The 57,235-nt window shown below is 72.2% G+C and carries 45 protein-coding genes and 7 pseudogenes (1 of these 52 running past the window's edge); 13 read left to right on the top strand and 39 right to left on the bottom strand.

Annotated features, from left to right (window positions below):
* Positions 1-103 precede the first annotated feature (103 nt).
* Together rpsO and R2740_RS05900 are read right to left on the bottom strand one after the other, a co-directional pair.
* Positions 104-379 carry a 30S ribosomal protein S15 gene (gene rpsO, locus R2740_RS05905; RefSeq protein ID WP_371301764.1) on the bottom strand — a complete coding sequence of 92 codons (276 nt, stop codon included), beginning with the start codon at positions 377-379 and terminating at the stop codon, positions 104-106.
* A 138-nt stretch (positions 380-517) separates the two neighbouring features.
* Complete coding sequence (locus R2740_RS05900) at positions 518-1,246, bottom strand: hypothetical protein (RefSeq protein ID WP_371301763.1); 729 nt, start codon at positions 1,244-1,246, stop codon at positions 518-520.
* A 108-nt stretch (positions 1,247-1,354) separates the two neighbouring features.
* On the opposite strand from R2740_RS05900, the gene R2740_RS05895 reads away from it, so the two are divergent.
* Complete coding sequence (locus tag R2740_RS05895) at positions 1,355-3,505, top strand: molybdopterin-dependent oxidoreductase (RefSeq protein ID WP_371301762.1); 2,151 nt, start codon at positions 1,355-1,357, stop codon at positions 3,503-3,505.
* Between the two features lie 5 nt (positions 3,506-3,510).
* On the opposite strand, the gene ptsP is transcribed toward R2740_RS05895, so the two are convergent.
* On the bottom strand, positions 3,511-5,202 hold the full coding sequence (gene ptsP / locus R2740_RS05890) for a phosphoenolpyruvate--protein phosphotransferase (protein WP_371301761.1): 1,692 nt from the start codon (positions 5,200-5,202) through the stop codon (positions 3,511-3,513).
* Positions 5,203-5,343: 141 nt separating this feature from the next.
* On the opposite strand from ptsP, the gene R2740_RS05885 reads away from it, so the two are divergent.
* From R2740_RS05885 to R2740_RS05875, 3 genes are all read left to right on the top strand, one after another.
* Positions 5,344-6,111, top strand: a complete 768-nt coding sequence (locus tag R2740_RS05885; protein WP_371301760.1) for a DeoR/GlpR family DNA-binding transcription regulator — start codon at positions 5,344-5,346, stop codon at positions 6,109-6,111.
* Positions 6,108-7,058: a 1-phosphofructokinase family hexose kinase gene (locus R2740_RS05880; RefSeq protein ID WP_371301759.1), complete on the top strand. Its 951-nt coding sequence runs from the start codon at positions 6,108-6,110 to the stop codon at positions 7,056-7,058. The genes R2740_RS05885 and R2740_RS05880 overlap by 4 nt, the downstream gene beginning before the upstream one ends.
* Positions 7,059-7,121: 63 nt before the next feature.
* Positions 7,122-7,364, top strand: coding sequence for an HPr family phosphocarrier protein (locus tag R2740_RS05875; RefSeq protein ID WP_371301758.1), 243 nt, complete (start codon positions 7,122-7,124; stop codon positions 7,362-7,364).
* A 27-nt stretch (positions 7,365-7,391) separates the two neighbouring features.
* Here the strand turns inward: R2740_RS05875 and R2740_RS05870 are convergent, their stop codons facing one another.
* From R2740_RS05870 to R2740_RS05850, 5 genes and pseudogenes are all read right to left on the bottom strand, one after another.
* On the bottom strand, positions 7,392-8,327 hold the full coding sequence (locus tag R2740_RS05870) for a bifunctional riboflavin kinase/FAD synthetase (RefSeq protein WP_371301757.1): 936 nt from the start codon (positions 8,325-8,327) through the stop codon (positions 7,392-7,394).
* A gap of 88 nt (positions 8,328-8,415) precedes the next feature.
* The gene (gene truB / locus R2740_RS05865) at positions 8,416-9,288 is read right to left on the bottom strand and encodes a tRNA pseudouridine(55) synthase TruB (RefSeq protein ID WP_371301756.1); all 873 of its coding nucleotides are present in this window, start codon (positions 9,286-9,288) and stop codon (positions 8,416-8,418) included.
* Entirely contained in the window at positions 9,285-9,752 is a 468-nt protein-coding gene (gene rbfA, locus R2740_RS05860) for a 30S ribosome-binding factor RbfA (protein WP_371301755.1), read from the bottom strand. Before rbfA ends, truB begins: the two co-directional genes overlap by 4 nt.
* Before the next feature lie 130 nt (positions 9,753-9,882).
* Positions 9,883-12,612: pseudogene (infB, locus tag R2740_RS05855) on the bottom strand (translation initiation factor IF-2).
* Positions 12,613-12,763: 151 nt separating this feature from the next.
* Complete coding sequence (locus R2740_RS05850) at positions 12,764-13,081, bottom strand: YlxR family protein (RefSeq protein WP_371301754.1); 318 nt, start codon at positions 13,079-13,081, stop codon at positions 12,764-12,766.
* A gap of 154 nt (positions 13,082-13,235) precedes the next feature.
* Here R2740_RS05850 and R2740_RS05845 point away from each other — a divergent pair, with 154 nt between their 5' ends.
* On the top strand, positions 13,236-13,553 hold the full coding sequence (locus R2740_RS05845; protein ID WP_371301753.1) for a hypothetical protein: 318 nt from the start codon (positions 13,236-13,238) through the stop codon (positions 13,551-13,553).
* 45 nt (positions 13,554-13,598) lie between these two features.
* Here R2740_RS05845 and nusA read toward each other — a convergent pair whose 3' ends face one another.
* Both nusA and rimP read right to left on the bottom strand, forming a co-directional pair.
* The gene (gene nusA, locus R2740_RS05840) at positions 13,599-14,645 is read right to left on the bottom strand and encodes a transcription termination factor NusA (protein WP_371301752.1); all 1,047 of its coding nucleotides are present in this window, start codon (positions 14,643-14,645) and stop codon (positions 13,599-13,601) included.
* Entirely contained in the window at positions 14,645-15,184 is a 540-nt protein-coding gene (rimP, locus tag R2740_RS05835; RefSeq protein WP_371301751.1) for a ribosome maturation factor RimP, read from the bottom strand. The genes nusA and rimP overlap by 1 nt, the downstream gene beginning before the upstream one ends.
* Before the next feature lie 82 nt (positions 15,185-15,266).
* On the opposite strand from rimP, the gene R2740_RS05830 reads away from it, so the two are divergent.
* Positions 15,267-15,995, top strand: coding sequence for a hypothetical protein (locus R2740_RS05830; RefSeq protein WP_371301750.1), 729 nt, complete (start codon positions 15,267-15,269; stop codon positions 15,993-15,995).
* Positions 15,992-16,426 carry a DUF4439 domain-containing protein gene (locus R2740_RS05825; protein ID WP_371301749.1) on the top strand — a complete coding sequence of 145 codons (435 nt, stop codon included), beginning with the start codon at positions 15,992-15,994 and terminating at the stop codon, positions 16,424-16,426. Before R2740_RS05830 ends, R2740_RS05825 begins: the two co-directional genes overlap by 4 nt.
* A gap of 362 nt (positions 16,427-16,788) precedes the next feature.
* Here the strand turns inward: R2740_RS05825 and R2740_RS05820 are convergent, their stop codons facing one another.
* From R2740_RS05820 to R2740_RS05760, 13 genes and pseudogenes are all read right to left on the bottom strand, one after another.
* The gene (locus tag R2740_RS05820; RefSeq protein WP_371301748.1) at positions 16,789-17,517 is read right to left on the bottom strand and encodes an HAD family hydrolase; all 729 of its coding nucleotides are present in this window, start codon (positions 17,515-17,517) and stop codon (positions 16,789-16,791) included.
* Positions 17,514-19,280 (bottom strand): proline--tRNA ligase, encoded by a 1,767-nt coding sequence (locus R2740_RS05815; protein ID WP_371301747.1) that lies wholly within the window; start codon positions 19,278-19,280, stop codon positions 17,514-17,516. The genes R2740_RS05820 and R2740_RS05815 overlap by 4 nt, the downstream gene beginning before the upstream one ends.
* A 74-nt stretch (positions 19,281-19,354) precedes the next feature.
* Complete coding sequence (locus tag R2740_RS05810) at positions 19,355-20,206, bottom strand: GNAT family N-acetyltransferase (protein WP_371301746.1); 852 nt, start codon at positions 20,204-20,206, stop codon at positions 19,355-19,357.
* 119 nt (positions 20,207-20,325) lie between these two features.
* Positions 20,326-21,479, bottom strand: a pseudogene (gene ispG / locus R2740_RS05805) (flavodoxin-dependent (E)-4-hydroxy-3-methylbut-2-enyl-diphosphate synthase).
* A gap of 83 nt (positions 21,480-21,562) precedes the next feature.
* Entirely contained in the window at positions 21,563-21,721 is a 159-nt protein-coding gene (locus tag R2740_RS05800; protein ID WP_371301986.1) for a Gfo/Idh/MocA family oxidoreductase, read from the bottom strand.
* A 289-nt stretch (positions 21,722-22,010) separates the two neighbouring features.
* Positions 22,011-22,367 (bottom strand): annotated as a pseudogene (locus R2740_RS05795) (Gfo/Idh/MocA family oxidoreductase); the annotation flags it as partial.
* Complete coding sequence (locus R2740_RS05790) at positions 22,364-22,555, bottom strand: Gfo/Idh/MocA family oxidoreductase (protein WP_371301745.1); 192 nt, start codon at positions 22,553-22,555, stop codon at positions 22,364-22,366. The gene R2740_RS05790 and the pseudogene R2740_RS05795, both read right to left, overlap by 4 nt.
* Before the next feature lie 353 nt (positions 22,556-22,908).
* Positions 22,909-24,492 (bottom strand): annotated as a pseudogene (gene iolD / locus R2740_RS05785) (3D-(3,5/4)-trihydroxycyclohexane-1,2-dione acylhydrolase (decyclizing)); the annotation flags it as partial.
* A complete protein-coding gene (iolB, locus tag R2740_RS05780) occupies positions 24,489-25,430 on the bottom strand; it encodes a 5-deoxy-glucuronate isomerase (protein WP_371301744.1) in 942 nt (313 codons plus the stop codon). The pseudogene iolD and the gene iolB, both read right to left, overlap by 4 nt.
* A pseudogene (locus tag R2740_RS05775) lies at positions 25,427-26,374 on the bottom strand (hypothetical protein). Before R2740_RS05775 ends, iolB begins: the two are co-directional and overlap by 4 nt.
* Positions 26,371-27,339, bottom strand: a complete 969-nt coding sequence (iolC, locus tag R2740_RS05770) for a 5-dehydro-2-deoxygluconokinase (protein ID WP_371301743.1) — start codon at positions 27,337-27,339, stop codon at positions 26,371-26,373. The pseudogene R2740_RS05775 and the gene iolC overlap by 4 nt, the downstream one beginning before the upstream one ends.
* 27 nt (positions 27,340-27,366) lie before the next feature.
* A complete protein-coding gene (locus R2740_RS05765) occupies positions 27,367-28,863 on the bottom strand; it encodes a CoA-acylating methylmalonate-semialdehyde dehydrogenase (protein ID WP_371301742.1) in 1,497 nt (498 codons plus the stop codon).
* A gap of 62 nt (positions 28,864-28,925) precedes the next feature.
* Complete coding sequence (locus R2740_RS05760) at positions 28,926-29,798, bottom strand: TIM barrel protein (protein WP_371301741.1); 873 nt, start codon at positions 29,796-29,798, stop codon at positions 28,926-28,928.
* A 44-nt stretch (positions 29,799-29,842) separates the two neighbouring features.
* On the opposite strand from R2740_RS05760, the gene R2740_RS05755 reads away from it, so the two are divergent.
* The gene (locus tag R2740_RS05755) at positions 29,843-30,607 is read left to right on the top strand and encodes a GntR family transcriptional regulator (protein WP_371301740.1); all 765 of its coding nucleotides are present in this window, start codon (positions 29,843-29,845) and stop codon (positions 30,605-30,607) included.
* On the opposite strand, the gene R2740_RS05750 is transcribed toward R2740_RS05755, so the two are convergent.
* The 6 genes from R2740_RS05750 to R2740_RS05725 form a co-directional block, all read right to left on the bottom strand.
* Entirely contained in the window at positions 30,604-31,554 is a 951-nt protein-coding gene (locus R2740_RS05750) for a sugar nucleotide-binding protein (RefSeq protein WP_371301739.1), read from the bottom strand. The two genes, R2740_RS05755 and R2740_RS05750, sit on opposite strands and share 4 nt — an antisense overlap.
* Positions 31,555-31,557: 3 nt before the next feature.
* Positions 31,558-32,610, bottom strand: a complete 1,053-nt coding sequence (iolG, locus tag R2740_RS05745) for an inositol 2-dehydrogenase (protein ID WP_371301738.1) — start codon at positions 32,608-32,610, stop codon at positions 31,558-31,560.
* Positions 32,607-33,770: a Gfo/Idh/MocA family protein gene (locus R2740_RS05740; RefSeq protein WP_371301737.1), complete on the bottom strand. Its 1,164-nt coding sequence runs from the start codon at positions 33,768-33,770 to the stop codon at positions 32,607-32,609. Before R2740_RS05740 ends, iolG begins: the two co-directional genes overlap by 4 nt.
* A 25-nt stretch (positions 33,771-33,795) precedes the next feature.
* On the bottom strand, positions 33,796-34,647 hold the full coding sequence (locus tag R2740_RS05735; protein ID WP_371301736.1) for an ATP-binding cassette domain-containing protein: 852 nt from the start codon (positions 34,645-34,647) through the stop codon (positions 33,796-33,798).
* Entirely contained in the window at positions 34,644-35,717 is a 1,074-nt protein-coding gene (locus R2740_RS05730) for an ABC transporter permease (protein ID WP_371301735.1), read from the bottom strand. The genes R2740_RS05735 and R2740_RS05730 overlap by 4 nt, the downstream gene beginning before the upstream one ends.
* A 138-nt stretch (positions 35,718-35,855) precedes the next feature.
* Positions 35,856-36,854 (bottom strand): substrate-binding domain-containing protein, encoded by a 999-nt coding sequence (locus R2740_RS05725; RefSeq protein WP_371301734.1) that lies wholly within the window; start codon positions 36,852-36,854, stop codon positions 35,856-35,858.
* A 190-nt stretch (positions 36,855-37,044) separates the two neighbouring features.
* On the opposite strand from R2740_RS05725, the gene R2740_RS05720 reads away from it, so the two are divergent.
* Positions 37,045-38,043, top strand: a complete 999-nt coding sequence (locus R2740_RS05720; protein ID WP_371301733.1) for a LacI family DNA-binding transcriptional regulator — start codon at positions 37,045-37,047, stop codon at positions 38,041-38,043.
* Positions 38,044-38,071: 28 nt separating this feature from the next.
* On the opposite strand, the gene R2740_RS05715 is transcribed toward R2740_RS05720, so the two are convergent.
* The 3 genes and pseudogenes from R2740_RS05715 to R2740_RS05705 all read right to left on the bottom strand — a co-directional run.
* Entirely contained in the window at positions 38,072-39,430 is a 1,359-nt protein-coding gene (locus R2740_RS05715) for an RIP metalloprotease (RefSeq protein ID WP_371301732.1), read from the bottom strand.
* 4 nt (positions 39,431-39,434) lie between these two features.
* Positions 39,435-40,505 (bottom strand): annotated as a pseudogene (dxr, locus tag R2740_RS05710) (1-deoxy-D-xylulose-5-phosphate reductoisomerase).
* Positions 40,506-40,626: 121 nt separating this feature from the next.
* Positions 40,627-42,564, bottom strand: a pseudogene (locus R2740_RS05705) (propionyl-CoA synthetase); the annotation flags it as partial.
* A gap of 198 nt (positions 42,565-42,762) precedes the next feature.
* On the opposite strand from R2740_RS05705, the gene gabT reads away from it, so the two are divergent.
* Positions 42,763-44,106 (top strand): 4-aminobutyrate--2-oxoglutarate transaminase, encoded by a 1,344-nt coding sequence (gene gabT, locus R2740_RS05700; protein WP_371301731.1) that lies wholly within the window; start codon positions 42,763-42,765, stop codon positions 44,104-44,106.
* A gap of 28 nt (positions 44,107-44,134) precedes the next feature.
* Positions 44,135-44,791, top strand: a complete 657-nt coding sequence (locus R2740_RS05695) for a DUF6624 domain-containing protein (protein ID WP_371301730.1) — start codon at positions 44,135-44,137, stop codon at positions 44,789-44,791.
* A gap of 71 nt (positions 44,792-44,862) precedes the next feature.
* On the opposite strand, the gene R2740_RS05690 is transcribed toward R2740_RS05695, so the two are convergent.
* The 4 genes from R2740_RS05690 to R2740_RS05675 all read right to left on the bottom strand — a co-directional run bounded on the left by R2740_RS05690 (position 44,863) and on the right by R2740_RS05675 (position 50,437).
* Complete coding sequence (locus tag R2740_RS05690) at positions 44,863-47,643, bottom strand: cation-translocating P-type ATPase (protein ID WP_371301729.1); 2,781 nt, start codon at positions 47,641-47,643, stop codon at positions 44,863-44,865.
* A 25-nt stretch (positions 47,644-47,668) separates the two neighbouring features.
* Positions 47,669-48,892 carry a saccharopine dehydrogenase family protein gene (locus R2740_RS05685; RefSeq protein ID WP_371301728.1) on the bottom strand — a complete coding sequence of 408 codons (1,224 nt, stop codon included), beginning with the start codon at positions 48,890-48,892 and terminating at the stop codon, positions 47,669-47,671.
* Between the two features lie 112 nt (positions 48,893-49,004).
* Positions 49,005-50,048 carry an aldehyde dehydrogenase family protein gene (locus tag R2740_RS05680; protein WP_371301727.1) on the bottom strand — a complete coding sequence of 348 codons (1,044 nt, stop codon included), beginning with the start codon at positions 50,046-50,048 and terminating at the stop codon, positions 49,005-49,007.
* Positions 50,045-50,437, bottom strand: coding sequence for an aldehyde dehydrogenase family protein (locus R2740_RS05675; protein WP_371301726.1), 393 nt, complete (start codon positions 50,435-50,437; stop codon positions 50,045-50,047). Before R2740_RS05675 ends, R2740_RS05680 begins: the two co-directional genes overlap by 4 nt.
* Before the next feature lie 246 nt (positions 50,438-50,683).
* Here R2740_RS05675 and R2740_RS05670 point away from each other — a divergent pair, with 246 nt between their 5' ends.
* The gene (locus tag R2740_RS05670; protein WP_371301725.1) at positions 50,684-51,877 is read left to right on the top strand and encodes an LCP family protein; all 1,194 of its coding nucleotides are present in this window, start codon (positions 50,684-50,686) and stop codon (positions 51,875-51,877) included.
* Positions 51,878-51,890: 13 nt separating this feature from the next.
* Here the strand turns inward: R2740_RS05670 and R2740_RS05665 are convergent, their stop codons facing one another.
* Both R2740_RS05665 and speB read right to left on the bottom strand, forming a co-directional pair.
* On the bottom strand, positions 51,891-53,513 hold the full coding sequence (locus tag R2740_RS05665) for an amidohydrolase (RefSeq protein WP_371301724.1): 1,623 nt from the start codon (positions 53,511-53,513) through the stop codon (positions 51,891-51,893).
* Positions 53,513-54,514, bottom strand: coding sequence for an agmatinase (gene speB / locus R2740_RS05660; RefSeq protein WP_371301723.1), 1,002 nt, complete (start codon positions 54,512-54,514; stop codon positions 53,513-53,515). The genes R2740_RS05665 and speB overlap by 1 nt, the downstream gene beginning before the upstream one ends.
* Before the next feature lie 157 nt (positions 54,515-54,671).
* Between speB and R2740_RS05655 the strand changes: the two genes are divergently transcribed.
* On the top strand, positions 54,672-56,063 hold the full coding sequence (locus tag R2740_RS05655) for an aspartate aminotransferase family protein (RefSeq protein WP_371301722.1): 1,392 nt from the start codon (positions 54,672-54,674) through the stop codon (positions 56,061-56,063).
* Between the two features lie 202 nt (positions 56,064-56,265).
* Here R2740_RS05655 and R2740_RS05650 read toward each other — a convergent pair whose 3' ends face one another.
* On the bottom strand, positions 56,266-57,235 hold the 3' portion of the coding sequence (locus tag R2740_RS05650) for an NAD(P)/FAD-dependent oxidoreductase (protein ID WP_371301721.1). 437 nt of this gene lie beyond the right edge of the window; the window shows 970 of its 1,407 coding nt (coding positions 438-1,407); the start codon falls outside the window, past its right edge; it ends in the stop codon at positions 56,266-56,268.

The following is a 57,235-nucleotide window of genomic DNA, read 5'->3' as shown; positions in this document are numbered from 1 at the left end:
AGTTGTCTCCGGCGAGCCTAGCGCTCGGGGGCCGCGTGGCCCCGCAGGCGAGGTCCTCCGGATGTGGCAGGAGCGGCCGCCTGGGGCGACCGCTCCGGATGACTCAGCGACGAAGGCCGAGCCGCTCGACGATCGAGCGGTAGCGCTCGATGTCGGTCTTCTGCAGGTAGTTGAGCAGCCGCCGGCGCTGGCCGACGAGCAGCAGCAGACCACGACGGCTGTGGTGGTCGTGCTTGTGCTGCTTGAGGTGCTCGGTCAGGTGGGAGATGCGGTGGCTGAGCAGCGCCACCTGCACCTCGGGGGAACCGGTGTCGCCCTCGTGCGTGGCGTACTCGGCAATGATCCGCTGCTTGGTCGCAGCATCGGTCCCGACGGACATGGGGGCTCCTGGTTCTTCAGACTCGTTGCGCGGCGCGCCGGGGCCTGTTCACCCGGGCACTCTCGATCCGCGGCCGTTGCACGGCAACCGCGCAAGATTATCAGCGTCGGTCGTGAGCCCCCAAAACGGGACGTCCGCCTAGGTCGCGCTGACGCAGGCCTGACCCATGTACTTGTCGTCGTCCTTGATGTTGACGCCCGATGCCGGATGGGTGACGACACGCCACCACAGGTCCGAGTCGATGCACATCGTCACCTTGCTGGCCGTCGTCAGCTTGCTCTTCTTCCACTTGGCGGTCTGGCCCGTCGACCAGGAGAACCTGGAGTCGTTCTCGAAGAGGTCGTCGATCTCGACCCGAGCGACGGACTCCTGGCCGCACTGGATGGTGACGCCTGCGCCGACGCCGAGCCCCGGGCCGGACCCACTGACCGAACCGGTCACGCTGATCGTGCCGGAGGTGATCCCGCATCCGTAGTAGTAGAACTTGTGAACGAGGTCGAGGTCCTGGACCTTCTTGAGGACGCGGCCGGCGCCGCACTTGTTGTAGGTGGCCAGCCGGAGGCGCGGCTTGATGATCCGCGGGTTGGTGAAGCTGCGGTAGACGGTGCCGAGGATCGCGTCCTTGCTCTTGACGTACCAGACCCGCATCTTGCCCCTCGAGTGGACCACCAGACACCGGCGGTTGCCCGTGGGGATCGTCTTCGTCAGGTGGTACCTCTGGGTGCGGTTCTCGGCGACCAGGACCACCGTGCCGGTGCGGGCCGAGGCCTGATCCACGCGGGTTCCTGCCCCGGACTCGGCGGACGCGACTCCGGCCGGCAGCCCGAACAGCGACAGCATGAGCAACAGCACAACCAGTCGACGCATCGACAACCTCTTCCCCGTTGGCTCCCCCCGCGGGAGCGTGGGCGGGAGTGTAGGCACAGCCTGTCGCCACGAGTCAACCGTGGGATCGCGACGTGGCACGATGCCCGGGTGGAGACGCGAGTGGGTGTGTGCAACCTGTGCGAGGCGATCTGCGGGCTCCGGCTGACGGTCGAGGACACCGGCACCGGGCCGCGGGTCACCGGCATCCGCGGCAACCCCGACGACCCGCTCTCGCGGGGCCACCTCTGCCCCAAGGGTGTCGCCCTCGCCGATGTGTACGACGACCCCGACCGGCTGCGGCGGCCGGTCCGGCGGGTCCCCTCCCCCGACGGCGACCCGGCGGGCGACCGCTGGGAGGAGATCGGCTGGGACGAGGCGCTCGACCTGGTGGCCGACGCGCTCGCCGCCACCATCAACCGGCACGGGCGCGACGCGGTGGCCGTCTATCTGGGCAACCCCAACGTGCACAGCCTGGGCTCGATGACCCACGGCACCGCGCTGGTCCGGACGCTCGGCACCCGCAACCGCTACTCCGCGACCAGCGTCGACCAGCTGCCCCACCAGCTGCTGGCCCACCTGATGCTCGGCCACCAGCTGATGCTGCCGGTCCCCGACATCGACCGGACGTCGTACTTCCTGGTGTTCGGCGCCAACCCGATGGCCTCCCACGGCTCGCTGATGACGGTGCCCGACTTCGCGCAGCGGCTCCGCGACCTCAAGGCCCGAGGGGGCCGGATGGTGGTGTTCGACCCGCGGCGCACCGAGACGGCCAGGGTCGCGAGCGAGCACGTCTTCGTCCGCCCCGGCACCGACGCCCACGTCCTGCTGGCGATGCTGCAGGTGCTGTTCGCCGACGACCTGGTCGCGGACGTTCCGGCGTACGCCGAGGGAGTGGAGGCGGTCCGGCTGGCGGTGGCTCCGTTCACCCCCGAGCGCGCCGAGGCGGCCTCGGGGGTCCCCGCGGAGACGATCCGGCGGGTGGCCCATGAGCTGGCCGCGGCCGACCGGGCGGTGGCCTACGGCCGGGTCGGGATCTCGACCCACCCGCACGGCTCGGTCTGCGTCTGGGCGATCACCCTGCTCAACGTGCTCACCGGCAACCTCGACCGCGAGGGCGGGGCGATGTTCACCTCCCCCGCCATCGACGTGGTCGGCACCGGTCTGGTCGGCCGCGGCCACGTGGGTCGGTGGGCCAGCCGGGTGCGCGGCCTCCCGGAGATCGGCGGCGAGCTGCCGGTCGCCGCGCTGCGCGAGGAGGTCGAGACCCCGGGCGAGGGACAGGTGCGCGCGCTGCTGACGGTGGCCGGCAACCCGGTGCTGTCGACGCCCGACGGCGCCGCGCTCGATGCCGCGCTGCCGGGCCTGGACTTCCGGGCCGCCATCGACCTCTATGTCAACGAGACCACGAGGCACGCCGACGTGATCCTGCCGCCGACGACGCTGCTGGAGCGTGACCACTACGACCTGGTCTTCCATACCCTCGCGGTGCGCAACACCGCGAGGTTCACTCCCGCCGTCCTGCCCAAGGACCCCGACGCCAGGCACGACTGGGAGATCTACCGAGACCTGGCGCTGCGGCTGGTCGCCCGGCTGGACCGCAAGCCGCCACTGCGGCGCCGCCTCGCTCTCGAGGCGCGGCTCCGGCTCAGCCCGCGCACGCTCGTCGCCGGGCTGCTGCGTCGCGGCCGCTCCGGGGTGACGCTGAAGAAGCTGCTCGCACAGCCCGAGGGTGTCGACCTGGGGCCGCTCGAGCCCGGACGGCTGCCCGGAGCGTTGCAGACGCGCGACCGCCGCCTCCGGCTCGCCCCCGACCTCGTCCTGGCCGACTGCCGCCGGCTCGACGAGGCGGCCGCGCCCGAGCCCGACGGCCTGCTGCTGATCGGTCGGCGACACCAGCAGGACTGCAACTCCTGGCTGCACAACAGCGTCCGGCTGACCAAGGGCCGTCCGCGCCACCAGCTCCTCATGCATCCCGACGACCTGGCCGACCGCGGACTCGCCGACGGCGACCGGGTGCGCATCGCGTCACGCGTGGGCGCGGTCGAGACCGAGGTCAGCGCGAGCGACTCGATGATGCCCGGCGTGGTGTCGCTCCCGCACGGCTTCGGTCACGGCCGAGCGGGCGCGCGGATGTCGCGCGCCGAGGCCGTCGACGGCGTCTCGATCAACGACCTGACCGACGGCGAGCGGCTCGACGTCAGCGGCAACGCCGCCTTCTCGGGCACGCCGGTGACGGTCGAGGCCACCGGGGCGCCCTAGGTCGGTCAGGCGCTGGCCTCGAGCACGGCGCGGACGGCGGCCCGGCCGGCCGCGGGGTCGACCGCGGCGAGGGCCGCCTCGGCGGCCTCCTGGCAGGTCGTCATCGTGACGGCCGAGAGCTGCGCCCCGACAGGGCGGACGGCGGCCGCGGCCATCGACAGCGAGGTGATGCCCATCCCGATCAGCGCGCACGCCAGCGACGGGTCGGCGGCGGCCTCACCGCAGATGCCGACCGGCTTGCCGGCCTGGCGTCCGGCCTCGGCGGTGATCGCGATCAGCTGCAGCACCGCGGGCTGCCAGGGGTCGGTGAGGTGGGTCAGGTCCGTCGCCATCCGGTCGGCGGCCATGGTGTACTGCGTGAGGTCGTTGGTGCCGATGGACAGGAAGTCCACGACCTGCAGCATCTGGTGGGCCAACAGCGCCGCGCTCGGAATCTCGATCATGATGCCCGGCTTCAGACCGCGCGCTCGCACCTGCTCGGCGAAGTCGGTCGCCTCGGCCACGGTGGCCACCATCGGCGCCATTACCCAGGTCTCGGTCCCGGTCTGCTCGGCGGCCAGCGCGATGCCGTCGAGCTGGCGGGTGAGCAGCTCGGGGTTGCCGAAGGAGAGCCGCAGCCCGCGGACGCCGAGCGCGGGGTTCTCCTCGTCCTCCATATTGGCGAAGGCGATCGGCTTGTCGGAGCCGGCGTCGAGCGTGCGGACCACGACATAGCCGGTGTCGTGGAAGGGGCGGAGCACGCCACCGTAGATCTCCGCCTGCTCCTCCACCGACGGCTCGTCCTGACGGTCGAGGAAGCACAGCTCGGTGCGGAACAGGCCGACGCCCTGCACCGGAGCGCCCGAGGCCGACTCGGCCGAGCTGCCGTCGGCGACGTTGGCGAGCAGCTTGACGGGAGTGCCGTCGGCCGTGGCGGCCGGACCGGTCCAGGCGTCGAGCCGGGCGCGCGCCTCTCGGTCGGCCGCGGCGCGCTGCTCGGCCTCGGCGGCGTCGGGATGGGTCTGCACCGTGCCGTCGCGGCCGTCGACGAGCAGCGGCGTACCGGCCGGCACCTCCATGACGCCGTGGGTGCCGACGATGCACGGGATGCCGAGCTGGCGGGCGATGATCGCGGTGTGGCTGGTGGACCCGCCGCGCTCGGTCACCAGACCCACGCAGGTGGCCGGGTCCAGGCCCGCGGTGTCCGCCGGCGCCAGGTCGACGGCGACGATGATCGACGGTTCGTCGGGGACGGTCACCCCCGGCTCCGGCTCGCCGACCAGGTGCGCGATGACCCGCCGCTCGATGTCGCGCAGGTCGGTGGCGCGCTCGGCCATCAGGCCGCCCATCGCGGTGAAGATCTCGACGAACTGGGCGACCGCGGCGCGGACCGCCGCGACCAGGTCGCTGCCGCCGTTGACCGACGTGGCCACCGCGCCCCGCAGCCCCTTGTCGCGGGCCAGTCCCGCGCTCGCGGTGAGCACCTCGTGGGCGGCCCCCGAGGCCTTGTCGGCCTTCGCCGTGAAGGACGCAGCGACCGCCTCGGCGGCCGAGTCGAAGGCTGCCATCGCGGCGTCCGCATCGGCGAAGCCACCGTCTCCGAAGCGTTCGATCGCCTCGGCCGAGACCTCGCCTCGCACCACGAGGGCGGGAGCGAAGGCGACTCCGGGGACGACGGGGGTACCGTGCAGGGTCTCGGTGGCTGTGGCGCTCGTCATAGCCACAGTCAATCCTCCCGCTCCTTGACAGTCAAGGGATTCGGGACTAAAACAAGACAAACGCAGATCCAAACACAGATCCGGCGTCGCACGTGCCCGGACCTGCGTGCCGGCCCGACCTCCGGACAGACGGGATGCGACATGTACGCCGAGGAGCGACAGCAGGCCATGGCCGAGCTCGTGGCGCGGCGCGGCAGGGTCTCGGTCAACGACCTCGCGCACGAGTTCGCCGTCACGACGGAGACGGTGCGCCGCGACCTGTCGCTGCTGGAGTCTCGCCGGCTGCTGCGGCGGGTGCACGGCGGCGCCCTGCCCATCGACTCCTTCACCGTCCTCGAGCAGCTCCTCAGCGACCGTGACGCCGCCAACACCGAGGAGAAGCGCCGGATCGCCGTCGCGGCCGCCGCCCTGCTGCCCGACGCGGAGGCGACCCTGGTCATCGACGCCGGCAGCACGACCGCGCTGCTGCCGGAGGCCCTCCCCCGCGACCGAGCACTCACGGTGTTCACCCACTCCGTGCCGGTGGCCGCACGGCTGGCCGAGCTGCCCCATGTCGAGCTCCACCTGCTTCCGGGGCGGGTCCGCCGCAACACCCAGGCCGCCGTGGGGGTCGAGACGGTGCAGGCGCTGTCCCGGATCCGCGCCGACCTGGCCTTCGTCGGCACCAACGGGATCACGCTGGCCCACGGGCTCTCCACCCCCGACCAGACCGAGGCCGCCACCAAGTCCGCGATCGTCGGCTGCGCCCAGCGAGTCGTGGTGATGGCCGACTCCAGCAAGATCGGCCAGGAACGCACCATCCGGTTCGCCGCGCTCGAGGACGTCGACGTCCTGGTGACCGACGACGGCCTCGAGCCCGACCGTCGTACCGAGCTCGAATCCGTCGGACTGGAGGTCGTCGTCGCATGATCGTCACGCTCACGCCCAACCCGAGTCTCGACCGCACCGTCACCCTGGCCGGTCCGCTGGCCCGGGGGGCGGTGCAGCGGGTCGTGAGCGTGACCCAGCAGAGCGGCGGCAAGGGCGTCAACATCTCCCGGGCGGCGGTGTCGGCCGGCCTCGCCACGGTCGCCGTGCTCCCGGCCGCCGACGACGACCCGTTCGTCCGCGACCTCACCTCGGCCGGGATCCCGAGCCACCCGACGCTGCCCGCGGGCGAGATCCGGATGAACATCGCGATCACCGAGCCCGACGGCACCACCACCAAGCTCAACAGCCCCGGGGCGACCGTCGGCGGTCCCGAGCTCGACGCGATGGCACAGGCACTGCTCCACCACACCGACGACGCGTCCTGGGTGGTGCTGGCCGGGTCGCTGCCGCCCGGGGCGCCCAGCGACTGGTACGCCAGCCTGGTCCGGCTGCTGCGCCCCTCGGGAGCCCGGCTGGCGGTCGACACCTCCGAGGACCCGCTCGAGGCCCTGGTCGCCGGCTTCCCCGGCGCGGCGCCGGACCTGATGAAGCCCAACGGCGAGGAGCTCGCGTCGTTGACCGGCGCCGACGGCGACGCGCTCGAGGGGACGCCGGCCGAGGCCGCCGAGGCGGCGAAGGTGCTCGTGGAGCGAGGCGTAGGCGCCGTCCTGGCGACCTTGGGCGGGAACGGCGCCGTGCTGGTCACCGACGAGGGCGCCTGGCACGCGGCCGCTCCTCCCGTCGAGGTGGTCAGCACCGTGGGCGCCGGCGACTCGAGCCTGTTCGGCTACCTGCTGGGAGACGAGCGGAGACTCTCCCCGCCGGAGCGGCTCGCCTGGGCGGTGGCCTACGGCAGCGCCGCAGCCGGTCTCCCGGGCACCACCATCCCCGACCCGTCGCAGGTGCACGTGGACCGCGTCCGGGTGGCCTCGCTGGCGCCGGCCTGACGCCGTCGTCGCTACTGTGTGACCCACACCACGGCCTGCGGGCCATCGACCGAAGGAGCATCCATGCCCAGCAAGTCCGTCGCCGTCGGTTCCTCCGTCGGCCTGCACGCCCGCCCCGCTGCGCTGATCGCCGAGGCGGCCGGCAAGCTCGACGCGAGTGTGACGATCAACGGCATGGACGCCTCCTCGGCGCTGATGCTGATGACCCTGGGCGCCAAGTGCGGCGACACCGTCGAGGTCGCGTCCGACGACGAGGCGGCGATGGACGCGATCGCCGCGATGGTCGAGCAGGACCTCGACGCCTGACCCCAGGGCATCGAGGCCTCCGCCGGATCAGACGCCGAGAACCTCACGCGTTCGGCGTACGTCGTCGCTCATGGCGGCCAGCAGCTCCTCGACGCCGTCGAAGCGCGCCATCTCGCGCAGCCGGGTGACGAACTCGACCTCGACCTCGACGCCGTAGAGCCGCAGGTCGTCGCGGTCGAGCACATAGGACTCGACCCGCCGCTGTCGCTCCCCGTCGAAGGTGGGGTTGGTGCCCACCGAGATCGCGGCAGGCCAGCGCTCCCCGGTGTCGACGCGGCTCAGCCAGCCGGCGTACACGCCGTCGGCCGGGGCGGCGGCCGGCGCGCTCGTCGGGACGTTGGCGGTGGGATAGCCGAGCTCACGACCTCGCCGGTCGCCCTCGACGACCACGCCGCGCACCCGGAACGACCGGCCCAGAGCCTCGGCCGCACCCTCCACGTCACCGGCCGCGAGGCAGCCGCGCACGTAGGTGGACGACCACACCTGGGGTCCGCCGTCGAGCGCGAGACCGTCGACCTCGAACCCCCGCGCCCGGCCCGCCTCGACGAGCAGCGCGACATCGCCCGCTGCCCGGTGACCGAACCTGAAGTTGGCGCCGACCACGACCGCGGTCGCGTGCAAGGCACCCACGAGCACGCGGTCGATGAACTCCTCGGGAGTCCAGGCTGCCATCTCGACACTGAACGGCAGCACCAGCACCGCATCGACGTCGAGGTCGCCGAGCCGCCGGAGCCGCTCGTCGAGGGGGGTGAGCATCACCGGCGCGTGCTCGGGCCGCAGCACCGCGAACGGGTGCGGATCGAAGGTCACCACCACCAGCTCGGCGCCCCGGTCGTCGGCGTCCTGGCGGGCGCGGCGGATCACGTGCTGGTGTCCGAGATGGACGCCGTCGAAGTTGCCGACGGTCACGACCGTGGGGCCGAGCCCCGCGGGCACCTCCTCGAGCCGCCTCCAGATCTGCACCTGCGCAGCCTGCCACAACGGCGATAGTCCGCTACGTAAGGCCCCGGTCCCGGGGGTCCAGATGGTGCGCTGCGTCGCGGACTATCGCTCACCCGACGAACACGGCGACCGGGTGGGCGAGGTCGCCGCGCTGTTCGTAGAGGGCGAGGAACTCGCCGGTCGGCGCGAACACGGCCACCGGACCGGCCGCGCCCAGGTGGAGCGGCAGGCGTCGGCCGACCCGAACGTCGTCGGCCAGGTCGGCAGTGAGATCGCAGGACGCGAAACCTCGCCGGGCCGCCGCGTCGAGGCCGAGCACGTCGAAGGACTCGGCCAGCTGGTCGAGCGTGCGGGCGTCGGCCAGCGTGAACGGCCCGACGGCGGTGCGCCGCAGGGCCGTGAGGTGGCCGCCGACGCCGAGCACCTCGCCCAGGTCGCGGGCGATGGCCCGGATGTAGGTGCCCGACGAGCAGCGGACGCTGAGGTCGACGTCGAGCGTGGACCCGGGGTGGCTGACCCGAGCCACGACGAGCTCGTGGATCGTGACCGGGCGGGCGGGGAGCTCGACGGCCTCCCCGTCGCGGACCCGCTGGTAGGCGCGCTTGCCGTCGACCTTGATCGCCGACACCGCCGACGGGCGCTGTTGGATCTCCCCCACGAAGCCGGCGAGCGCCTCCCGGACGGCGGCCTCGTCGAGGCCGCTCGCGTCGGCGGCGGCGACCGGCTCCCCCTCGGCGTCGTCGGTGCTCGTGGTCTCGCCGAGCCGGATCGTCGTGTCGTAGGCCTTCTCGGTCAGCATCAGGTGACCGAGCAGGCGGGTGGCCCGGCCGACCCCGATGACCAGGACTCCGGTGGCCATCGGGTCGAGGGTCCCGGCGTGGCCGACCTTGCGGGTCCCGGCGAGCCGGCGTACCCGCCCGACGACGTCGTGCGAGGTCAGCCCACCGGGCTTGTCGACGACGAGCAGGCCCGACCGGCTCACTCCCCGTCGGCCTCGGCGGGCTCGGCGGAAGCGTCCTCGAGAGGCTCCTCGTCGTGCTTCTTGTAGGGGTCGGCCTCGCCGGCGTACGCCGCGCCCGCCCGCCTGGCCGCGACCTCCTCGTCGGAGGCCCGTGCGGCGGCCAGCACCTCGTCGAGGTGCCGCGCGGTCTCGGGCAGCGCGTCGTGGACGAAGTCGAGCGTCGGGGCGTGCCGCATGCCGAGCTGCTTGGCGACCTCGGACCGGAGCAGGCCCTTGGCGGACTCCAGCGCCGCGGCGGTCCCGGCCATGGACTCCTCCTCACCGAGGACGGTGTAAAAGATCGTGGCCTGCTGGCTGTCGCCGGTGACCCGGACGTCGGTCACGGTGACGAACCCCAGCCGGGGGTCCTTGATCCGACGCTCGAGCATCTCCGCGACGATCACCTGGATCCGGTCGGCGATCTTGCGGACCCGGGGGTTGCTCATGACTGCTCCTGCTCAGGGGGGGTGGGGCTTCACCATGTCAGGTTGCCGAGCCTGCACTTCGCACGACGAACCCGTCGTGCGAAGTGCAGCGTTGCCCGCTCAGCATGGTGAAGCGGCGAACGACTCCGCGTCAGCCGCGCGGGATCTCCTTCATCTCGAAGGCCTCGACGATGTCGCCCTCCTTGATGTCCTGGAAGTTGCGCAACACCAGACCGCACTCGAAGCCCTCGCGGACCTCGGAGGCGTCGTCCTTCTCGCGGCGCAGCGAGGCGAGGTCGAGGTTGTCGGCCACCACCGAGCCGTCGCGGATCAGGCGGACCTTGGCGTTGCGCCGGATCAGGCCGCTGGTCACCATGCAACCGGCGATGTTGCCGATCTTGGACGACCGGAAGATCGCCCGGATCTCCGCCTGTCCGAGGGTCTGCTCCTCGAACTCCGGCTTGAGCATGCCCTTGAGGGCCGCCTCGATCTCGTCGATGGCCTGGTAGATCACCGTGTAGTAGCGGATCTCCACACCCTCGCGGTCAGCCAGCTCGCTCGCCTTGCCCTGCGGGCGGACGTTGAAGCCGATGATGATCGCGTCGGACGCCGCCGCCAACATCACGTTGGTCTCGGTGATGGCGCCGACGCCGCGGTCGATGACCCGCAGCGACACCTCGTCGCCGACGTCGATCTTGGCCAGCGCATCCTCGAGGGCCTCGACCGAACCGGACACATCGCCCTTGAGGATGAGGTTGAGCTCCTGGCTCTCACCGTGCTCCATGGAGGCCATGAAGTCCTCGAGGGTACGGCGGACGCGGCGCTTGGCCTGCATGGCCGCGCGCTCGCGGGCCTCCCGCTTCTCGGCGATCTGGCGGGCCATCCGGTCGTCGTCGACGACCAGGAAGTTCTGGCCGGCGCCGGGCACCGCGGAGAGACCCAGCACCATCGCGGGACGCGAGGGATCGGCCTCCTCCATCGGCTCGCCGTTCTCGTCGAGCATCGCCCGGACCCGGCCGAACGCCGGCCCGGCGACGATCGAGTCGCCGACCCGCAGCGTGCCGCGCTGGACCAGGATCGTCGCCACCGGACCGCGACCCTTGTCGAGGTGGGCCTCGACCACCAGGCCCTGAGCGTCCTGGTCGGGGTTGGCCCGCAGGTCGAGGCTGGCGTCGGCCGTCAGCACGATCGCCTCGAGCAGCTTGTCGAGGTTGAGCTCGGACTTGGCGGAGACGTCGACGAACATCGTGTCGCCGGAGTACTCCTCGGGGACCAGGCCGTACTCGGAGAGCTGGCCCCGCACCTTGGTCGGGTCGGCCTCGGGCTTGTCGATCTTGTTGACCGCCACCACGATCGGGACGCCGGCCGCCTTGGCGTGGTTGAGCGCCTCCACCGTCTGCGGCATCACACCGTCGTCGGCGGCGACCACGAGGACCGCGATGTCCGAGGACTGCGAGCCTCGGGCACGCATGGCGGTGAACGCCTCGTGACCGGGGGTGTCGATGAAGGTGATGGCCCGGTCGCTGTCGTCGACGGTGGTGTGCACCTGGTAGGCGCCGATGTGCTGGGTGATGCCACCGGCCTCCTTGTCGACGACGTTGGCGTTGCGCAGCGCATCGAGGAGCTTGGTCTTGCCGTGGTCGACGTGACCCATCACGGTCACGACCGGCGGCCGCACCTCGAGGTCGGACTCGTCGCCCTCGTCGGAGCCGAACTCCAGGTCGAAGGACTCGAGCAGCTCGCGGTCCTCGTCCTCGGGCGAGACCACCTGGACGACGTAGTTGAGCTCCTCGCCGAGCAGCTCCAGCGTCTCGTCGTTGACGGACTCGGTCGCGGTGACCATCTCACCGAGGTGGAACAGCATCTGCACGAGCGAGGCGGCGTCGACGTTGATCTTCTCGGCGAAGTCGGTGAGCGACGCACCCCGGGCCAGGCGCACGGTCTCCCCGTTGCCCTTGCGGACGCGGATGCCGCCGATCGTCGGGGCCTCCATGTTGTCGAACTCTTGACGGCGCTGCCGCTTGCTCTTGCGGCCACGGCGCGACGGGCCGCCGGGACGACCGAAGGCGCCCTGGGTGGAGCCACGACCGCCGGGACGACCGCCGCCCGGACGACCACCGCCGGACGGACCGAAACCGCCGGGGGCACCACCGCGGGCAGGGGCGCCGGCGCCGGCGCCACCACGACCGGGGGCACCGCCGCGACCGGGGGCACCGCCACGGCCGGGCGCACCGCCGCGACCCGGGGCAGCACTCCGGCCGCCGGGACCGGAGCCGAAGGCGGCCGGTGACTTGGGCATCATCGCCGGGTTGGGGCGCGGCATGCCGGGGCGGCTCTCCGCCGCGCGCGGCCGGCGGACGGGGCATCCCGGCGTCGGGGCGTCGGCCCATCCCCTGGGCGGACGCGAACGGGTTGTTGCCCGGACGAGGCGCACCCGGGCGCCCGACCGGGCGCGGGCCGGGGTCGAGGAACGCGGCGCGGGCGACGACGCGTCAGCGGCGGGCGCCTCCGGGGCCGGCGGCTCCTCGGGGCCCTCGTCGGCGATGGCCTCGACGGGCGCGGCGGGCACCTCGGCGGGGGCCGGGCTCTCCGCCTCGGGCTCGGCGGGCGCCGCGGCCGGCTTGACGGGGCCGGGCTTGGCGGCGGGCTTCGCCGGGGCCTTGGCGGCCGGCTTCTCGGCGGGCTTCGCGGTGGCGGCCTTGGCCTCGGCCGCCTCCTTCAGCTTCTCGCCGTACTCCTTCTTGAAGCGCATCTCGACGGGGAGCTCGATCGTCGACGACGGCGACTTGACGAACTCACCCATCTCCTTGAGCTTCTCGAGAACGAACTTGCTCTCGACTCCGAACTCCTTGGCGAGTTCGTGGACTCGGGTCTTAGCCACGTTGGAACGCTGCTCCTTCTGGCCCGAGTCCCTGGGCTCCCGGGCGGGAGAAGGGGCGTCGGACCGCTAGTGGTGGTGCACACTCATCGGGAGGTACTCATCGAGTGCTCATGAGCGGGTGCTCCAGTTCCTTGTCGGGTCCTGCTGCTGGTCATGACGCGAGGCCGGCGATGTGCTCGCCCACCGGTGTGGTGGCCAGCCCCGTCTCCAGCCGGAGGGCTCGAGAGAAGGCTCGCCGCCGCACCGCGAGCTCGTAGCACGCGGTCGTGGGGTGCAGGTGCGCCCCGCGGCCTGGTGCCGTGCCGCGCGGATCGGGTACGACGGCCGGTCGACCGTGCGCATCCGAGCCGGCGACCACTCGCAGCAACTCGCGTCTGGCAGCCCGCTGACGACATCCGATGCAGGTCCGGACCGGACCCGTGGGGGTCTGGGAGTCCGGAGCAGCAGAGGACCTCGGTTCGCGCGCCACCGAGGGTCAAGACTAGCGCGTCGGGCCAGCGAAGGCCGAACCGGGACGCGCGGTCGCCGAAGGGCCGGGGGTGGGGTCCCCTGCGGTGCGCGAGGAGCAGCCTCGCCACGAGGGCTGGCTTCAGGCGGGCGGCCGGGTGGAGATCCGGGCCAGGATGGCGCTGTCAGACCGCTCCATGGCGGCGCTGTGGCTGAGCGGGTTCGAGGACGATCCCGGGCAGCTCCGGTGCGGGGAGCTCTGCGTGTTCGAGATCTTCGGGAGCGCCCTGGGTCCCTCCGAGGCGCCGTCCGCCGAGGTCGGGGTGGGCGTCAAGGCGTTCCGCGACCCGCGGCTGACACAGGGCTTCGTCGCGCCCCGCATTGCGCTGGACGTCGCCGACTGGCACACCTACGCCGTCGACCGGGACGCGCCCGAGGCGGTGTTCAGCCTCGACGACCGGGTGTGGCTCGAGGTCGACTGGGTGGGGAGCTGAGGGCGACCCCGCGACTGAGCCCTCCGCGACTGAGCCCGCCGCGACTCAGCCCTCCGCGGTCTCTGCGGTCGGCTCGTCGGGGGCCTCCGGGGCGTCCGCGGGGGCGTCCCCGGACGGCTCCTCGACCGGCTCCTCGTCGGAGCGGATGTCGATCCGCCAGCCGGTGAGCCGGGCCGCCAGGCGAGCGTTCTGCCCCTCCTTGCCGATCGCCAGCGACAGCTGGAAGTCGGGCACCACGACCCGAGCCGCCTTCGGGTCCATCGACAGCACCTCCACGGAGGTGACCTGCGCCGGCGAGAGCGCATGGGCCACCAGCTCCGCCGGCTCGTCGGACCAGTCGACGATGTCGATCTTCTCGCCGTGCAGCTCGGCCATCACGTTGCGCACCCGCTGACCCATCGGTCCGATGCAGGCGCCCTTCGCGTTGACGCCGGCGACGGTGGACCGGACCGCGATCTTGGTGCGGTGCCCGGCCTCGCGGGCGATCGCCGCGATCTCGACCGTGCCGTCGGCGATCTCGGGGACCTCGAGGGCGAACAGCTTCTTGACCAGCGAGGGGTGCGACCGGGACAGGGTGATCTGCGGACCGCGCAGCCCCTTGCGCACCGACACCACGAGGCACTTGATGCGGGTGCCGTGGTCGTAGTTCTCCCCGACCACCCGCTCACCCAGCGGAAGCAGGCCCTCGAGCTTGCCCAGGTCGACCAGCACGTCGTCGGGGTTGCGGCCCTGCTGGATGACGCCGGAGATGATGTCGCCCTCCTTGCCGGAGAACTCACCGAAGCGGACGTCGTCCTCGGCGTCGCGCAGCCGCTGGAGCATGATCTGCTTCGCGGTGGTGGCCGCGATCCGGCCGAAGCCCTCGGGCGTGTCGTCGTACTCCCCCACGACGTTGCCCTCCTCGTCGGCCTCGGCCGCGAGCACGGTCACGTGTCCGGTCTTGCGGTCCAGCGTGACCCGCGCCTGCTCCTGGGCTCCGGGAGTCTTGTGGTAGGCCGTGAGCAGCGACTGCTCGATCGCCTCCACCAGGACGTCGAAGGAGATCTCCTTCTCGCGCTCCAGCATTCGCAGGATGCTCATGTCGATGTCCATCAGGCGTCCTCCTCCGGGCGACGGTTGAACTCGATCTGGACCAGGGCCTTGGTGACCGACGCGAGGTCGGCCCGGCGCTCGGCCCCCGCGACGTCGAGGGTCACGCCCGTGTCGTCGGCCGAGGTGACGCGGCCGGTGAGTCGCTCCCCGTCGTCGAGGGTGATCTTGACCAGCCGTCCGACGTTGCGGCGCCAGTGTCGCGGCAGCGTCAGGGGACGGTCGACGCCACGGGAGGTGACCTCGAGGGTGTAGGGCCGCTCCCCCATCACGCCCGTGTCGTCGAGCACGGCGGACAGGTCGCGGGTGGCGGCGGCCACGTCGTCCATGGTCACGCCACCGTCCTGGTCGACGGCGATGCGCAGCACCCGGCGGCTGCCGGCCGGCGTCAGCTCGACCGCCTCGAGATCAAGACCCAGCTGCTCGAGCGGGGCCATCAACACGGAGGCCACCTCGTCGGAGACGCCCACGAGGGTGGCGTCGCGACCGGCCGGGTTGCCCGATGTGCCCACGGTGGCGACCTCCTGTGCTGTTGTCGTCACCACGATAGCGGCTCCTCGGAGCCCGATGGCATCGGCGCGGCGGTCGTCTCGACGGCGTGGCGCGCGCGGATAGGGTCGGCCCATGGCGAGCCGGCAGCACTCCCCGCGGGCCGCGGCGGGGAGCGTCTCGGATCGGGCCTCGGCAGACCCGACGTGCGGAGCGGCCGGCGTGCCCGCCAACCGGCTCGGGCGGCGGACAACGCTGCTGGCCGGTGCCGGCGGGCTCGCCTCCCTGCTCGCCGCGTGCGCCGGCGCTGGGCGGCCCACGAGCACGGCTCCCGGTCCGTCCGGCACCCCCTCCAGCCCCTCGACGGCCCCACCGAGCGGCACCCCCTCCGCCACCACGCCGACGCCGACCGGGTCCTCGACCGGGTCCCCGTCGGCGTCGGGGCCGCTCGAGAGTGGCGACCGCACCCGCGTCCGGATGGCGCTGGAGAAGACGGAGGGGATGCTGGCCGGGCTCGCAGCGCTGCCCCTCCGACGGCGGCGTCGCCCCGAGGTCGAACGGCTGGTGGCCCTGCACACCGCCCACCGGTCCGAGCTGATGATGCTGCTGGAGGAGCCCGACGCTCCGCTTCCGGAGGCGCCCGACCCGCGGCTCACGGTCGCCGAGATCCCGCTGCGGGAGGCCGGCATGCAGGCGGAGCTGGTCTCCGCCGCCCTGTCCGCCGACGACGGGCTGGTCGCGCGGCTGCTCGCCTCGATGTCGGCCGGCATCGCGCAATGGCTCGCCACCCTCCCCGCACAGCCCACCGGGGACGGCGGCGCGGCCCCTTCGACCAGCCCGTCGCCCACGGAGGCGGCAGCATGACCGAGGTCGACGCCCTGCAGAGCACCCTGGAGGCCGAGCACGCCGCCGTGTTCGTGTTCGGCGCCCTGGTGGGGCGACTCGATGCCACGGCCGGGCCGGCACCGGCGCTGGCGGCCGCTCTCGGGGCGGCGTACGGCGAGCACCGCGGCCGTCGCGACGAGCTCGCCGCACTGATCCGCGACGCCGGTGCCGTGCCGGTGGCCCCCGCACCGGCCTATGCCCTGCCCTCGAGGCTCTCGACGGTCGCCCAGATCCGGCGGGCCGCGGTCCTGGCCGAGGCCGCCGCCAGCGAGGCCTACGCCGCCCAGGTCGCCGCGGCGACGGACGCCGACCGGTCCTGGGCGATCTCGGCGCTGACGGACAGCGCCGTGCGACAGCTGACCCTCGGTGGCGCCGCGACGCCGTTCCCCGGAGCTCCCGAGCTCGGCTAGCGGCCAGCCCGCGGCGGCGGAGACTTGCCTCGGGGCCGGGGCGCAGTGTCACCACCCCGTGTCACATCGCCGGCACGGTGCTCCGGGCACAAATCACAGCGGTCCGCGAGCTTGCCTTCCGAGGGAGTCCCGAGATCCCCCCCGGATCGCAAGCACGCGGACCGCTGCTGGTCGGAAAGGCCCGTCAGCGAGGTCTTCCCTGGTGAGACCCGGCCCGAGCCCGGTTTCTCACCGACATGCAGAAGCATGCATGACGTTGCGGAGGTTCACCATCAAAACAGCGATGCAGGTTTCTGCGTTGCAGGAAGTTGCAGTTGCCCGAGCCCTGGCCACACCCGACGGCAGGCGGCGCGGAGCCCCGCTCAGGGACGCCAGTTTGCCACGATCCGCGGCAGCTCCCGCAGCCGGTGCGCCACCGCGTCCGGAACGCCCTCGGAATGGCCGATCTGAGCGTGCGGGATGGCGCTGTGAGGGATGTGCACGGCCCGCATGCCGGCCTGCTGGGCACCCCAGACGTCGTCGAAGAGCCGGTCACCGACATAGACGCAGCGCCCCGGCTCGGACACGCCCACCGCGGCCATCGCGGCCCCGAAGGCGCGGCCGCTGGGCTTCGTCCAGGGGAGCTCGCTGGTGTAGACCAGGCCGTCGAACAGACCGAGCACCCCATCGCGCTCGAAGAAGCCGTCGTGCCAGGCACGAGGCCAGATCGTGTTGGACAGCACCCCCACGCGGAGACCGGTCGCGCGCAGCTCCTGGAGCATCGGCGCGGCCTCCGGGTCGGGGTGGGTGTGGGGCTCCCAGAAGTCGTAGTAGGCCCGCAGCAGGTCGGGGTCGTGGTCGAGCCCCGCCTCCTCGAACAGGTCGGCCACCGTCGCGCTCTGCTGGTGGTCGCGCGAGCGGCCCCAGACCAACTCGCCCGCGCGGTGCAGCCGCGCGGTGACCTCGGTGCGGTCGTGGTGGGTGTTGACCACCGCCTGGGAGAGCGCCAGCGACTCCGCGTGGAAGTCGACGTCGTGCCACTGCGTGAGCGTGCCTCCCCAGTCGAAGATGACGGCCTCGACCGGACCCAGGGTCCGCTCGGGAGCGGTCACCGGCGCACCAGCGCCACCAGGTGGCTCACGGCGTCACCGACGGCGACGTTCTCCCGCTCACCGGAGCGGCGGTCCTTCACCTCGACGACACCGTCGGCCAGGCCCTTGCCGACCACGACGATCGTGGGTACGCCGATCAGCTCGGCGTCCTTGAACTTCACACCGGGCGACACCTTGGGCCGGTCGTCGAACAGCACGGTCACCCCGGCGGCGGCCAGCCGCTCGGCGAGCTCCTCGGCGGCGGCATAGACCGCCTCCTCCTTGCCCGTCGCCACCAGGTGGAGGTCGGCCGGCGCCACCTCGCGGGGCCAGCACAGGCCCAGGTCGTCGAGGGTGTTCTCGGCGATCGCCGCCACGCCTCGCGAGGGGCCGATGCCGTAGGAGCCCATGGTGACCGTGACGAGCTTGCCGTTCTCGTCGAGCACCTGCAGCCCCAGCGCGTCGGCGTACTTGCGGCCGAGCTGGAAGATGTGCCCCATCTCGATGCCGCGGGCGGACTGCAGCACGCCATCGGCACACACCGGGCAGGGGTCGCCGTCGCGCACCTCGGCGGCCTCGATGGTGCCGTCGGGGGTGAAGTCACGACCGGCCACCAGGTCGAGGACGTGTGAGCCGTCGATGTCGGCGCCGGTGACCCATCGGGTGCCGGTGACGACCCGCGGGTCGACGAGGTAGCGGATGCCCGACGCGCGCTCGGCCCCGAGCGCGCCCGGGCCGATGTAGCCCTTCACCAGCGCGGGGTGCCGGCGGAACTCCGCCTCGTCCATCGCCTCGACCTCGATCGGCTCCAGCTGGCCCTCGAGACGCTTCTGGTCGACCTCGCGGTCGCCGGGCAGCCCGATGGCCAGCGGCTCACGGGTGCCGTCGGGGTGCTTGAGCACGAGCAGCACGTTCTTGAGGGTGTCGCCGGCCGCCCAGGGACGGTCCTCCCGGGGGTACTTCTCGTTGAGGTGGTCGACCAGCGTCTCGATCGTGGGCGTGTCGGGGGTCTGCTCGGCGTGGGCGGCCGGCGCGTCGTCGTAGGACAGCGCGGCGGGCGGCCGCACCTCGACCGCCTCCACGTTGGCGGCGTAGTCGCAGGCCGTGCAGCGGACGTAGGTGTCCTCACCCGCATCGGCCCGGGCCAGGAACTCCTCCGACCTCGATCCACCCATCGCGCCCGAGGTCGCCTTGACGATGACGTAGTCGAAGCCGAGGCGGTCGAAGATCCGGATGTAGGCGTCGCGATGGCGCTGGTAGGAGGCCTCCAGGCCGGCGTCGTCGACATCGAAGGAGTAGGAGTCCTTCATGACGAACTCGCGGCCGCGCAGCAGGCCGGCGCGCGGCCGGGGCTCGTCGCGGTACTTCGTCTGGATCTGGTAGATCGCCAGCGGCAGGTCCTTGTAGGAGGAGTAGAGGTCCTTCACCAGGAGGGTGAACATCTCCTCATGGGTCGGGCCGAGCAGGTAGTCGGCGCCCTTGCGGTCCTGGAGACGGAAGATCCCGTCGCCGTACTCCGTCCAGCGACCGGTGGCGTCGTAGGGCTCCTTGGGCAGCAGCGCCGGGAAGTGGACCTCCTGGGCGCCGATCGAGTCCATCTCGTCACGGATGACCTGCTCGATCTTGCGCAGCACGCGGTAGCCCAGCGGCAGCCAGCTGTAGAGGCCCGGGGCCACCCGACGGATGTAGCCCGCGCGCACCAGCAGCTTGTGGCTGGGCACCTCGGCGTCGGCTGGGTCCTCCCGAAGGGTGCGGACGAACAGCGTGGACATGCGCAGCATCATGGGCGCAAGGCTACTGGTGGGTCCGCCGCGTCAGCGAACCACTTCCTGGGTCCGGTGCCCACCCTGCACGTGAGTCAGAACATGATCGTCGCGAACCGCGCCGACTCGGTGAAGCCGACGTGCTCGTAGGCCCGGCGAGCGGGCACGTTGAACTCGTTGACATAGAGGGAGACGACGGGAGCGACCTCGCGACGGACATGAGCGACCACCGCGGCCATGCCGCGGGTGGCGAGGCCCTCGCCGCGTCGGTCCGGGGCCACCCAGACCCCCTGGACCTGCGCCGCGCTCGGCGTGGCGCACGCGACCTCGGCCTTGAACACCAGCCGCCCCCGGTCGAACCGGGCGAAGGACCACTGCCGGTTGACCAGCTGCAGCACTCGGGTGCGGTAGAGGTCGGCTCCGCCGGCGATCTCGGGCGAGACACCGACCTCCTCGGTGTACATCGCCACGCACGCGGGGTAGAGCTCGTCGAGGTCGTCGCGGGTGGTCAGCCGGACCTCCGGGTCAGGGTCGACCAGGGGCGGACCGGCGATCTGCAGGTGGGGCTGGCGACGCCGGATCTCGCGAGGGCGGCCCCATCGACCGCCGACGGCCGCCCAGAACGCGTCGACGGCGATGTCCGGCCCGACGATCGTGGCAGTGGTGCGTCCGATGCGCACCGCCCGCGCGGCGAACGCCGCCGCATCGTCCTGGTCGCAGCCGACCGGCACCAGGTTGGCCCCGACATGACAGGCGGCGGCCAGCTCGCCGTCGCGGTAGCGGCCCCACACCTCTCCCCCGAGCCAGCGTGGCTCCAGGCCCGTCGTACGGGCGCGGTACTCGGCGAACACGTTGACCACCGGGTCGCGTGCGGCCAGCGCCAGGAAGTCGTCGAGGTCGGGCCGGCCGAGGACCCTGATGTCACTGCGGGTGCCGAGGATGGACATGGCTCAGCGTCCGCCCCTCGTCGCGGTCTCGACCGCGCTCCTCCGCTGCATGGGGCCAGCATAGGCGCGCCGGGCCTCCGCGGGCTGCCGCAGCCGACGTACGCCGGCGGGCAGGGGGCTCAGCCCGAGACGCTGACCTCGGCGGCGGCCCCGTCGACGGCCTCCATGCCCTCGGCGATCCGCATCGCCTCCTCGATCAGCGTCTCGACGATCTTCGACTCGGGAACGGTCTTGATGACCTCGCCCTTGACGAAGATCTGGCCCTTGCCGTTGCCGGACGCGACGCCGAGGTCGGCCTCCCGCGCCTCGCCCGGCCCGTTGACCACGCAGCCCATCACCGCGACCCGCAGCGGGACCTCGAGGCCGTCGAGGCCCGCGGTCACCTCGTCGGCGAGCTTGTAGACGTCGACCTGGGCGCGCCCGCACGACGGGCACGACACGATCTCGAGCCGTCGCGGACGGAGGTTGAGCGACTCGAGGATCTGCAGGCCGACCTTGACCTCCTCGACCGGGGCGCGGACAGCGACACCCGGATGGTGTCGCCGATGCCCTTGCTGAGCAGCGCGCCGAAGGCAACCGAGGACTTGATGGTGCCCTGGAACGCCGGCCCGGCCTCGGTCACGCCGAGGTGGAGCGGCCAGTCGCCGGCCTCCGCCAGCAGCTCGTAGGCGCGCACCATCACCACCGGGTCGTTGTGCTTGACCGAGATCTTGAAGTCGTGGAAGTCGTGCTCCTCGAAGAGGCCGGCCTCCCAGACCGCGCTCTCCACCAGGGCCTCGGGCGTCGCCTTGCCGTACTTCTCCAGCAGCCGCTTGTCGAGGCTGCCGGCGTTGACGCCGATCCGGATGCTGGTGCCGTGGTCCTTGGCCGCGGCGGCGATCTCCTTGACCTGGTCGTCGAACCTCTTGATGTTGCCGGGGTTGACCCGGACCGCCGCGCAGCCGGCCTCGATGGCCGCGAACACGTACTTCGGCTGGAAGTGGATGTCGGCGATCACCGGGATCTGGCTGTGCTGCGCGATCTCGGGCAGGGCCGCCGCATCGTCGGCGCTCGGGCACGCGACCCGCACGATGTCGCAGCCCGAGGCGGTCAGCTCGGCGATCTGCTGGAGCGTGGTGTTGACGTCGGCGGTCAGCGTGGTCGTCATCGACTGGACCGAGATCGGGTGGTCGCTGCCCACCCCCACCTTGCCGACCATGATCTGGCGGGTGGGCCGCCGCGGCGCGAGCACGGGAGGCGGCAGGTCGGGCATGCCGAGGCCGACGGTCGTCATGCGGTTCAGCGTTCAGCGTGTTGCTTCACCATGCTGGCTGGGCGGCGCGCCAATCCACCGTGCTAGGTGGAGCATGGCCATCCCTACCCCAGCACCACGGTCCGGCCGGTGGCGGCGCTCTCCCGGGCGGCGTCGAGGACCTCGACGGTACGCAGGCCCTCCTCGCCGCTCACGGGGACCTCGGCCTCGCCGCGACAGGCAGCGGCGAACTGCGTGTAGTAGTCCTGGTAGCGGCCGGCCAGGGACGGGATCCGCTCCTCCCCGCCTCCGTGGACAGCACGCCCCAGCGCTCCTCGGCGTCGAGCCCCACGCGTCGCCGGCGCTCGTCGGCCGGGCGGTGCCCCGCGTGATCGCCTCGAACTGCGTGTCCGACGGCGTCACGCGATAGCTCCCCGGCTGCCGAAGACCGCAGCTCCTTGCCGTGGCGTGGTTGGCCTTGCTCGCCTCGACGTAGGAGCGACCGCCGAGGCGTGCTGGAGCGTCGACGAAGCCCGCGTCGGTCGGGCCCTCGACCAGCTCGACCACGTCGAGGTGCGCGGTGACGGCGGTGACCGGGCCGAGCAGCCAGCGCATCTGGTCGACCACGTGGGCGCCGAGGTCGCGGAGCAGGCCCGCGGCCGGACCCCGCTCGAGGGTCGCCGGGTCGTCCTGGTCCAACCGAGCGTGCACCCGCCACGGCGTACCGAGCCGACCGGAGGCCAGCAGCGTCGGCGGCGGTGCGGATGTCCGCGTCCCAGCGACGGTTGTGATAGACCGCCAGCCGTACGCCGGCCGCCCGGGCCGCGTCGACCAGCTCACGCGCGCCCGCGGCGTCGGGGCGAAGGGCTTGTCCGCGACGACGTGCACCCCTCGGCCGACCGCCTCGAGCACCAGCTCGCGACGCGTCATCGGAGGGTGGTCACCGTGACGGCGTCGACGCCGGCGTCGATCAGCTCGCCGAGGCTGTCGAAGGTGGGCACGCCCGGAAGGTCCTCGGCCACCTCGGCCCGGCGTGCCGGGTTGCGGGTGACCACGCCCGCCAACTCCAGGCCCTCGGCGGCCCGGATGAACGGCGCGTGGAACCACCGACCGCCCACGCCGTAGCCGACCAGGCCCAGCCGCACCGCCCGCAGCGCTCACAGCCAGCGCACCTGGCGCTGCTTGGCGTCGTCGTAGCTCTCCCGGCCGGAGAGGTACTCGGGCACGCCGGTCTCCCACCAGGCGCCGGCCTCGGTCCACGAGGAGTAGTGGACGCGGCACGAGACGACCACCGGCCGCTGCACTCGGACCGCGGTCTCCCGCGCCTCCAGGTAGGCCGCCCGCAGCTCGTCCAGCCCGCCGTCGGCGGGCACCTCGACGACCTCGCAGCCGAGCGCCCGCGCGTGCGCGGCGAAGTCGACCGCGACGCTCCCGTCGGCCCCGGCCCCGCGGCGTCGGCGAGCATGTTGTTGAAGCCGTCGGCGCCCTGCCCCGTCTGGAGCCGGTGGATCACGGCGAACCCGGCGTTGTCGCAGACGATCGCGACGTAGGGGTGGCCGGCGAAGGCCGCGGAGTAGAGCTCGGAGTTGAGCATCAGGTAGGACCCGTCACCGAAGATCGAGGTGACCAGGCCGTCGGGGTGCGTCTGCCGGCGGGCGATGGCGGCGCCCCATGGCGCGACGACCTCGTAGCCCATGCACGAGAAGCCGTACTCCAGGTCCATCGTCGCGCCCGAGGTGGTGCCGGGGAGCACCTTGCCCGTGCGCCAGCCCCCGTGCAGCTCACCCGGCATGCCGCCGGACGCGGTCAGCACATAGTCGTCGGGGCCGCTCGCGTCGTTGACCACGCCGACGACCTGGGCATAGGTCAGGGAGCCGTCGGGGCTGACGCCGCCGGCGCGCAGCTTGTCGATGTGTCCGTCCCAGGCGGCCTTGTGCTCGGTGACCCGCCCGGCCCAGTCGGCCGCGGCGCGCCACTCGCCGAGAGCATCATCGAGCTCCTGGATCGTCTCGCGCGCGTCGCCGACCACCGCACTCGCGTTGTGCTTGACCGCGTCGAAGCGGGCCGCGTTGACCGTGACGATCCGGACGCCCTCGGAGAAGCCGGTCCACGAGGACGTGGTGAAGTCCTGCAGGCGAGTCCCCACGGCCACCACGACGTCGGCCTCGAGCGCCAGGTTGTTGGCCGACGAGGCGCCGATGATGCCCAGCGCGCCGCCGTACAACGGGTGGTCGTGCGGCACCAGCGTGCGCCCCGCGACCGTCTCGACCACCGGCAGCCCGTGGGCCTCGGCGAAGGCCAGCGCCTCGGCGCCGGCCCCGCTGTAGCGCACCCCGCCGCCCAGCACCAGCAGCGGCCGCTCCGCCCCGCTGACGATCTCGGCGGCGGTGGCGAGCGCGTCGCGGTCCGGCCGCGGCCGGGGTACGACGTGCAGCCGCGGCTCGAACATCGCCACCGGGAAGTCGTACTCCTCGGCCTGCACGTCCTGGGGCAGCGCGACGGTGACCGGCCCGGCGTCGGCGGGGTCGGTGAGCACACGGGCGACCTGGGGCAGCGTGCTGAGCAGCTGCTCGGGCTTGGTGATCCGGTCGAAGTAGCGCGAGACGGGCCGGAAGGCGTCGTTGACCGAGACCGTCGGGTCGCCGAAGTGCTCCACCTGCTGGAGCACCGGGTCGGGCGCGCGGCCGATGAACGTGTCGCCCGGAAGGAACAGCACCGGCAGCCGGTTGGCGTGGGCGACGCCGGCGGCGGTCACCATGTTGAGCGCGCCCGGCCCCACCGACGAGGTCGCCACCATCACCTGGCGACGATCGGTCGCGCGGGCGTAGGCGACGGCCGCGAGGGCCATCCCCTGCTCGTTCTGGCCGCGCCAGGTCGGCAGCTCGTCGCGCACGGCGTGGAGCGCCGTGCCGAGACCGAGCACGTTGCCGTGGCCGAAGATGCCGAACACACCGGCGAACAGCGGCACCTCGGTGCCGTCGAGCAGCTGCGAGCGCTGGGCCATCATCCAGCGGACGAGCGCCTGGGCGGTGGTGAGCCGGACGGTCTCGCTCATCGGGTTGCCTTTCCATCGGTGCGGCCAGCCGCCGAGGTGACCGGGCAGCGGGGGTCGAGCTCCTGGGTCTCCCAGCTCTCGCGGATCCAGCCGTGGGTGGGGTCGTCGCAGAACGCGAGCGCGCGGTCGGCGGCCGGCCCGGCCATCACGTTGAGGTAGTACATCGGGTAGCCCGGCGCGGCGATGCACGGTCCGTGGTAGCCGTGCGGCACCTTCACCACGTCGTGGTCGCGCACCTCGATCGTCTCGTCGAGCGGGGGCAGCCCGACGCGGTCGTGCTCGAGGCCGGTGTAGGTGCGGTGGTAGCCGAGGCCCTCGCGCGACGGCGTCACCTGGTCGCGGCCGGCGATGCGGTAGTAGTAGATCTCCTCGTTGACCACGGGACACGGCTCGGAGACGTCGTGCTTGTGCGGCGGATAGCTCGACCAGTTGCCGTCGGGGGTGATCAGCTCGCAGCAGATGATCTTGTCGGCGTGGTCCCACACCCCGGGGATGCCGAAGTTGGTGACCTGGCGGGTGGCGTTGCCCGAGCCGCGCACCTCGACCGGCACGTCCTCGGCCGGGCCGTAGGCCGGCGGCAGCGCCCGCTCGCAGTGGGAGGAGGGCAAGGCGACCTCGGCGCCGGCGGGGCTCACCAGGGTCAGCACGCTGTCGCGGCCGACGTAGGCGAAGTCGGTCACCCGGGTGAAGACCGAGTCGCGGCCGGTCAGGTCGTAGGCCGCCAGCTCGGCGCCCGCGGCATCGTTCACGGTCACCCGCAGCCCGCCGGCGAGCGGCAGCACGAACAGCTCACGGTCGCCCGTCTCGACGGACACCGGCTCGCCGGCGGCCAGCCGGAGCACCTCGATCCCGGTCCAGGCCCACCCGGCGTCCTCGCTGGTCAGCCGCACGACCGTGCCGGCCGGGCCGGGGTCGGAGGCGGGCACGTGCAGGGTCATCGGGTCTCCTCGGGATGGGCGGCGCGCAGCACCGCCGCAGCGGCGTCGACGGCGCCGCGGACGTCGCCGTCGGGTGGGTAGAGCAGGGCCCGGCCGACGACGAGGCCGCGGACGGTGGGCTGGGTCAGCGCCTGGCCCCACGACGCGAGGTCGCGGGCCGGGTCGGGGCTCGGGACACCGCCGAGCACGACACAGGGCAGCGTCGTCGCGGCGAACACCGCGGCCGGGTCGTCAGGAGGGCATCTTGAGCCAGGTGTGGGCCGAGGTGGTGCCGAGGCCGCTGGCGACCGTGATCGCCCGCGCCAGCGACGGGGTGTCCCGCAGCAGCGTCAGGCGTCCGTCGGGCTGGCGGTAGTAGGGCAACGGCTCGACCATCGCCACCAGCCCGTGCGCGGCGAGCTCGCACTGACCGCGTCGGCACAGCCCTCGAGCGTCCCGGCCGTGCCGGCGTCGTGGTCGTCGATCCGCAGCAGCATCTTGCCGCCCTCGAGGCGGTTGGCCGCGATGCTCGCCGCGTCGTAGCCGGTGAACCGGTCGTCCATCGTCCAGGTCGCGCCGTCGAGGCCGCCGCGGTTCATCGAGCCGATGACGACCTTGTCGTCGAGAGCGCCGAGCAGCAGCAGCTCCTCCACGACGTCGGGAGTGCCGAGCACGCCGTCGACGTCGGGGTGCGCGAGTGCCTCCACCAGCCGGGCCAGCAGGGAGCGCCGGTCGGCCATCGCCATGCTGTTGCCACCCGAGGCCAGCGCACCACGCGCGGGGTGGTCGGCGGCCACCAGGAAGAGCGTGCCGCGCTCGCTGAGGATCCGGTCGGGCCGGCGGCGGGCGGCGTACGCCGCGGCGACGGCGCCCGGCTCGGCCGCGCGCTGGTCGAGGAGCCGGCGCCAGCGGTCGTCGGCGAGCACCGGGCCCGCGGCGCTGCCCGGGAGGCGGGTCACGGTCATGTCGTCGCTCCTCGGGTCGCGATCATCCGGTCGAGCTCGTCGATCGTGGGCATCGCCTCGGCACAGGCCAGCCGCGAGGCGACCACGGCACCGGCCGCGTTGGCGTACTCCGCGCAGCGGACCGGGTCCCACCCGGACAGCAGGCCGTGCACCAGCGCGCCGCCGAAGGCGTCTCCCGAGCCGAGGCCGCAGACCACCTCGACCCGGTGCGGGCGGACCACCTCGCGATGGTCGGGGGTGGCCACCAGCACGCCCTCGCCACCCATCTTCACGAAGGCGATCTCGACGCCCCGCGCGAGCAGCCGGTCGGCCGCCTCGTCGGGGTCGCGGGTGCCGACCGCCACCTCGACCTCGTCGCGGTTGCCGACGGTCACGGTGACGTGGTCGAGCATCAGGTCGTACTCCGCTCGGGCCTCGTCGGGCGAGGGCCAGAACATCTCCCGCCAGTCGAGGTCGAGGATCGTCCAGCGCCGCGAGCCGGGCTCGGGCCGCACCCGGCGCGCCAGCATCTCGAGCTGGGTGGTGCGGGCCGGCTCCACGCTCACCCCCGTGCCGGTCACCCAGAGCACCGGCACCTCCGCCATCACGTCCCAGGGCACGTCGGCGGCGATCAGGGTGAGGTCGGGGGCGATCGGCGAGCGGTAGAACGTCAGCGGCGGGTCCTCCGGCGGGTCGAGCTCGCAGAACACCACCGGCGTCTGCAGGCCCGCCGCCGTGCCGACGTAGGACGTGTCGACGCCGAAGCCGCCGAGCGCCTCGCGCACGTAGTCACCGAACCCGTCGGCGCCCACCTTGGTGAGCACGGCCGCGGAGTGCCCGAGGGTCGCCGCCGCCACCGCGACGTTGGTGGCCGTGCCGCCCAGGAACTTCGCGAACGTCTGCACGTCCTTGAGCGGCACGCCGGACTGCTCGGGGTAGAGGTCGACCCCGACCCGGCCCACGGTGAGCAGCTCGAGCGCCGTCATGGTCGGTCTCCCGCAACCCCGAGCCGCTCAGCGAGCGGTCGGGAAGTGGAAGCTCGCCTCGCTGTCGTGGCTGACGTGCGGCCAGCGAGCGGTGACGACCTTGGCGCGGGTGTAGAAGCTCACGCCCTCGGGCCCGTGGATGTGCTTGTCGCCGAACAGGGAGTCCTTCCAGCCGCCGAAGGAGTAGAACGCCATCGGCACCGGCACCGGCACGTTGATGCCGATCATGCCGACGTGCACGCCCCGCTGGAAGCGGCGCGCGGCCTCGCCCGAGTTGGTGAAGATCGCGGTGCCGTTGCCGTAGGGGTTGCTGTTGATCAGCGCGATCGCCTCGTCGACGGAGTCGCTGCGGACCACCGACAGCACGGGCCCGAAGATCTCCTGCTGGTAGACGTCCATCTCGGTGGTGACCTGGTCGATGACGGTCGGGCCGACCCAGAAACCGTCCTCGTAGCCCGACACGGCGTAGCCGCGGCCGTCCACGGTGACCTTGCCGCCCTGCGACTCGCCCGCGTCGATCAGCCCGAGGATCCGCTCCTGGGCCTGCTTGGTGACCACCGGGCCCATCTCGCTCCCGGCGTCGCGCCCGGAGCCGACCTTGACGGCCTGGGCGCGCTCGTTGACGGCCTCGACGATCCGGTCGCCGGCGGAGCCGACCGCGATCGCGGCCGAGATGGCCATGCAGCGCTCGCCCGCGGAGCCGAAGGCCGCCGCGGCCAGGTGGTCGGCGGCGAAGTCGACCTCGGCGTCGGGGAGGATGATCGCGTGGTTCTTGGCACCACCCAGGGCCTGGACCCGCTTGCCGTTGGCGGTGCCGCGCTCGTGGATGTACTTCGCGATGGGAGTCGAGCCGACGAACGAGACCGCGGAGACCCGCGGCGAGTCGAGGATCGTGTCGACCGCGACCTTGTCGCCGTGGACGACGTTGAAGACGCCGTCGGGGAGGCCGGCCTGCTTCCACAGCTCCGCGAGGATCAGCGAGGCCGAGGGGTCGCGCTCACTGGGCTTGAGCACGAAGGTGTTGCCGCAGGCGATGGCCACCGGGAACATCCACATCGGCACCATGGCCGGGAAGTTGAACGGCGTGATGCCGGCGACCACGCCCAGCGGCTCGCGGAAGGAGAAGCTGTCGACCCCGGTGGACACCTGGTCGGAGTAGTCGCCCTTGAGCAGCGACGGGATCCCGCACGCGAACTCCACGACCTCGAGGCCACGCAGCACCTCGCCCTTGGCGTCGGAGAGCACCTTGCCGTGCTCGTCGGTGATCGCCTCCGCCAGCCGGTCGATGTTGGCGTTGACCAGCTCGCGGAACGCGAACAGGATCTTGGCCCGCGCGCTCACGGACGTCTGCGACCACTCCGGGAACGCGTCCCAGGCCGCCTGGATGCCGGCCTCGACATCGGCCTGCGACCCGAGGAGCACCTCCGCCTGCTGCTGCCCGGTCGCCGGGTTGAAGACGGGGGCGGTGCGGTCGGACCCGCCGGCGAACGACTGGCCGGCGACCCAGTGGGTGATGGTGCTCATGGGGGCTCCTCAGATCAACGTTTGTTCTAACATACTATCTAAGCCCACTCCTGCCAAGTAGGTCAGGCCACCAGGAACTCGCGCGAGGAGCGGACGTCGGTCACCGGCCCGGCCCCCGAGGGCTCGCCCGGCAACATCACATCCTGCTCCAGGACGTACCAGCCGTCGTAGCCGGCCGCCTCCAAGGTGCGCACCATGCCCGCGATGTCGACGTCGCCCTGCCCGAGCGGCCGGAACATCCCCTGGCGTACGGCGTCGCCGAACGGCAGCGTGCCGCCCGCGACCTGGGCGGCCAGCGCCGCGTCGACGTCCTTCAGGTGGACGTGCCGGACGCGCTCGGGACGAGCCGAGGCGATGGCGACCGGGTCGGCCCCGGCGGCGGCCAGGTGCCCGGTGTCGACGCACAGCCCGATCCGGCTGCCGTCGAGCACCCGCTGCACCTCGGCCGCGTTCTCGACCATGGTGCCGATGTGCGGGTGCAGCACCGCCTCCACGCCCCGCGACGCCGCGTGGTCCGCCAGCCGGTCGAGGTTGGCCAGCAGCGTCGACCAGCCCTGCTCGTCGAGCTCGGGCCGACTGTCGTAGCCCTCCTGCCCGGTCGCTGCGGCGAGCACCACGACGCCGGCCTCGGCGGCCAGGCACTCGTCGATGAACGCGTCGACGCCCGGCAGCGGGTCGTGGTCGGGCTCGTGCAGCAGCACCACGAAGAAGCCCCCGACCGCCCGCAGCCCGAAGTCGGCCAGCTGGGCGACGCGAGCCTGCGGGTCGGCCGCGAGAAACCCGGGCGGGCCGAACTCGGTCGCGCCCAGCCCCAGGTCGCGCATCTCGCCCAGCACCCGCTCGGGGGTGAGCTGGTAGCCCCAGCCCGGGACCTCGCACAGGCCCCAGGAGATCGGCGCTCCGGCAATACGGTCCGGCGACAACATGCCCGTCATGACATTTCCTCCACACTGTTCGTACGTTCTGACATAGTGACCTGGTGAGCGACCACGAGAGTCCCGTCGAGCGCGTCATCCAGAGGTTCGAGATCGACCGGGCCAGCCCGGTGCCGCTGTGGTTCCAGGCCGCCCAGCACCTGGAGCACGCCATCGAGGGCGGCGACCTGCCCCCGGGCACCCACTTCGAGAACGAGATCCTGCTCGCCGACCGGCTCGGGGTCTCGCGGCCCACGATGCGTCGCGCGTTCGAGCACCTCGTCGACAAGGGCCTGATCGTGCGCCGTCGCGGCATCGGCACCCGGGTGGTGCAGCCGAAGGTCCGCCGCCCGCTGGAGCTCACCAGTCTCTACGACGACCTGGCCGGCAGCGGGCAGCAGCCCACCACCAGCGTGCTGTCCTTCGAGATCGAGTCGGCGGGTGCGGAGGTCGGCGACAGGCTCCGCATCGCGGAGGAGGACCCCGTGGTCCGGATCGAGCGACTGCGCTCCGCCCGGGAGAACCCGATCGCGAAGATGACCAACTACCTCCCGGCCGACCTCGTCGACTTCGACGCCGACGACCTGGCCGGGTCGGGCCTCTACGCACTGCTGCGCCGGGCCGGCGTGCACCTGCACTCGGCGACCCAGACCGTCGGCGCCCGCTCGGCCACCTCCGCCGAGGCGACGCTGCTGGGCGAGCCGCGGGGCGCCGCGCTGCTCACCATGCAGCGGGAAACCATGGACGACACCGGCCGGATCGTGGAGTACGCCACGCACCTGTACGCCGCCAGTCGCTACAGCTTCGAGATCCACCTGGTCCGCCCCTAGCTCAGCGGCACGGGGCTGCCCTGCTCCACCTCGCGGCGGAGCGCGGCCAGCTGCTCGTGGATCGTGTGGGTCCGGGTGCCGAGCAGCGCCATCGTGGCGTCGCCGGACAGGCTGGTGTCGTAGGGCACGGGGGCAGGCAGCCGCGCCTCCTCGGGCGGCGGGCCGAACCTCACCTGTCCGGCGTCGAGACCGAACACCTCGCAGGCCGCCAGCGCCAGCTCGCGGCGGGTGACCGCGGTGCCGCCGGCGAAGTGGAGGACGCCGTCGAGGCCGCGGTCCACGGCCCGGCCCAGCAGCGCCCCGATCTCCGGTGACACGATCGGCGTGGCCACCGCGTTGATGGCCGGGTCCTCCCAGACCGTGAACGTCCGTCCCGCGCGGAGCGCATCGACCAACGCGAGCACGAAGTAGCCGAACCCCACGTCCTGGGAGCGGGGCCCCTCCTGCTGGGTCTGATGGAGCCCCTGCACTCCCCCGACCCGGGCCACGAAGCCGGCCCGCGCCCGCTCCAGGACGACCAGCTCGGAGGCCGCCTTGAGGAAGCCGTAGAGGTTGACCGGGTTGGGCGGCTCGTCCTCGGGAACCAGATGGCCGGTGCCGTCGAAGACCCAGTCGGTCGAGACGTAGCCGACCCGGGTGCCGGTCAGGTTGGCGGCGTCGACGACCCGCCGGGTGAGCCCCACGTAGCCGTCGTGGGCGGCTCGGCGGTCGGCGTACATCCCGTGGAAGTCGTTCATGATCGCCAGGTGCGCGACGGCGTCACACCCCTCGAGCCCACGGGCCAGGGAGTCGCGGTCGCCGGTGTCGACCTGGGTGGTCTTCCAGGGGAACGCCGGGCCCGGGTCGCGACGGACCAGGCACACCACGTCGTGGCCCCGGTCGGCCAGCACCGCGGCGACGGTGCCGCCGACGAAGCCGGTGCCCCCGGTGACAGCGATCCGCGCCATCGGTCAGCCCAGCTCCTCGACCCGGACCGGCCGCCCCTCGCGCAGCGACCTCCCCGCAGCGAGTGCGACCGCCGTGGTGGCGCGCGCGTCCTCGATGCCCGAGGGCGAGGCGCCGCCGTCGGTGAGGTAGGTGTGGAAGGCCCGCCACTCCGCGCGGTAGGACTCCATGTAGCGGTCGAGGAAGAACCACGGGATCGGCTCCCCCGTGGTCGCGTCCTTGGTCCGGCGCCAGCCAGCGTGCCGGGCCGGGTTGTCGGAGACCGCCATCCCACCGGACCCGAAGGCCTCCACCCGCTGGTCGTAGCCGTAGACCGCCTCGCGGCTGAGGTCGATCGAGGTCAGGGTGCCGTCGGCGTGGGTCAGCATGATCATCGCGGTGTCGACGTCGCCGGCCTCGCCGATCCGCGGGTCGACCCGCACGGCGCCCCGGGCGAAGACCTCCACGACGTCGCTGGCCACGACGTAGCGCACCATGTCGAAGTCGTGGATCGCCATGTCCAGGAAGATCCCGCCGCTCACGGCGACGTACTCCGGCGGCGGCGGAGCGGGGTCGCGGCTGGTGATCCGCAGCACGTGCAGGTCGCCGATGCCGCCCTCGGCCACGCAGTCGCGCACCGACTTGTGGCCGGGGTCGAACCGCCGGTTGAACCCGATCATGAAGGGCACCTGAGCGGCCTGGACCGCGGCCACCGCCCGGTCGACCTGGGCGAGGTCGAGGCTGACCGGCTTCTCGCAGAAGATCGCCTTGCCCGCCTGGGCGGCGGCGACCACCAGGTCGACGTGGGTGTCGGTGCTGGAGCAGATCGCGACCGCGTCGACGTCGTCGGCCGCCAACAGCTCCTCGATCGAGGAGGCGCGCGCACCGGTGGCGGCCGCCACGCCCGCACTCGCCTCCGACACCACGTCGGCCACGGCCGTCAGCACCAAGCCCGGCACGTCGTCGGTGATGATGTCGGCGTGCATCCGGCCGATCCGGCCGCAGCCGATCAGCCCGACCCGCACCGCCGCCGGCTCCGGACCGGTGTCCACGCCGAACCCGGCGTCTCGGTTGCTCATGACACGCTCACCCACTTCCCTGTCTGATGTGAGGCCACCATCGCGTCCAGCGCCCGGGCGCTGGCGACGGCGTCGTCGAGGGTGGCCAGCTCGGCCGGCTCCCCCGCGATGGCAAGGACGAAGTTGCGGGCCTCGACGACCTTGGTGTCGTCGTAGCCCATGGCGATGCCGGCGCCCGGCTGGAACGCGGCGTACTCCCCGTCGCCGGGCTCGCTGAACACCGTGCCGGTCGGCTGCCCGGAGTAGACGTCTCCGGAAGAGACCTGCAGCTCACCGGGCCGTCGGAAGTCCCAGCGGAGGAGCCCCCGGGAGCCGTGCACCTCGACGGCGTAGTTGTTCTGCTCGCCGACCGCCGCCCGGTCGGCCTCGCAGACGCTGAGCACACCGGAGGCCATCTTGACCAGCGCGACGACGTAGTCCTCGTTCTCGACCTCACCGAACTCCAGGCCGGGGTCGTCGACGTCGAGGACGGCGTAGTGGCCCTGCGCCTGCGCGATCGGCCGACGACCGATGTGGATGGCGGTCTGCGCAGTCAGCGCGTCGATGTCGCCGAGCAGGAAGCGGAGCAGGTCCACCCCGTGGGAGGCCAGGTCACCCAGCACCCCGTGGCCGCCGCGGTCCACGGCGTAGCGCCACGACAGCGGGCTGCCGGGGTGGGCGGCATAGTCGGTCAGCAGCTGGGTGCGGGCATGCGTGGGAGTGCCGATCGCCCCCGACTCGATGAGCCGCTTGGCGCGGGCGACCGCGGGGATGTGCCGGTAGTTGAACCCGACGCAACCCACCACGCCGGCGGCCGCCACCGCGTCGCGCACGGCCGTCGCGTCGGCGGCCGTGAGACCCACCGGCTTCTCGATCCAGAGGTGCTTGCCCGCCTCCGCCACGGCGACGCCGATCTCGCCGTGCAGGAAGTTGGGCGCCGCCACGCTCACCGCGTCCACCCGGCCGTCGGCGAGCAGCTCGCGCCAGTCGTCGTACGCCGTCACGTCCCGGCCGAAGGCAGCGCCGAACTCTGCGGTCGCCGACGGTGCGCTGTCGGCGACCGCCACGACCCTGGCGCGCAGCGGGAGTGAGCTCCAGTGGTGCGGCAGGCGCTGGAACGCCCGGGCGTGCACGCGCCCCATCCAGCCGGCGCCGATGACGCCGACGTTCAGGTCATCCATCAGCGGCCCGACACTTCCCGGCAGCTCACGACTCGACCTCACCCTCGGGCAGCTGGCGCTGGAGCTCGTGGCTCAGCGCCTCGAGCTCTGCGCCGCCCGCCATCATCGACACCAGGTCGTCGAGGCTGAGCTCGGACTTGGGGAAGTCGCCCATGCTGCGGCCGCGTCGGAGCAGCATGAAGCGGTCACCCACAGGGTAGGCGTGGTGCGGGTTGTGCGTGATCAGCACGACGCCGAGGCCGCGGTCACGGGCTGCGGCGACGTACTTCAGCACGACGCCGGACTGGCGGACACCCAGCGCCGCGGTCGGCTCGTCCAGGATCAGCACGCGGGCACCGAAGTAGACCGCACGGGCGATCGCGACGCACTGGCGCTCACCACCGGAGAGGGTTCCGATCGGCTGGTCGACGTCGCGCAGGTCGATCCCCATCCGGAGCAGCTCGCTGCGGGTGATCTCCTTCATCCGCTTCAGGTCGAGGCGCCGCAGAGGTCCCCATCCCTTGCGCAACTCGGACCCGAGGAAGAAGTTGCGCCAGACCGGCATCAACGGCACCACGGCGAGGTCCTGGTAGACCGTCGCGATGCCCAGCTCGAGCGCCTCCCGCGGGGAGGAGAAGTGACGGGCCTCGCCGTCGACCTCGAAGGTCCCCTCGGAGTGTCCGTGGGCACCCGCCAGGATCTTGATGAACGTCGACTTGCCGGCACCGTTGTCACCGAGGACGCAGGTCACCTCACCGGTCTTCACCGATGTCGTGACATCGCGGAGGGCGATGACACTGCCGTACGACTTGCCGATGTCGGTGACCTCGATGATCGGGGTCCCGGGCGGCGGCAGCTCGACGACGGCGTTGTCGTGGGTCTCGGTCAGGTGGCTCATCGCAGTGCCTCCGCTCGGGCCTTCACCCAGTTGTTGACGAGCACGGCGCCCAGGAGCATCACGCCGAGGAACGCGTAGAGCCAGTCGTTGTCCCAGCCCGCGAAGACGATGCCCTGCGAGACCATGCCGTAGATCAGCGCGCCGAGCGCCGCACCCAGGGGCGAGCCGTAGCCGCCGGTGAGCAGGCAGCCCCCGACCACCGCGCAGATGATGAAGACGAACTCCAGGCCCACGCCGGTGATCGACTGGACGGTGGTCGTCTTGAAGAGGCTGAGCATGCCGGTCAGCCAGCCACAGATGGCCGTCGTCATGAAGAGGCCGACCTTGGTGCGGAACACCGGAACACCGACCTGGCGGGCACTGGTCTGCGCGCCACCCACGGCGAAGATCCAGTTGCCGGGCCGGGTGCGCAACAACACCCAGGTGGCCGCGACCGTGACCCCGACCCACCAGAAGGTCGCGGCATAGATGGTCAGCGGGAGGCCGCTGCCGAGCGGGATCTTGACGAAGGATCCGAACAGCTGCTGCCCCTGGACGTAGCCGTCCACCCGCTGCAGGCCGCTCACCGACACCTTGCCGATGAGGATCTTGGTGACGGCCAGGTTGACTCCCTGGAGGACGAAGAAGGTGCCGAGCGTCACGATGAAGGACGGCAGGCCGGTGCGCATCACCACGATCCCGTTGACGAGCCCGATGAGGATCGCCAGGACGAGCGCCGCCAGGATGGCGACCCAGACGTTGACGCCGTACTCACTCATCAGGATGCCGGTCGTGAGGCCGGTGGTGCCGATCATGGCGCCGGCCGACAGGTCGAACTCGCCGCCGATCATCAGCAGCGAGACGGCGACCGCCATGATGCCGATCTGCGACGAGGTGAACAGCCAGGTGCTGATGCCGCCGGGCTTCGCGAAGGCGTTGGTGCTCACGGCGAAGTAGATGGCGATCAGGATCGCCGCCACCAGCGCCCCCACCTCGGGTCGGCGCAGGATGGCCGCCAGGCCGGCATGCCTCCCGACTCGCTCGTCCTGCTCCGGCGGCGCCGGAGCCTCTTCGGTTGCTGTCGTGGTCATGGGTGCCCTCCTCGGTCTGGCCCATGGGGTGCTGCAGGGTGGTCGTCGTCTGTGGGACCGGGTCGTGCGTGGGTGTACACCCAGGCTCGGATCGGAGTGGTGGGCGTCGGGCCGCCCGGACGGCCCGACGCCCCACGGTCAGCGGGTGCCGCCCTCCGCGAACTTCAACACGGTGTCGGCGTTGTCCTTGGTCACGAAGGCCGGGCCGGAGTAGACCGGCTGCCCGCCGCCGATGTCGTTGCCGTTGATCACCTTCAGGTAGATCCCGGTGACACCCAGGTAGCCCTGCACGTAGGGCTGCTGGTCGATCGCGAAGGCGAGCTTGCCGTCGACGACGTTCTGGGCCACGTCGGCGTTGAGGTCGAACGTCGCCACCTGGGCGCTGCTGCCCGCGGCCGCCACGGCCGCCACCGCCGCGCCGGACATGTCGCCGCCGAGGGTGAGGATGCCGTCGATGCTGTCGTCGGCCTGGAGCTTGGACTCGATGGTCGCCTGCGAGCCGGCCAGGTCGGTGTTGTCGGTCTGGAGGTTCTCCATGTCGCCGCTGAACGTCTCCTTGGCGCCCGCGCAGCGGTCCTCGAGGGCCACGTTGCCGGCCTCCTGGATCACACAGATGACGTGCTTGGCACCCAGCTCGTTGAAACGGTCACCCGCTCCGTTGCCCGCGATCTTCTCGCTCTGCCCGACGTGGGTGATCGCGCCGAACTCCTGCCAGCGGTCGATGCCGGAGTTGATGGTGATCACGGGGACACCCGCCGCGACGGCGTCCTTGATGGAGGCCTCGAGGCCGTCGGGGTTGGCCATGGACACCACGAGGCCGTCGGTGCCGTCGGCGACCGCGGCGTCGATCAGGGTGCTCTGCTTCCCGGGGTCGGGGTCGCTCTGGTAGTGGAGGTCGACGCCCAGGTCGTCGCCGGCCCTCTCCGCGCCGGCCTTCACGACATCCCAGAAGGAGTCGCCCGGCGCGCCGTGGGTGATGACGTCGATGCGGATGTCACCGGTGGCAGAGCTGCCGGCGTTGCCACCGGCCTTGCTCTCGGAGTCGGACGAACTGGTGTCGCTGCCCGTGCTGCACCCGGCGGCGAACAACAGGGCCCCGGCCCCGAGCACCGCGGCGAGCTTGCGTCGCATGGTCATGTGTTCCTCTCCTCTTGTTCGCCGCTGCGTCCGCAGCGGACGTCCCCGCCCGTCGGGACCACGTCGGTGGTCCCGCCTGACGCGCTCTAACGATTAGCGCGCGCTAATGAGATACTGTGGCGGCGATCACTTTGTCATGACAAGGGTCGCGCACCGGCTGTTACCGAAACGTGACATACGAGGAGTGGGGATGCGTCCAACGCAGGAGGACGTCGCACGCCGAGCCAACGTGTCGCGCGCCCTGGTCTCCCTGGTCCTCCGGGACGCACCCAACGTGTCGGAGCGCAGCCGCCGCAAGGTCCTGAAGGCGGCCGAGGAGCTGGGCTACCGCCCCAACGCCTTCGCCCGGTCGCTGGCCAGCAAGCAGGTGCGCACCATCGGGGTGCTCATCAACGACGTCACCAACCCCTACTTCGGCGGCGTCTACGCGTCGTTCGCCGCGGCCGCGGAGAAGGCCGGCCACGACCTCCTCGTGGCGCCGGGCCTGCGCTCGCCCAGCAAGGAGGTGACGCTGGTCAACACCCTGCTGGAGCACCGGGTCGCCGGTCTCGCCCTGCTGAGCCCGATCATGGCGACCGCCGACCTGCGCCGGATCGCCAAGGCCTGGCCGACCGTGGTGGTGGGCAGCGAGGTGTCCGGGGTGGGCGTCGACGTGGTCACCACCGACGAGCGGCAGGCGATGGGCGAGGTGCTGGAGCACCTGACCGGCCTCGGGCACCGCGACATCGTGCACATCACCGGCGGCCAGAACCGGGCGGCGCGCGACCGCGCCACGGCGTACCGGCAGGCGATGCGCGACCTCGGCCTCACGCCACGCGAGGTGCCGGGCGCCTTCACCGACCAGGGCGGGCGCCAGGGGGCTCAGGCGATCCTGGACATGTCACCGAGGCCCACCGCCCTGGTCGCCGCCAACGACCTGATCGCGGTGGGCGCCATGGGGGTGTTCGCCGCGGCCGGGGTGCGCGTGCCCGAGGACATGAGCGTCGTGGGATACGACGACTCGCAGATCGCCCGCCTGGAGCTGATCGGGCTGACCAGCATCCGGCAGCCGGTCGACAGGTTCGGCACCGCCGCCGTCGAGATGCTCATCGAGCGGATCGCCGGCAACCAGGCGGGCAGCATGGTGCAGCGGATCGCCACGGAGCTGGTGCTGCGCGACACCACCGCGGCCGCCCCGCGGTCACGCTGAGCCGTCGGCGGCCGGCACTTCGCCTCGGTCAGAGCCCGACGTCGACCGGGGCGACGATGTCGCCGACGATCAGCACCAGCCCCATGACCAGCAGGGCGGCGCCGACGACATAGGCCACCGGCAGCAGCTTGGCGACGTCGACGTAGCCGGGGTCCGGCCGGTGCCGGAGCCGCGCGATGCCGCGGCGTACGGCCTCGTAGAGCGCGCCCGCGATGTGGCCGCCGTCGAGAGGGAGCAGGGGGATGAAGTTGAACAGCCCGATGAAGAGGTTGAAGCCCGCCACCACCGTGAGCAGCGTGACCAGCGTGTCGGTGGCGTCGAGCTTGTCGCTGGCGGCGACCTCGCCGGCGATGCGGGCACCGCCGACCACGCTCACCGGGCCGGCGTTGTCGCGCTTCTCGACACCGACCGCGGCCAGGCCGACGTGCCAGACCTTGACCGGCAGCGTCCCGAGTGCCTTGGCGACGTCGACGGTGGCCGAGCCCATCCACTGGGCGGTGTAGAGCGGGCCGCCGTGGGTCGGGCCGAGGTCCTTCGGGACCACGCCGAGGAAGCCGACCTGCTCGAGGGTCTCGTCGGTCTGCGAGGTGGGGCGCGCCGTCACGGTCGTGTTGGTGTGCAGCGTGACCGGCTCGCCGTCGCGGTCGACGACGATGGTGACCGCGCCATCGGCGTTGCCGCGGATCAGACCCTGCAGCTGCTCCCAGCTGGTCACCTCGGTGCCGTTGATCGACACGAAGCGGTCGCCGACCTGGAGGCCGGCCTGCTTCGCGGGGGTCTCCGGGTCCCCGGGCTGACACGCCTGGTCCTGGCGGGCGTAGGGCACCACGCAGTCGAGGACCTCGGTGACCACCGGGTCGACGCCCCGGTCGTTGTAGTTGCCGACGGTCGCGAAGATCCCCCAGAACAGGAAGAAGGCGATGGCGACGTTGACCATCGGACCGCCCGCCATCACGATCACCTTCTTCCACCACGGCAGGCGGTAGAAGAGCCGGTCGGCGTCGGTGCCCTGCACGAACTCCCACTCGGCCGCGCGGGCGTCGGAGATCAGCTGGGTGAACATGCCGGTGTTGGACTTGCGGACCGCGACCAGCGGCTCGCCCTCGGAGTCGACCTGGTCGGGGGTGGCGTCGGGCGCTCCTGCCGGAGCGGGTGGCAGCATGCCGACGATCTTCACGAAGCCGCCGAGGGGGAACGCCTTGAGGCCGTACTCCGTCTCGCCGACCTGCTTGCTCCACACCGTGGGCCCGAAGCCGATGAAGTACTGCGGCACCTTGGCGCCGAACTTCTTGGCCGGCACCATGTGGCCGACCTCGTGGAGGCCGATCGAGGCCAGGATCGCGAACACGAAGAACAGCACGCCGAGGGCGGCGTAGAGCGCCGTCATTCCTTCATGCCTCTCCTCGGGTGACCAGGTGGGCGGCCTGCTCGCGCGCCCATGAGTCCGCGGCCAGGACGCCGGCCACGGTCAGCTCTGCGTCCCAGGGTACGTCGTGGCTCGCGAGCACGCGGTCGATCGTGGGCACGATCTCGACGAACGGCAGCTCACCCTCCAGGAACGCCGCGACACAGACCTCGTTGGCCGCGTTGTAGACCGCCGGGGCGGTCCCGCCCCGCTCCCCCGCCGCGCGGGCCAGCGACACGGCCGGGAACGCCTCGTCGTCGAGCGGGAAGAACTCCCAGGTCTCGGCCGTGGTCCAGTCGACCGGAGGCGCGGTGTCGGGCACCCGGTCGGGCCAGGCCAGCGCCAGGGCGATCGGGATCAGCATCGTCGGCGGGCTGGCCTGCACCAGCGTCGAGCCGTCGACGAACTCCACCATCGAGTGGACCACCGACGTCGGGTGGACGACCACCTCGATCCGGTCGAACGGAAGGCCGAAGAGCAGGTGCGTCTCGATCACCTCGAGCCCCTTGTTGACCAGGGTGGCGGAGTTGACCGTGATGGTGGGCCCCATCGACCAGGTCGGGTGCGCGAGCGCCTGCTCGCGGGTCACGCCGGCCAGCTCCGCGCGGGTGCGGCCGCGGAACGGCCCGCCGGACGCGGTCAGCACCAGCCGGCGTACCTCCTCGGCGGTGCCGCCGCGCAGGCACTGCGCGAGCGCCGAGTGCTCCGAGTCGACCGGCACGATCTGGCCGGGCTTCGCCGCGCCGGTGACCAGCGGACCCCCGATGATCAGTGACTCCTTGTTGGCCAGCGCGAGGGTGTTGCCGGCCTCGAGCGCGGCCAGCGTCGGGCGCAGCCCGACGGCGCGCCAGTGATGCCGTTGAGGACGACGTCGGCGTCCAGGCCGGCCGCCTCCACCGAGGCGTCCTCCCCAGCCCGGAGTACGCCGGCCGCCACTCGTCGACCTGCCGGTCGAACAGCTCCGGGTTGCTCCCGCCGGCCGTCAGCCCGACCACCCGGAACCGGTCGGGTTGGCCCGCACCACGTCGAGCGCCTGGGTGCCGACCGAGCCGGTCAGACGGGATCACCACGCTCGCGTCGATGCACCCTCCATCCTGTCGGGGTGTGCGACGCGGGCGTGGATGGGATTGGAGCGGGCGCCTTCCGAGGAGCGGAGATCGCTGATTTCTGGCCGGGTTTCAGCGAAGTGGCTTCCCTCGGAGGCGCGCCAGGAAAGCCTCCACTTCCGGCCGCAGCACCGGCCGCAGCCGGTCGAGCACGCCCTCGTCCTCGATCGTGGAGGGCACCGCGGAGTCCTTGCCGTCGGCGATCTCGCGCATCGTCTTGCGCAGGATCTTGCCCGAGCGGGTCTTCGGCAGCCCGCCGACGACGGTGACCTCGCGGAAGGCGGCGACGGCGCCGATCTCGGAGCGCACCATCGCGACCAGCTCGTCGCGGATCTCGTCGGGGTCGGCCTCGACGCCCGCCTTGAGCACCACGAAGCCGCGCGGCAGCTGTCCCTTGAGGGTGTCGGCGACGCCGATGACCGCGCACTCCGCGACCGCCGGGTGCTGGGCGATGACCGCCTCCATCCCCCCGGTGGAGAGGCGATGGCCGGCCACGTTGATGACGTCGTCGGTGCGCCCCATGACGTAGAGGTAGCCGTCGGAGTCGACGTACCCACCGTCACCGGAGAGGTAGTAGCCGTCGAAGGCCGAGAGGTAGGACGCGACGTAGCGCTCGTCGTCGCCCCACAGCGTCGGCAGCGTGCCGGGCGGCAGCGGCAGCCGGATGCAGATCGCGCCCTCGGTGTCGGGCGGCACCTGGTCGCCCCGCTCGTCGAGCACCTGCACGTCATAGCCCGGGACCGGCACCGACGGGGAGCCCGGCTTGATCTCCATCGGCTCCAGCCCGCGCAGGTTGGCCGCGATCGGCCAGCCGGTCTCGGTCTGCCACCAGTTGTCGATGACCGGCACGCCGAGCTGGTCGGTCGCCCAGTGGTAGGTGTCGGGGTCGAGCCGCTCGCCGGCCAGGAAGAGCGTGTCGAGCGACGAGACGTCGTAGCCCGCGAGCAGCGACGCGTCGGGGTCCTCCTTCTTGATCGCCCGGAACGCCGTCGGCGCGGTGAACAGCGCCCGGACGCCGTACTCCGAGATGACCCGCCAGAAGGCCCCCGCGTCGGGCGTCCCGACCGGCTTGCCTTCGTAGAGCACGGTCGTGGCGCCGTTGATCAGCGGGCTGTAGACGATGTAGGAGTGGCCGACGACCCAGCCGACGTCGGAGGCAGCCCACCACACGTCACCCTCACCGCAGCCGTAGATGTTCGGCAGCGACCAGGCCATCGCGACGGCATGGCCCCCGTTGTCGCGGACGATGCCCTTGGGCTTGCCGGTGGTGCCAGAGGTGTAGAGCACGTAGAGCGGGTCGGTGGCGGCCACCTCGACGCACTCGGCCGGGTCGGTGCGGCCGGCACGCATCGCCACGTCCCAGTCGAGGTCGCGGCCCTCCACCATGGAGGCCTCGACCTCGGGTCGCTGCTTGAGCACGACCGCCCGCGGCTGGTGCTCGGCCAGCTCGAGCGCCTTGTCGAGGAACGGCTTGTACTCGATCACCCGGCTGGGCTCGATGCCGCAGCTGGCCGAGACCACGACCGTCGGCCGGGCGTCGTCGATCCGGACGGCGAGCTCGTGGGGCGCGAAGCCGCCGAACACCACCGAGTGGACCGCTCCGATGCGGGCGCAGGCGAGCATCGCCACCACCGCCTCGGGGATCATCGGCATGTAGACGACGACCCGGTCGCCCTGGGCCACTCCGAGGGTCCGCAGCACGCCCGCGAAGGCGGCCACCTCCTCCAGCAGCTGGGCGTAGGTGTAGGTCTTCTTCACCCCGGTGACGGCGGAGTCGTAGATGAGCGCGGTGCGATCGGCGGCACCTCTGGCCACGTGCCGGTCCAGCGCGTTGAAGCAGGTGTTCAGCGTGGCGCCGGGGAACCAGCGGTAGAACGGCGCGTGGTCGTCGTCGAGCACCCGCTCGGGCTTCTTGATCCAGTCGATCAGCCCGGCGGCCTCGGCCCAGAACCCCTCCGGGTCGTTGATCGACCTGTCGTACGTCGTGCGGTAGTCACCCATGGCCACACTGTGCCGCGCCTGCCGGCGCGCCGTCCACGCGGGTCACCCTTCGGCGCGACCAGTGGGCGCGGCGTCGCGCCGAGCGGTCGCAGAGACCGGCGGCCATCGGACTCGCTGACGCCGTACCCTCCGAACACCACCGGATCCGCGGCGGAACGAGGCGACCGCGGCTGGAACCGGCGGCCGCCCGGGGCCTAGTCTGCGCATATGACTACTCCCGCCGTCGGCGGCCCGGGACTCCCCCAGGAACGCCGCCTCGTCACCGACATCCCCGGCCCGCTCTCCCAGGAGCGGCTGGACCGCAAGAAGACCTACGTCGCCGACGGCGTCGGCACCACCCTGCCGGTGTTCGTGACCGCGGCGGGCGGCGGCGTGCTGCAGGACGTCGACGGCAACTCACTCATCGACCTCGGCTCGGGCATCGCGGTCACCACGGTCGGCAACGCCGCACCCGAGGTCGTCAGCCGGGTCCAGGCCCAGGTGGCGGCGTTCACCCACACCTGCTTCATGGTCACCCCCTACGACGGCTACGTCGACGTCTGTGAGGCCCTGGCCGAGCTCACGCCCGGCGACCACGCCAAGAAGTCCGCCCTGTTCAACTCCGGGGCCGAGGCGGTCGAGAACGCCGTGAAGATCGCCCGTTCGGCCACCGGCCGCGACGCCGTCGCCGTGTTCGACCACGCCTACCACGGACGCACCAACCTGACGATGGCGATGACGGCCAAGAACATGCCCTACAAGCATCGCTTCGGCCCGTTCGCCGGCGAGGTCTACCGCGCCCCGATGTCCTACCCCTTCCGCGACGGCCTGTCCGGCGCCGACGCCGCGGCCCGGGCCATCGACGTCCTCGACAAGCAGGTCGGGGCGGACAACCTGGCGGCGTTGGTGATCGAGCCGATCCAGGGCGAGGGCGGGTTCATCGCACCGGCCGAGGGCTTCCTCCCCGCGCTGTCCGCGTGGGCCGGCGACAACGGCATCGTCTTCATCGCCGACGAGATCCAGTCCGGCTTCTGCCGCACCGGCGACTGGTTCGCCTGCGACCACGAGGGCGTGGTGCCCGACATGATCACCACCGCCAAGGGGATCGCGGGCGGCATGCCGCTGGCGGGCGTCACGGGCCGGGCCGAGCTGATGGACGCCGTGCATGTCGGCGGCCTCGGCGGCACCTACGGCGGCAACCCGGTCGCCTGCGCCGGCGCGCTCGGGTCGATCGCGACGATGAAGGAGCACGACCTCGGCGCCCGGGCCCGTGAGATCGGCGACCTGATCCGCGGACGGCTTCTCGACCTGGCCGAGAAGCACCCTGTCATCGGCGACATCCGCGGCCGCGGAGCGATGATGGCCATCGAGCTGTGCGAGCCGGGCACGACCACTCCCGACGCCGCCCGCGCGGCAGCCGTCAACGCCTACTGCCACCGGCACGGGGTGGTCACGCTGACCTGTGGCACCTGGGGCAACGTCTTCAGGTTCCTGCCCCCGCTCTCGATCGGCGACGACCTTCTCCACGAGGCCTTCGACGTGGTGGCCGAGGCGTTCGCCGCGACCGCGTGACGTCTGCGGCGGCGCGTACGCTGCGGCCATGCGCCGCGGCCTCCTCGCGCTGACGATCGCCGTCGTCGGTCCGCTGCTGGGCTGCGCGGCTGGTGGCGACGACGCTGCGCCCACGACCGCGCCCTCCGCCTCGGTGTCGGCGACGTCATCCACCGAGGCGCGGCCGTCGGCGACGCCGTCGTCGGACCCTGCGGGCGCACCGAGGTTGTCGCCGTCACAGCTGCGCCGGGAGCTGTTGCGGATGGCCCGCCAGGACCAGGGCCTGCCGACCAAGGGGCCGGCGACCACCGACCTACAGCGGCAGCAGCGACTGGCCGAGATCCTCGACCAGGTCGGCTGGCCGACGTACGACCTGGTGGGGAAGGACGGTGGGGACGCGGCCTGGTTGATCGCCCAGCACGCCGACCTCGACCCGGACCTGCAGAAGCGCGCGCTGCGGCTGCTCCGCGCCGCGGTCGCCGACGGGCAGGCGTCGGAGGGAAACCTGGCCTACCTCGAGGACCGGGTCGCCGCCGCCGAGCACCGACCGCAGCGCTACGGCACCCAGATCGACTGCACCCAGGACGGCGCCGTGCCGCGCGGCGGCCTGCTGCTCCCCGGGCGGGTGGACCAGCTGCGACGCCGGGCCGGCCTCGAGCCGCTGGCCGACTATCTCGACACGATGTCATCGGTCTGCTCACAGTGACCGTGGACGCGAGGCGTCGCAGACGGCTAGGCGAGGCGTCGCAGACGGGGTACCCGGTGTCGAAGGGCGCCTCACCGCCCCGTCCCCGACGCCTCACCGCCCCGTCTCCGACGCCTCGCCGTCAGCAGCTTCTCCACGTCGTTGACGGCCACCACCAGGACCGCCGCGCCGAGACACCACAGCCACTGACGGGCGTCGAGCCCGGTGGTGCCGAAGGCGGCCTGCAGCAGGGGGACCTCGACCACGGCCACCTGCAGGACCACGCCGAGCAGCAGTGAGCCGAGCAGCCATCGGTTCGAGCCCAGGGCGTGCAGCGCCGAGTGCTCCGCGGAGCGAGCGCTGAGCGCGAACAGCAGCTGGCCCAGCACCAGCGTCGTGAACGCCGCCGTGCGTGCCGTCGCGAGCGAGTCGTCGCCGGCCAGCAGTCCACCGGGCAGGAACCGGTCCAAGGTGACGAGCGACGCCGCCGCCAGCAACAACCCCACGACCAGTACCCGGTGCCACATCGCCCCGTCGAGGATGCGTTCGTCGGGCTGCCTCGGACCGCGCGCCATCACGTCGTCGATCTCGGGGTCGACCCCGAGCGCCAGCGCGGGCGCAGAGTCGGTGACCAGGTTGATCCACAGGATCTGGGTGGCCCGCAGCGGCACCACCAGCCCGGTCCCGGACGCGTCGGCGAGGCCCAGCCGACCGGCGAGGACCACGCCGAGGAACACGGTGGCCACCTCGCCCATGTTGGAGGCCAGGAGGTAGCGCAGGAACTTCCGGATGTTGTCGAACACCACCCGGCCCTGACGGATCGCCGCGACGATCGTCGCGAAGTCGTCGTCGCCGAGGATCATGGTGGCCGCCTGCTTGGCGACCTCGGTGCCGGCGCGCCCCATGGCCACCCCGATGTCGGCGGCGCGCAGCGCCGGCGCGTCGTTGACGCCGTCGCCGGTCATCGCCACCACCTGACCACCGGCCTGCAGAGCGTGGACGATGCGGAGCTTGTGCTCCGGCGAGACCCGTGCGAACACGGAGACGCGGCCGGCCGCCTCCCGCAGCCCGGCCTCGTCCAAGGCGTCCAGCTCGACACCGGTGAGCACCGGGGAGCCGGGAGCGACGATGCCGAGGTCGCCGGCGATCCGGGCCGCCGTACCCGGGTGGTCGCCGGTGATCATCACCACGCGGACCCCGGCGCGCTGGGCCTCGGCGACCGCGCGCCGCGACTCGGCCCGCGGCGGGTCGATGAGGCCGACCACGCCGAGCAGCTCGAGGTCCGACTCGGCCGCCTGCTCGGGGTCCTCGACGGGGTCGAGGTCGCGCCGGGCCACCCCCAGCGTCCGGTACGCCGACTCCGACAGCCGCTCGGTCTCCCCCAGCGCCCGGCGCCGCGCCGGCTCGTCGAGCGGCGCGGAGCCGGCCCGAGACCGTTGCGCCGAGCAGCGCGGCAGCAGCGCCTCGGGTGCGCCCTTCACCTGGAGCTCGCGCCGTCCATCGGCGTCCTCGGTGACGGCCGACATCAGCTTGCGCTCGGAGGTGAACGGGGCCTCCGCCAGCCGCCGGCGCGCGTCGACCCGGGGAGTGACGCCGTCGAAGGAGCGAGCGGCCTCGAGGATGGCCAGCTCCGTCGGGTCGCCATGGGGCGGCTGTCCCTCGGCCGTCGCCAACCGGGCATTGCTGGCCAACGACCCCACGGCGAGCAGCCGCACCGCGTCGGAGGCGACCTCGCGCTCGTCGCCGGCGACGCAGGTCCACGCGTCGTCGACCCGCTCCAGCATGCCCGACGGGGTGACCACCGCGGTCAGCGTCATCTCGTTGCGGGTCAGCGTGCCCGTCTTGTCGGAGCACACCACCGAGGCGGAGCCCAGCGTCTCGACCGCGGGCAGCGAGGTGACCACCGCCCGCCGCTTGGCCATCGCCCGCACCCCGAGGGCCAGCACCAGCGACAGCACCGCGGGCAGCCCCTCCGGCACGGCGGCCACCGCCAGCGAGACCCCCAGCAGCAGCATCGTCTCGAGGTCGGCCGCGCTGTGGACCCCGTTGACCCACGCGAGCGTCAGCACCACGACGGCGGCGATCGCCGTGACCGCGAGCCCGAGCGTCTTCGACAGGGCCGCCAGCTCGCGTTGCAGCGGGCTGGGCTCGGGTTCGGTCTGGTCGAGCAGCGCGGCGATCCGGCCGACCTCGGTGCTCATGCCGGTCGCGGTCACCACCGCCCGGCCGACGCCGCGAGCGACCTCGCTCCCCCGGAACACCATGTTGCCGCGATCGCCGATGGCCGCCGGCTGGGCCAACGGCGTCGCGGCCTTCTCCACCGGCATCGACTCCCCGGTCAGCGCCGCCTCGGCGACCTGGAGCGCGGCCGCGGACGCGAGCCTGGCGTCGGCGCCGACGGCATCGCCCTCGGCGAGCGCCAGCACGTCACCGACCACGAGGTCACGCGCCGGCACCCGCACCAGGTCTCCGTCGCGCAGCACGGAGCAGGTCACCGCGGTCAGCGAGGCCAACGCGGCCACGGCCTCCTCGACGCGGCGCTCCTGCACGAAACCGATGGCCGCGTTGGCCACCACGATGGCCGCGATCACCACCGCGTCGACGGGCACGCCGCTCGCGCCTTCGGCCAGCCAGGCCACCAGCGAGACCGCGACAGCGACGCCCAGCAGATAGATCAGCGGGTCCTGGAGCTGGGCCAGCAACCGCCGCCAGAGCGGGACGGGCGGAGCCGCCGCCAGCTCGTTCGGGCCGTCGGAGGCCAGCCGCGCGGCCGCCTCGGCCGCGGTCAGCCCGGTGTCGAGGTCGACACCCAGGCGGTCCGCGACCAGCTCCGCCGCGAGCAGGCTCGGGTCGAACGCGACGCTGGTCGTCACGTCTCCAGTATCCCGCCCCGGGCCGTCAGGCCGAGGTGACCTCCTGCACACCCCAGGGCGAGCCGTACTCCGTGAGCAGGTCGAGGAACGGGACCGCGTCGAAGGCCTCGGGACCGAGGATGCCGGTGCCGGCCCAGGTGCCCCGGGCCAGCAGCTCCAGCGCGACGACCGGGTTGATCGCGGTCTGCCACACGACACACTGATGGCCGTACTCCCGCATCGTCCACTCGTTGTCGACCACGTGGTAGAGGTACGTCGACCGCGGACCGGTCGGCTGCCCGGTCTCGTCCTTGCCGGTCCCGGTGACCCACAGGCCCGCACAGGTCTTGCCCTTCATCACCGGCCCGAGCTCGGCGGGGTTGGGGAGGCAGGCCGCCACCACGTCGCGCGGGGACACCTCGACGCCCCCGACGCGCACCTTGTCGGTCCTGTCGAGGCCGAGCTTGTGCAGCGTCTTGAGGACGTCGATGAACTCCTCGCCGAGGCCGTACTTGAACGTCGCCCGCTTGCAGTCGACCCAGCGCGGCATCAGGAGCACCTCCTCGTGCTCCACGTTGACGCACTCGACCGGGCCGATGCCCTCGGGGAAGTCGAAGACCTCCGGCTCGGAGAACGGTGGCGTGGTGAACCAGCCCCGCTCCTTCTCCCAGATCACCGGCGGGTTCAGGCACTCCTCGATGGTGGTCCAGATGGAGAACGACGGCGCGAACTCGTAGCCCTCCACGGTCAGGTTGGAGCCGTCGCGGGTGCCGAGCTCGTCGATCTCGGCGAACAGGTGGTCGGCGGCGTACCTCGCGAAGACGTCGGAGAGCCCCGGCTCCACGCCGATGCCGACCAGCGCGAGCCGGCCGGCGGCCGTCCACGCGTCGGCCTGGGCGAACTGCTCGTCGCCCAGCTTGACCCCGCAGTCGGCGTACGGCGTCTCCGGGTGCGGGCGCGACAGCGACATCGCCATGTCGAGGTAGTCGGCCCCGGCCGCGAGGGCGCCGTCGAAGATCGGCATCACGAAGCGCGGGTCGACGGCGTTCATCACGTGGGTGATGTCGTGCTGGCGACACAGCGCCGCCACCGAGTCGGCCGAGGACGCGTCGACCTGGGCGCCGGTGAAGCGCTCGTCGACGGCGGCCGCGGTCTCGGCGCGACCCAGGTCGTAGTCGGCGACGACGATCGTCTCGAAGAAGTCACGGCGCGCGGCGATCGCCGCGAAGGCCGCGCCGACACCTCCCGCGCCCACCAACAGGATTCTCATGAGGCCCCACCCTCTCGATTTTCATTTTATTGTGCGAAAACTCGTGTGCGCACAGCATAGCGGCCCGCCGCCACTCGGGCGACGGGCCGCTGTCACGCTCGGCTCACGCGGGCTACTCCCCGATGTAGGACATCACGTGCTTGATCCGGGTGTAGTCCTCCAGGCCGTACATCGACAGGTCCTTGCCGTAGCCGGAGTGCTTGTAGCCGCCGTGCGGCATCTCGGCGACCAGCGGGATGTGGGTGTTGATCCAGACGCACCCGAAGTCGAGGCTGCGCGCCATCCGCATCGCGCGACCGTGGTCCTTGGTCCACACCGAGGAGGCCAGGGCGTACTCCACGCCGTTGGCCCACCGCAGCGCCTCGGCCTCGTCGGAGAACTTCTGCACGGTGATCACCGGGCCGAAGATCTCGGTCTGGATCTGCTCGTCGTCCTGCTGGAGGCCCGAGAGCACCGTCGGCTCGAAGAAGTAGCCGGTCTCGCCCTGGCGGTGCCCACCGATCTCGAGCATCGCGTGGTCGGGCAGCCGGTCGATGAACCCGGACACGTGGGCCAGCTGGTTGCTGTTGTTGAGGGGGCCGAACAGCACGTCCTCGTCGTCGGGCATGCCGGTCTTGGTGTTGCGGGCCTGCTCGGTCAGCGCCGCCACGAAGTCGTCGTGGACGCCGGGGCCGGCGAGCACGCGGGTGGCGGCCGTGCAGTCCTGGCCGGCGTTGAAGAAGCCCGCGACGGCGATCGCCTCGGCGGCGGCCTCCGCATCCGCGTCGTCGAACACGATCACCGGCGCCTTGCCGCCGAGCTCCAGGTGCGCGCGCTTCAGCTGCGCGGCCGCGGACTCGGCGACCGAGACGCCCGCCCGCACCGAGCCGGTGATCGCGACCAGCTGCGGCGTCGGGTGCTCGACCAGCGACCGGCCGGTGTCGCGGTCACCCGTGACCACGTTGAGCACGCCGGGCGGCAGGAACTCCTGGGCGATCTCGGCCAGCAGCGTCGAGGAGGCCGGGGTGGTGTCGGAGGGCTTCAGCACGATCGTGTTGCCGGCGGCCAGCGCGGGGGCGATCTTCCAGATCATCATCAGCAGGGGGTAGTTCCACGGCGTGACCTGCCCGACGACGCCGATCGGCTCGCGACGGATGAACGACGTGTGGTCCTTCATGTACTCCCCGCGGAACGGCCCTCGAGGACGCGCGCGGCCCCGGCGAAGAAGCGCATCTGGTCGACCCCCGGCGGGATCTCCTCCGACATCGTCAGGCCCAGCGGCTTGCCCGTGTCGCGGGACTCGACGGCCACGATCTCCTCGGCGCGGTCCTCGATGGCCGAGGCGATCTTGAGCAGCGCCTGCTGCCGCTCGGAGGGGGTCGAGTCACGCCAGCTCTCGAACGCCGTGTCCGCGGCGCGGAACGCGCGGTCGACGTCCTCCGCGCCCGACATCGCGGCCTGGGCGTAGATCTCACCCGTGGTCGGGTCGAAGACGTCGTAGGTCTCGCCCGAGGCGGCGTCGACCGCCTCGCCGTTGATGATGTTGCGGAACACCGTGTCGCCCATGTCGAAGTCCACTTCCTGTTGTCGCGGCAGGGTTGGTCGCCCTGATCCGAGGTCTACGGCGACCCTAGCGAGCGGCCGACGGATTCTGTAGAGGGAGGGGGCATCCGACCACGGAATCCTCCACCTCCGGAGTCAGAGGCGGCGAAAACCGCAGGCTGGCGCGTCGGCGGCCGGCGCAACCAACCATCGGAGACAATCGACGCGAGCGCCTGCGCCCGGCAGGAGCGCGACGATGGGGGACGACGGATGCGACGGTGGGCCTGGCCGGCGGTGGTGGCGCTGCTGGTGGCCGCGGGGGCCGGCGTGTGGTGGCTGATGCGGCAGGACCTGCGGCTCGCGGTCTACGCCGGCGCGCTGCTGCTGGCCGTGACGATGGCGGGTGCGGTCGTCGCGTGGGTCCGCGGCCACCGCGGCTGGTCCGCCGCGATGGCGGCGCTCGTGATCGGGGTGCTCGGCGCCGGGGCGGCGTACGGCTGGAGTCTCAACAGCACGCTCGAGAAGATCCCGCGCATCGACGACTCGGTGCTCAGCCAGGGCGAGCGGCCCGACAAGGAGCCCAGCACCGCGCTCAACATCCTGCTGCTGGGCTCGGACAATCCGACACCCAAGGTCGACAAGCCGACGGTCGCCGAGCTCCTCGCCGACGGCACCTGGGACCCCGGCGCCTACCGCAGCGACTCGATCATCCTGCTGCACCTCAGCGCCGACCGGAAGCACGCCTCGATGGTGTCGATCCCCCGCGACTCCTACGTCACGATCTACGACGACAAGGGCAACCCCCACGAGGACAACAAGATCAACGCCGCCTTCTCCTACTACGGCCCCTTCGGCACGCTGCGCACGGTGGAGAACCTCACCGGGCTGCGCATCGACCACCTGGCGATGATCGACTTCGAGGGCTTCCGCGACGTCACCACCGCCCTCGGCGGGGTCGACGTCTATGTGGCGCAGACCTTCACCGACCCCAACAACCACTACACCTGGGAGCAGGGCTGGCACCACCTCGAGGGCCAGGACGCACTGCGCTACGTGCGCACCCGCTACGGACTGCAGCAGGGCGACTTCGACCGGGTGCGGCGGCAGCAGAACTTCCTCCGCGCGCTGCTCACCAAGCTCACCGACGACGGCACGATCGGCGACCCGGCCACGCTCAAGGCCACCATCGAGGCGGTCGTCCCCTACCTCACCGTCGACTCCGCGTGGTCCACCGGTGACCTGCGCTCCCTGGCGCTCGACCTGCGCCACCTCAAGCCGTCACGGATCACCTACGCCACCGTCCCGCTCGACCACTACGAGACGATCGACGGGGTCGGCGCCGCCAACATCATCGACGAGACCCGGGTGGACGAGCTGTTCACGGCGGTGCAGGACGAGAGGTTGCCGGCCTACCTCAAGAAGTACCCCGAGGACGGGCTCGGGGCTGCCGAGGAGGTGCGCTGAGCGCCCCGCGGCCTCAGCCGTGGACCTGCCGGCCGGCCACCCAGGTGCCGAGCACCCGGGTGCTGCCGATCTCGGCCGCCGGCCCGGCGAACGGGTCCCGGTCGAGGACCACCAGGTCGGCCTCGTGGCCGGCAGCCAGCCGGCCGGCCCGGTCGCGGTGGCAGACCCTGGCCGAGCCCGCGGTGGCAGCCGACCACGCGGTCGCGAGGTCGAGCGCCTGCTCGGGCAGGAAGGGCTCCTCGCCCCCCGGCCCCTCCTCGCCGTAGGCCGTGCGGTTGACGGCGACGTGCAGGGCGGCCCAGGGGTCCGGCGAGCTGACGGGCCAGTCGCTGCCGGCCGCCAGCCGCGCCCCGGAGCGGTGCAGTGAGCCGAAGGGGTACTGCCAGCGACCACGCTCCTCACCGAGGAACGGCAGCGTCAGCTCGATCATCTGCTCGTCGAGGCAGGCCCACAGGGCCTGCATGTTGGCCGTGACGTCGAGCTCCGCGAAGCGAGGCACGTCGACCGGGTCGACCACCTGCAGATGCGCGATGTGGTGGCGCAGGTCGCCCCCGATGCCGCGGGCCCGCTCGAACGCGTCGAGCGCCTCCCGCACGCCGCGGTCACCGATCGCGTGGACATGCACCTGGAAGCCCTCGGCGGCCAGCGCGACGACGTACTCCCGCAGTGCCTCGCCGTCGACGAACGAGTGGCCGCGGTTGTCGGTCGCGTGCCCGCACCGGTCGAGGTAGGGCGCACCGAGCGCGGCGGTGAAGTTCTCGGCGACCCCGTCCTGCATCACCTTCACGCTGCCTGCGCGCAGCCGGCCGTGGGTATAGGTCTCGCGCCGGCGGACCAGGTCGGGGATCTGCTCCGCACCGCGGTCGCGGTCCCACCACAGCGCGCCGACGACGCTGGCGGTGAGGTCGCCGCTGACGGCCGCCCGCAGGTAGGTGTCGGAGGGATCGTCGATGCCGCCGTAGTCACCGAGGATGGCGTCCTGCCAGCCGGTCACGCCCAGCGAGTGCAGGTGGGTCTGTCCGGCCAGGAAGCCGCGGTAGTACTCCTCGTCGTCGCGGCTGGGGGCGATCCGGACGACCAGGTCCATGGCGCCCTCGTGGAGGGTGCCGGTCGGGCGTCCGTCGGCGTCCCGCTCCAGCCGTCCGTCGGCGGGGTCGGGGCTGCCGGCGTCGAGGCCGGCCAGCTCCAGCGCACGGCTGTTGACCCACGCCCCGTGGTGGTCGCGGTTGGGGAGGAAGACCGGCCGGTCGGGCACCACGCCGTCCAGGTCGGCCGCGGTCGGCGTGCCTCCGGGGAACGCCGCCATCCCCCAGCCGCCGCCGAGGATCCACGGCCGGTCGGGGTGGGCGTCGGCATACTCGCGGATGGCGGCGAGGTAGGCGTCCCGGGAGACCGGGAGCTCGGAGAGGTCGCAGCGGACCCGCTCGAGGCCGCCCTGGACCGCGTGCACGTGGGCGTCCACGAAGCCCGGGGCGACCACGCCTCCGGCCAGGTCGACCTCGGTGTCGCCGGCACCTCGCGGGAGCCCGTCGTCGGGCGCCAGGGCCACGATCCGCGCGCCCTCGACCACCACGCCGTGGCCGGGTCGATGGCGCTCGCCGTCGAAGGCGCTGCCGTTGCGCAGGACCAGCGCCATCAACGGCCCTCGAGCAGCGGGCCGGCGGGATCGTGGTGGATCCCGACCTTGCGGGCCGCAAGACCCGACAGCGCCTCGAGGCAGACCCGGTTGGCGAGGTACGCCGTGATCTCGGCGTGGTCGTAGGGCGGCGACACCTCGACCACGTCGATGCCGGCGACCGGCAGCTCCAGGCAGATCCGACGCACCGCGTCGAGCAGCTGGCGGGCCGAGAGGCCGCCGGGTTCCGGCGTCCCAGTGCCGGGCGCGTGCCCCGGATCGCAGACGTCGATGTCCACCGACAGGAACACCGCGTCGCAGTCGTCGAGGGCGATCTCGAAGGCCTCGTCGAGGCAGGCGTCCAGGCCGCGGGCGACGATCTCGGTCATCTCGTAGGACCGCATGTCCTGGTCGGCCATCCACGACAGCGTCTCGGGGCCGGGCCAGTAGCCGCGCAGCCCCATCTGCAGGAACCGGTCTCCGCGGAGCGCCCCCGACTCGATCAGCCGTCGCATCGGCTGGCCGTGACCCCACAGCGATCCGAACTCGATGTCGCCGGTGTCGGCGTGCGCGTCGAAGTGGATCATCGAGACCCGGCCCATGCCCAGGTGGCGCGCCACGCCGTGGGCGTCGGGGTAGGCGATCGAGTGGTCGCCCCCGAGCACCAGCGGGACCGCGCCGGCGGACGCGACGGCGTAGACCGCCTCCTCGACGGCGCCCAGCGCCCGCTCGATGTCTCCCGGTGGCATCTCCACGTCACCGGCGTCGACCACCCTGATGTCCTGCAGCGCGTCGACGCGCAGCGCCATGTGCGGACGCGACCCGTCGTGACCGAGATAGCAGGTCTGGCGGATCACGTTCGGCCCGAAGCGGGTGCCCGGCCGGTGCGAGGTGCCGCCGTCGAACGGCGCCCCCAGGACCACCACGTCGGCGTCGGCGAAGCTGGTGGGGTCGTCGAGATCGGCCTCGGGGACGCCCAGGAAGGTGATGTCCGGTCCGAACTGTGCGCCGTAGCGGGTCATGGGAGATTCCTACCAGTCCCGTCGTACCGACGAAAGACAACGAAATCCGCATCATCCGTCGCGACAGGCCACGGATCCGCTTGCTAGGACCCGGCCGAACCCGGCACCATGGGCGGACGCCCGGAGCGCGGGCCGACACGAGGGAGTGAGACCGAGCATGGACCAGGACCACGCGATCAGCGCGGCGGAGCACGAGCGACGCCAGGAGGCTGCCCGCGACCACCTGTGGCTGCACTTCTCCCGCCACTCCGTCTACGAGGGCGGGGACATGCCCGTCATCGTCCGCGGCGAGGGCGCCTACATCTACGACGACCAGGGCCGCCGCTACCTCGACGGGCTGGCCGGACTGTTCGTCAACCAGCTCGGACACGGGCGGACCGACCTGGCCGAGACGGCGGCCAAGCAGGCCGCCCAGCTGGCCTTCCACCCGTTGTGGTCCTACGCCCACCCGGCCGCCATCGAGCTCGCCGAGAAGGTCGCGTCGCTGGCGCCCGGCGACCTCAACCGGGTGTTCTTCACCACCGGGGGCGGCGAGGCCGTCGAGTCCGCGTGGAAGCTCGCCAAGCACTACTTCAAGCTCACCGGCAAGCCGACCAAGCACAAGGTGATCAGCCGTTCGATCGCCTACCACGGGACCCCTCAGGGCGCGCTGTCGATCACCGGCATCCCCGAGATGAAGGCGCCGTTCGAGCCGCTGGTGCCCTCGACGTTCCGGGTCCCCAACACCAACTTCTACCGCGCTCCCGAGCACGGCGACGACCTCGAGGCCTTCGGGCGCTGGGCCGCCGACCGGATCGCCGAGGCGATCGAGTTCGAGGGCCCCGACACGGTGGCGGCGGTCTTCCTCGAGCCGGTGCAGAACTCCGGCGGCTGCTTCCCGCCCCCGCCCGGATACTTCCAGCGGGTCCGCGAGATCTGCGACCGCTACGACGTGCTGCTGGTCTCCGACGAGGTGATCTGCGCCTACGGCCGCCTGGGCCACATGTTCGGCGCCGAGCGCTACGGCTACCAGCCCGACATCATCACCAGCGCCAAGGGGCTCACCTCCGGCTACGCCCCGCTCGGCGCGATGATCGCGACCGACCGGCTGATGGAGCCCTTCCGGCAGGGCCACAACTCCTTCCTGCACGGCTACACCTTCGGCGGCCACCCGGTCTCGTGCGCGGTGGCACTGAAGAACCTCGAGATCTTCGAGACCGAAGGCGTCAACGAGCACGTCCGCGACCACGAGGGTGCGTTCCGGGCCACCCTCGAGCGGCTCACCGACCTGCCGATCGTCGGCGACGTCCGCGGCGACGGCTACTTCTACGGCATCGAGCTGGTCAAGGACAAGGCCACCAAGGAGACCTTCAACGACGACGAGGCCGAGCGGCTGCTGCGCGGCTTCCTCTCCAAGGCGCTCTTCGACGCCGGCCTCTACTGCCGTGCCGACGACCGCGGCGACCCGGTGATCCAGCTCGCTCCCCCGCTGATCTGCGACCAGGAGCACTTCGACGAGATGGAGCACATCCTGCGCGCCGTCCTCGACAAGGCGGCCACCCTCCTCTGACCGCGACATGCCGGAAATGGTCGCGCGACATGCGGGAAATGGCTGCCCGACATGTCAGGTTCGGCGTCGCCAGAGGCAACGTGACGCTTGGCCGGGATCGAGGAATTCTCGCGGGACCATTTCCCGCATCTCGGGGGGCCATTCCACGCATCTCGGGGAGGCCATTCCCGCATCTCGCGGGGCCATTTCCCGCATCTCGCGGTCAGGAGTCGAAGCCGAGGCCCAGGCGGTCGAGGGTGCGTAGCCACAGGTTGCGGCGGCCGCCGGTGGCGTCGGCGCGTTCGAGGGACCAGCGGGTCAGGTTGATGCCGATCGCTCGCGCCGGCTCGGGCGGGAAGGGCAGCGGGCGCTCGCGGACCATCCGCAGCGAGGTCCGCTCGGTCTCCTCGCCGTCGAGCAGGTCGAGCATCACGTCGGCCCCGAAGCGGGTGGCGGCGACGCCGAGCCCGGTGTAGCCCATGGCGTACGCCGCCCGGCCGGCGTACGCCGTCCCGAAGAACGCCGCGAACCGGGTGCAGGTGTCGATGACCCCCGCCCACCGGTGCGAGAAGCGGATGCCCTCGAGCTGCGGGAAGGTCTCCAGGAAATGGCGCGCCAGGGTCTCGTGGGTGTCGCCGGCCTGCTCCAGGCGCGGCGCGATCCGGCTGCCGTAGTGGTAGACGGCGTCGTAGCCACCCCACACGACCCGGTCGTCGCGGGTGAGCCGGTAGTAGTGGAACAGGTTGGCGGAGTCGCCCACGCCCTGGCGCCCCTGCCACCCGATCGAGGCGCGCTGGGTCGCGGTGAGCGGTTCGGTCGCGAGCACGTAGTCGTAGACGGGCACGGTCATCAGCCGCAGCCGGCGCAGCAGCGGCGGGAAGCCGTTGGTCGCCAGCGCCACCCGTCGGCCGCGCACGGTGCCCCGGTCCGTCTCGACCGCCAGCAGCGCACCGTCCTCCTGGAGGCCGGTGGCGACGGTCTGCTCGTGCAACCGCACGCCGAGTGACAGGCAGGCGGCCCGGAGCCCCCAGGCCAGTCGAGCCGGCTCGACCAGGGCGACCCCCTCGGGGTCGTAGAGCCCCGCGCGGTAGGTCGGGCTGTTGACCAGGGCCTGCGTCTGCGCGCCGTCGAGGAAGCGCACGTCGAGTCCGTGCCCACGCATCTCGTCGGCCGCCTCGGCCAGCTCCTCGACC

Origin of the sequence: Nocardioides sp. (genome assembly GCF_041393715.1) — a bacterium.
GTDB lineage: Bacteria > Actinomycetota > Actinomycetes > Propionibacteriales > Nocardioidaceae > Nocardioides.
The sequence above is the reverse complement of the archived record's forward strand: the minus strand, read 5'-3'. Positions and strand labels throughout refer to the sequence as shown.

Coding starts and splice junctions, on each gene's coding strand:
- R2740_RS05680 (WP_371301727.1), bottom strand. CDS start 50,048: ATGAAGGACCACACGTCGTTCATCCGTCGCGAGCCGATCGGCGTCGTC.
- R2740_RS05670 (WP_371301725.1), top strand. CDS start 50,684: ATGCGACGGTGGGCCTGGCCGGCGGTGGTGGCGCTGCTGGTGGCCGCG.
- iolB (WP_371301744.1), bottom strand. CDS start 25,430: ATGACCCTGCACGTGCCCGCCTCCGACCCCGGCCCGGCCGGCACGGTC.
- gabT (WP_371301731.1), top strand. CDS start 42,763: ATGACTACTCCCGCCGTCGGCGGCCCGGGACTCCCCCAGGAACGCCGC.
- R2740_RS05765 (WP_371301742.1), bottom strand. CDS start 28,863: ATGAGCACCATCACCCACTGGGTCGCCGGCCAGTCGTTCGCCGGCGGG.
- rpsO (WP_371301764.1), bottom strand. CDS start 379: ATGTCCGTCGGGACCGATGCTGCGACCAAGCAGCGGATCATTGCCGAG.
- R2740_RS05885 (WP_371301760.1), top strand. CDS start 5,344: ATGTACGCCGAGGAGCGACAGCAGGCCATGGCCGAGCTCGTGGCGCGG.
- R2740_RS05665 (WP_371301724.1), bottom strand. CDS start 53,513: ATGGCGCTGGTCCTGCGCAACGGCAGCGCCTTCGACGGCGAGCGCCAT.
- rbfA (WP_371301755.1), bottom strand. CDS start 9,752: ATGAGCAACCCCCGGGTCCGCAAGATCGCCGACCGGATCCAGGTGATC.
- R2740_RS05725 (WP_371301734.1), bottom strand. CDS start 36,854: ATGACCATGCGACGCAAGCTCGCCGCGGTGCTCGGGGCCGGGGCCCTG.
- R2740_RS05815 (WP_371301747.1), bottom strand. CDS start 19,280: ATGATGCTGCGCATGTCCACGCTGTTCGTCCGCACCCTTCGGGAGGAC.
- R2740_RS05685 (WP_371301728.1), bottom strand. CDS start 48,892: ATGAGAATCCTGTTGGTGGGCGCGGGAGGTGTCGGCGCGGCCTTCGCG.
- iolG (WP_371301738.1), bottom strand. CDS start 32,610: ATGAGCAACCGAGACGCCGGGTTCGGCGTGGACACCGGTCCGGAGCCG.
- R2740_RS05830 (WP_371301750.1), top strand. CDS start 15,267: ATGGCGAGCCGGCAGCACTCCCCGCGGGCCGCGGCGGGGAGCGTCTCG.
- R2740_RS05810 (WP_371301746.1), bottom strand. CDS start 20,206: ATGTCCATCCTCGGCACCCGCAGTGACATCAGGGTCCTCGGCCGGCCC.
- R2740_RS05735 (WP_371301736.1), bottom strand. CDS start 34,647: ATGAGCCACCTGACCGAGACCCACGACAACGCCGTCGTCGAGCTGCCG.
- R2740_RS05760 (WP_371301741.1), bottom strand. CDS start 29,798: ATGACGGGCATGTTGTCGCCGGACCGTATTGCCGGAGCGCCGATCTCC.
- iolC (WP_371301743.1), bottom strand. CDS start 27,339: ATGACGGCGCTCGAGCTGCTCACCGTGGGCCGGGTCGGGGTCGACCTC.
- R2740_RS05875 (WP_371301758.1), top strand. CDS start 7,122: ATGCCCAGCAAGTCCGTCGCCGTCGGTTCCTCCGTCGGCCTGCACGCC.
- R2740_RS05740 (WP_371301737.1), bottom strand. CDS start 33,770: ATGGATGACCTGAACGTCGGCGTCATCGGCGCCGGCTGGATGGGGCGC.
- R2740_RS05730 (WP_371301735.1), bottom strand. CDS start 35,717: ATGACCACGACAGCAACCGAAGAGGCTCCGGCGCCGCCGGAGCAGGAC.
- R2740_RS05675 (WP_371301726.1), bottom strand. CDS start 50,437: ATGGGCGACACGGTGTTCCGCAACATCATCAACGGCGAGGCGGTCGAC.
- R2740_RS05900 (WP_371301763.1), bottom strand. CDS start 1,246: ATGCGTCGACTGGTTGTGCTGTTGCTCATGCTGTCGCTGTTCGGGCTG.
- R2740_RS05715 (WP_371301732.1), bottom strand. CDS start 39,430: ATGACGGCGCTCTACGCCGCCCTCGGCGTGCTGTTCTTCGTGTTCGCG.
- R2740_RS05750 (WP_371301739.1), bottom strand. CDS start 31,554: ATGGCGCGGATCGCTGTCACCGGGGGCACCGGCTTCGTCGGCGGCACC.
- R2740_RS05845 (WP_371301753.1), top strand. CDS start 13,236: ATGGCGCTGTCAGACCGCTCCATGGCGGCGCTGTGGCTGAGCGGGTTC.
- speB (WP_371301723.1), bottom strand. CDS start 54,514: ATGACCCGCTACGGCGCACAGTTCGGACCGGACATCACCTTCCTGGGC.
- R2740_RS05825 (WP_371301749.1), top strand. CDS start 15,992: ATGACCGAGGTCGACGCCCTGCAGAGCACCCTGGAGGCCGAGCACGCC.
- R2740_RS05880 (WP_371301759.1), top strand. CDS start 6,108: ATGATCGTCACGCTCACGCCCAACCCGAGTCTCGACCGCACCGTCACC.
- nusA (WP_371301752.1), bottom strand. CDS start 14,645: ATGGACATCGACATGAGCATCCTGCGAATGCTGGAGCGCGAGAAGGAG.
- R2740_RS05720 (WP_371301733.1), top strand. CDS start 37,045: ATGCGTCCAACGCAGGAGGACGTCGCACGCCGAGCCAACGTGTCGCGC.
- R2740_RS05655 (WP_371301722.1), top strand. CDS start 54,672: ATGGACCAGGACCACGCGATCAGCGCGGCGGAGCACGAGCGACGCCAG.
- R2740_RS05695 (WP_371301730.1), top strand. CDS start 44,135: ATGCGCCGCGGCCTCCTCGCGCTGACGATCGCCGTCGTCGGTCCGCTG.
- ptsP (WP_371301761.1), bottom strand. CDS start 5,202: ATGACGAGCGCCACAGCCACCGAGACCCTGCACGGTACCCCCGTCGTC.